51 protein-coding genes and 1 pseudogene (1 of these 52 only partly in view) are annotated in these 54300 nt (G+C 71.4%); 20 read left to right on the top strand and 32 right to left on the bottom strand.

The features are described from left to right. Positions 1 to 1208, bottom strand: the 5' portion of a protein-coding gene (locus ACILR4_RS02180; protein ID WP_395699179.1) for a class I adenylate-forming enzyme family protein. 364 nt of this gene lie to the left of the window's left edge; only the first 1208 of its 1572 coding nucleotides appear in the window; it begins with the start codon at positions 1206 to 1208; the stop codon falls past the left edge of the window. 96 nt (positions 1209 to 1304) lie between these two features. On the opposite strand from ACILR4_RS02180, the gene apbC reads away from it, so the two are divergent. Further along, a complete protein-coding gene (gene apbC / locus ACILR4_RS02175) occupies positions 1305 to 2408 on the top strand; it encodes an iron-sulfur cluster carrier protein ApbC (RefSeq protein WP_395699178.1) in 1104 nt (367 codons plus the stop codon). A 4-nt stretch (positions 2409 to 2412) separates the two neighbouring features. On the opposite strand, the gene ACILR4_RS02170 is transcribed toward apbC, so the two are convergent. The 8 genes from ACILR4_RS02170 to ACILR4_RS02135 all read right to left on the bottom strand — a co-directional run bounded on the left by ACILR4_RS02170 (position 2413) and on the right by ACILR4_RS02135 (position 14297). After that, positions 2413 to 3312 carry a recombination-associated protein RdgC gene (locus tag ACILR4_RS02170; protein ID WP_395699177.1) on the bottom strand — a complete coding sequence of 300 codons (900 nt, stop codon included), beginning with the start codon at positions 3310 to 3312 and terminating at the stop codon, positions 2413 to 2415. Between the two features lie 87 nt (positions 3313 to 3399). Further along, positions 3400 to 3963 (bottom strand): hypothetical protein, encoded by a 564-nt coding sequence (locus ACILR4_RS02165; protein ID WP_395699176.1) that lies wholly within the window; start codon positions 3961 to 3963, stop codon positions 3400 to 3402. A 107-nt stretch (positions 3964 to 4070) separates the two neighbouring features. Further along, entirely contained in the window at positions 4071 to 5636 is a 1566-nt protein-coding gene (gene ahpF, locus ACILR4_RS02160; protein WP_395699175.1) for an alkyl hydroperoxide reductase subunit F, read from the bottom strand. A 156-nt stretch (positions 5637 to 5792) separates the two neighbouring features. Then, positions 5793 to 6356 (bottom strand): alkyl hydroperoxide reductase subunit C, encoded by a 564-nt coding sequence (gene ahpC / locus ACILR4_RS02155; RefSeq protein WP_395699174.1) that lies wholly within the window; start codon positions 6354 to 6356, stop codon positions 5793 to 5795. A 99-nt stretch (positions 6357 to 6455) separates the two neighbouring features. After that, positions 6456 to 8225, bottom strand: a complete 1770-nt coding sequence (locus tag ACILR4_RS02150; RefSeq protein ID WP_395699173.1) for a DUF885 domain-containing protein — start codon at positions 8223 to 8225, stop codon at positions 6456 to 6458. A 69-nt stretch (positions 8226 to 8294) separates the two neighbouring features. After that, complete coding sequence (locus ACILR4_RS02145) at positions 8295 to 9071, bottom strand: hypothetical protein (RefSeq protein WP_395699172.1); 777 nt, start codon at positions 9069 to 9071, stop codon at positions 8295 to 8297. 90 nt (positions 9072 to 9161) lie between these two features. After that, positions 9162 to 11765 (bottom strand): putative bifunctional diguanylate cyclase/phosphodiesterase, encoded by a 2604-nt coding sequence (locus tag ACILR4_RS02140; protein ID WP_395699171.1) that lies wholly within the window; start codon positions 11763 to 11765, stop codon positions 9162 to 9164. A 129-nt stretch (positions 11766 to 11894) separates the two neighbouring features. Beyond that, positions 11895 to 14297, bottom strand: coding sequence for a DEAD/DEAH box helicase (locus tag ACILR4_RS02135; RefSeq protein WP_395699170.1), 2403 nt, complete (start codon positions 14295 to 14297; stop codon positions 11895 to 11897). A 122-nt stretch (positions 14298 to 14419) separates the two neighbouring features. Between ACILR4_RS02135 and ACILR4_RS02130 the strand changes: the two genes are divergently transcribed. From ACILR4_RS02130 to ACILR4_RS02120, 3 genes are all read left to right on the top strand, one after another. Beyond that, complete coding sequence (locus ACILR4_RS02130) at positions 14420 to 14563, top strand: hypothetical protein (protein WP_395699169.1); 144 nt, start codon at positions 14420 to 14422, stop codon at positions 14561 to 14563. A 70-nt stretch (positions 14564 to 14633) separates the two neighbouring features. Then, positions 14634 to 15134 carry a hypothetical protein gene (locus tag ACILR4_RS02125; protein ID WP_395699168.1) on the top strand — a complete coding sequence of 167 codons (501 nt, stop codon included), beginning with the start codon at positions 14634 to 14636 and terminating at the stop codon, positions 15132 to 15134. Positions 15135 to 15156: 22 nt separating this feature from the next. Beyond that, positions 15157 to 15534 (top strand): hypothetical protein, encoded by a 378-nt coding sequence (locus tag ACILR4_RS02120; protein WP_395699167.1) that lies wholly within the window; start codon positions 15157 to 15159, stop codon positions 15532 to 15534. Here the strand turns inward: ACILR4_RS02120 and ACILR4_RS02115 are convergent, their stop codons facing one another. Genes ACILR4_RS02115 through ACILR4_RS02085 form a run of 7 tightly spaced genes read right to left on the bottom strand, consistent with a single transcriptional unit; the run spans position 15535 to position 21292 of the window. After that, positions 15535 to 16833 carry a UDP-N-acetylglucosamine 1-carboxyvinyltransferase gene (locus ACILR4_RS02115; protein WP_395699166.1) on the bottom strand — a complete coding sequence of 433 codons (1299 nt, stop codon included), beginning with the start codon at positions 16831 to 16833 and terminating at the stop codon, positions 15535 to 15537. Between the two features lie 13 nt (positions 16834 to 16846). Then, the gene (locus tag ACILR4_RS02110) at positions 16847 to 17206 is read right to left on the bottom strand and encodes a nitrile hydratase accessory protein (RefSeq protein ID WP_395699165.1); all 360 of its coding nucleotides are present in this window, start codon (positions 17204 to 17206) and stop codon (positions 16847 to 16849) included. Further along, a complete protein-coding gene (gene nthB / locus ACILR4_RS02105; RefSeq protein WP_395699164.1) occupies positions 17203 to 17877 on the bottom strand; it encodes a nitrile hydratase subunit beta in 675 nt (224 codons plus the stop codon). The genes ACILR4_RS02110 and nthB overlap by 4 nt, the downstream gene beginning before the upstream one ends. Continuing rightward, entirely contained in the window at positions 17874 to 18545 is a 672-nt protein-coding gene (nthA, locus tag ACILR4_RS02100; protein ID WP_395699163.1) for a nitrile hydratase subunit alpha, read from the bottom strand. Before nthA ends, nthB begins: the two co-directional genes overlap by 4 nt. Positions 18546 to 18553: 8 nt before the next feature. Further along, positions 18554 to 19804, bottom strand: coding sequence for a cytochrome c (locus ACILR4_RS02095; RefSeq protein ID WP_395699162.1), 1251 nt, complete (start codon positions 19802 to 19804; stop codon positions 18554 to 18556). Then, complete coding sequence (locus ACILR4_RS02090; protein ID WP_395699161.1) at positions 19801 to 20517, bottom strand: c-type cytochrome; 717 nt, start codon at positions 20515 to 20517, stop codon at positions 19801 to 19803. The genes ACILR4_RS02095 and ACILR4_RS02090 overlap by 4 nt, the downstream gene beginning before the upstream one ends. Continuing rightward, positions 20507 to 21292, bottom strand: a complete 786-nt coding sequence (locus ACILR4_RS02085) for an alpha/beta hydrolase (protein ID WP_395699160.1) — start codon at positions 21290 to 21292, stop codon at positions 20507 to 20509. Before ACILR4_RS02085 ends, ACILR4_RS02090 begins: the two co-directional genes overlap by 11 nt. Before the next feature lie 145 nt (positions 21293 to 21437). Between ACILR4_RS02085 and ACILR4_RS02080 the strand changes: the two genes are divergently transcribed. Together ACILR4_RS02080 and ACILR4_RS02075 are read left to right on the top strand one after the other, a co-directional pair. Next, complete coding sequence (locus ACILR4_RS02080) at positions 21438 to 21899, top strand: hypothetical protein (RefSeq protein ID WP_395699159.1); 462 nt, start codon at positions 21438 to 21440, stop codon at positions 21897 to 21899. Positions 21900 to 21978: 79 nt separating this feature from the next. Continuing rightward, positions 21979 to 23328 carry an NAD(P)/FAD-dependent oxidoreductase gene (locus ACILR4_RS02075; protein ID WP_395699158.1) on the top strand — a complete coding sequence of 450 codons (1350 nt, stop codon included), beginning with the start codon at positions 21979 to 21981 and terminating at the stop codon, positions 23326 to 23328. Here the strand turns inward: ACILR4_RS02075 and ACILR4_RS02070 are convergent. From ACILR4_RS02070 to ACILR4_RS02035, 8 genes are all read right to left on the bottom strand, one after another. Further along, positions 23318 to 24160, bottom strand: a complete 843-nt coding sequence (locus ACILR4_RS02070; RefSeq protein WP_395699157.1) for an arylamine N-acetyltransferase — start codon at positions 24158 to 24160, stop codon at positions 23318 to 23320. The two genes, ACILR4_RS02075 and ACILR4_RS02070, sit on opposite strands and share 11 nt — an antisense overlap. Positions 24161 to 24251: 91 nt before the next feature. Continuing rightward, positions 24252 to 25127, bottom strand: a complete 876-nt coding sequence (locus tag ACILR4_RS02065) for a formate dehydrogenase accessory sulfurtransferase FdhD (protein ID WP_395699156.1) — start codon at positions 25125 to 25127, stop codon at positions 24252 to 24254. A gap of 12 nt (positions 25128 to 25139) precedes the next feature. After that, positions 25140 to 25460 carry a hypothetical protein gene (locus ACILR4_RS02060; protein WP_395699155.1) on the bottom strand — a complete coding sequence of 107 codons (321 nt, stop codon included), beginning with the start codon at positions 25458 to 25460 and terminating at the stop codon, positions 25140 to 25142. Between the two features lie 20 nt (positions 25461 to 25480). Beyond that, positions 25481 to 26632, bottom strand: coding sequence for a formate dehydrogenase subunit gamma (locus ACILR4_RS02055; RefSeq protein WP_395699154.1), 1152 nt, complete (start codon positions 26630 to 26632; stop codon positions 25481 to 25483). Between the two features lie 23 nt (positions 26633 to 26655). Beyond that, positions 26656 to 26916: a hypothetical protein gene (locus ACILR4_RS02050; RefSeq protein WP_395699153.1), complete on the bottom strand. Its 261-nt coding sequence runs from the start codon at positions 26914 to 26916 to the stop codon at positions 26656 to 26658. After that, positions 26913 to 27527 (bottom strand): formate dehydrogenase FDH3 subunit beta, encoded by a 615-nt coding sequence (fdh3B, locus tag ACILR4_RS02045; protein ID WP_395699152.1) that lies wholly within the window; start codon positions 27525 to 27527, stop codon positions 26913 to 26915. The genes ACILR4_RS02050 and fdh3B overlap by 4 nt, the downstream gene beginning before the upstream one ends. A gap of 10 nt (positions 27528 to 27537) precedes the next feature. Continuing rightward, positions 27538 to 30522 (bottom strand): formate dehydrogenase subunit alpha, encoded by a 2985-nt coding sequence (locus ACILR4_RS02040; RefSeq protein ID WP_395699151.1) that lies wholly within the window; start codon positions 30520 to 30522, stop codon positions 27538 to 27540. Positions 30523 to 30539: 17 nt separating this feature from the next. Further along, positions 30540 to 30749, bottom strand: a complete 210-nt coding sequence (locus tag ACILR4_RS02035) for a formate dehydrogenase (protein WP_395699150.1) — start codon at positions 30747 to 30749, stop codon at positions 30540 to 30542. A gap of 146 nt (positions 30750 to 30895) precedes the next feature. On the opposite strand from ACILR4_RS02035, the gene ACILR4_RS02030 reads away from it, so the two are divergent. From ACILR4_RS02030 to ACILR4_RS01990, 9 genes are read left to right on the top strand one after another with little or no spacing between them, the layout of a single operon-like run. Next, positions 30896 to 32335, top strand: coding sequence for a sigma-54-dependent transcriptional regulator (locus tag ACILR4_RS02030; protein WP_395699149.1), 1440 nt, complete (start codon positions 30896 to 30898; stop codon positions 32333 to 32335). After that, positions 32317 to 34350: a cache domain-containing protein gene (locus tag ACILR4_RS02025; protein ID WP_395699148.1), complete on the top strand. Its 2034-nt coding sequence runs from the start codon at positions 32317 to 32319 to the stop codon at positions 34348 to 34350. The genes ACILR4_RS02030 and ACILR4_RS02025 overlap by 19 nt, the downstream gene beginning before the upstream one ends. A gap of 41 nt (positions 34351 to 34391) precedes the next feature. Further along, a complete protein-coding gene (locus ACILR4_RS02020) occupies positions 34392 to 34880 on the top strand; it encodes a DUF3305 domain-containing protein (RefSeq protein WP_395699147.1) in 489 nt (162 codons plus the stop codon). Beyond that, positions 34877 to 35476, top strand: a complete 600-nt coding sequence (locus ACILR4_RS02015) for a DUF3306 domain-containing protein (RefSeq protein ID WP_395699146.1) — start codon at positions 34877 to 34879, stop codon at positions 35474 to 35476. Before ACILR4_RS02020 ends, ACILR4_RS02015 begins: the two co-directional genes overlap by 4 nt. After that, positions 35382 to 37565 (top strand): 4Fe-4S dicluster domain-containing protein, encoded by a 2184-nt coding sequence (locus ACILR4_RS02010; protein WP_395699145.1) that lies wholly within the window; start codon positions 35382 to 35384, stop codon positions 37563 to 37565. The genes ACILR4_RS02015 and ACILR4_RS02010 overlap by 95 nt, the downstream gene beginning before the upstream one ends. After that, entirely contained in the window at positions 37562 to 38188 is a 627-nt protein-coding gene (locus tag ACILR4_RS02005) for a molecular chaperone (RefSeq protein ID WP_395699144.1), read from the top strand. The genes ACILR4_RS02010 and ACILR4_RS02005 overlap by 4 nt, the downstream gene beginning before the upstream one ends. Positions 38189 to 38192: 4 nt before the next feature. Further along, a complete protein-coding gene (gene mobA, locus ACILR4_RS02000) occupies positions 38193 to 38795 on the top strand; it encodes a molybdenum cofactor guanylyltransferase MobA (RefSeq protein ID WP_395699143.1) in 603 nt (200 codons plus the stop codon). Beyond that, positions 38792 to 39388 carry a nitroreductase gene (locus ACILR4_RS01995; protein WP_395699142.1) on the top strand — a complete coding sequence of 199 codons (597 nt, stop codon included), beginning with the start codon at positions 38792 to 38794 and terminating at the stop codon, positions 39386 to 39388. Before mobA ends, ACILR4_RS01995 begins: the two co-directional genes overlap by 4 nt. Positions 39389 to 39415: 27 nt before the next feature. After that, entirely contained in the window at positions 39416 to 40651 is a 1236-nt protein-coding gene (locus tag ACILR4_RS01990; protein WP_395699141.1) for an alpha/beta fold hydrolase, read from the top strand. Between the two features lie 4 nt (positions 40652 to 40655). On the opposite strand, the gene ACILR4_RS01985 is transcribed toward ACILR4_RS01990, so the two are convergent. Both ACILR4_RS01985 and pepF read right to left on the bottom strand, forming a co-directional pair. After that, a complete protein-coding gene (locus ACILR4_RS01985; protein ID WP_395699140.1) occupies positions 40656 to 41180 on the bottom strand; it encodes a hypothetical protein in 525 nt (174 codons plus the stop codon). Between the two features lie 13 nt (positions 41181 to 41193). Then, a complete protein-coding gene (gene pepF, locus ACILR4_RS01980; RefSeq protein WP_395699139.1) occupies positions 41194 to 42996 on the bottom strand; it encodes an oligoendopeptidase F in 1803 nt (600 codons plus the stop codon). Positions 42997 to 43062: 66 nt separating this feature from the next. Here pepF and ACILR4_RS01975 point away from each other — a divergent pair, with 66 nt between their 5' ends. Next, on the top strand, positions 43063 to 43689 hold the full coding sequence (locus tag ACILR4_RS01975; RefSeq protein ID WP_395699138.1) for a tRNA-uridine aminocarboxypropyltransferase: 627 nt from the start codon (positions 43063 to 43065) through the stop codon (positions 43687 to 43689). A gap of 545 nt (positions 43690 to 44234) precedes the next feature. Here ACILR4_RS01975 and ACILR4_RS01970 read toward each other — a convergent pair. The 3 genes from ACILR4_RS01970 to ACILR4_RS01960 all read right to left on the bottom strand — a co-directional run bounded on the left by ACILR4_RS01970 (position 44235) and on the right by ACILR4_RS01960 (position 46163). Next, complete coding sequence (locus ACILR4_RS01970) at positions 44235 to 44573, bottom strand: YciI family protein (RefSeq protein WP_395699137.1); 339 nt, start codon at positions 44571 to 44573, stop codon at positions 44235 to 44237. Between the two features lie 31 nt (positions 44574 to 44604). Further along, positions 44605 to 44907, bottom strand: a complete 303-nt coding sequence (locus ACILR4_RS01965) for a hypothetical protein (RefSeq protein WP_395699136.1) — start codon at positions 44905 to 44907, stop codon at positions 44605 to 44607. A 167-nt stretch (positions 44908 to 45074) separates the two neighbouring features. Beyond that, a complete protein-coding gene (locus tag ACILR4_RS01960; protein WP_395699135.1) occupies positions 45075 to 46163 on the bottom strand; it encodes an alpha/beta fold hydrolase in 1089 nt (362 codons plus the stop codon). A 254-nt stretch (positions 46164 to 46417) separates the two neighbouring features. Here ACILR4_RS01960 and ACILR4_RS01955 point away from each other — a divergent pair, with 254 nt between their 5' ends. Both ACILR4_RS01955 and ACILR4_RS01950 read left to right on the top strand, forming a co-directional pair. Beyond that, complete coding sequence (locus ACILR4_RS01955) at positions 46418 to 47128, top strand: enoyl-CoA hydratase/isomerase family protein (RefSeq protein WP_395699134.1); 711 nt, start codon at positions 46418 to 46420, stop codon at positions 47126 to 47128. 200 nt (positions 47129 to 47328) lie between these two features. Further along, a complete protein-coding gene (locus ACILR4_RS01950; RefSeq protein WP_395699133.1) occupies positions 47329 to 49674 on the top strand; it encodes an ATP-binding protein in 2346 nt (781 codons plus the stop codon). Between the two features lie 25 nt (positions 49675 to 49699). Here the strand turns inward: ACILR4_RS01950 and mgtA are convergent, their stop codons facing one another. The 3 genes and pseudogenes from mgtA to ACILR4_RS01935 form a co-directional block, all read right to left on the bottom strand. Further along, complete coding sequence (gene mgtA, locus ACILR4_RS01945) at positions 49700 to 52207, bottom strand: magnesium-translocating P-type ATPase (RefSeq protein ID WP_395699132.1); 2508 nt, start codon at positions 52205 to 52207, stop codon at positions 49700 to 49702. Between the two features lie 22 nt (positions 52208 to 52229). Beyond that, a complete protein-coding gene (locus ACILR4_RS01940; RefSeq protein WP_395699131.1) occupies positions 52230 to 52430 on the bottom strand; it encodes a universal stress protein in 201 nt (66 codons plus the stop codon). A 154-nt stretch (positions 52431 to 52584) separates the two neighbouring features. Then, positions 52585 to 52749: pseudogene (locus ACILR4_RS01935) on the bottom strand (universal stress protein); the annotation flags it as partial. 209 nt (positions 52750 to 52958) lie between these two features. On the opposite strand from ACILR4_RS01935, the gene ACILR4_RS01930 reads away from it, so the two are divergent. Together ACILR4_RS01930 and ACILR4_RS01925 are read left to right on the top strand one after the other, a co-directional pair. Next, positions 52959 to 53303, top strand: a complete 345-nt coding sequence (locus tag ACILR4_RS01930) for a DUF1302 family protein (protein ID WP_395699130.1) — start codon at positions 52959 to 52961, stop codon at positions 53301 to 53303. Then, on the top strand, positions 53257 to 54300 hold a 1044-nt coding region (locus ACILR4_RS01925), incomplete at its 3' end, for a DUF1302 domain-containing protein (protein ID WP_395699129.1). The genes ACILR4_RS01930 and ACILR4_RS01925, both read left to right, overlap by 47 nt.

Here is a 54300-nt window from a genome sequence, read left to right as displayed (position 1 = left end):
CCGATGTCGCCGGTGCGGATGTAGCGCCGTCCCTGCGCGTCGTACCACTCCGCTTCGGCCGTCTTGGCGGGCTGGTTGTGGTAGCCGGTCATCATGCCGGGCGAGCGGCCCACCACCTCGCCGGCCTCGCCGGCCGGCACTTCCTGTCCGGCCTCGTCGATCAGCCGTATGTCATGCCCTTCGGCGGGCTGCCCCACCGTGTGCAACTTGTGCGGGAACAGGTGGGCCTGCAGGATGCAGGTGCCGCCACCCTCGGTCATGCCGTAGTACTCCACCAGCGCGCCGGGCCACCGGGCCAGCACGTCGGCCTTCAGATCGGCATGGAAGGGTGCGCTGGTGCAGAACTTGGCCTTGAAGGACGACAGGTCGTAGTCATCGAAGTCGGGTCGCGCCATCAGCCGCTGGTATTGCACGGGCACCAGCATCGTGTGCGTGGCGCGATGGGCCTGCGCGAGCTGCAGATACTTCTGCGCATCGAACTTCGGCATCAGCACCACCTGGCCGCCATGGGCGAGCGTCGGGATCACCGACACCAAGGTGGTATTGGAGTACAGCGGCGTCGCGATCAAAGTGACGGCGTCGGGCGCATAGCCCGACATCGCCGCGCGCTGGATGTGCGCCCAGCGCATCGCATGCGGCTGGACGATGCCCTTGGGCGTGCCCGTGGTGCCGGACGAATAGATCAGGTTGAAGGCCCAGGCCGGATCGATGCTGACCGGGCGCGGTCGCGCGCCCGCCGGCAGCAGCCACTGCGCCAGCGGTCGATCGCCATCGCCGGTGCCTGCATCGAGCCTGACGCTCACCACTTCATCGCCTAGGTCGATGGCGCCTTCGGCCAGTGCGCTTGCCACCGGGGCGTCGAGGAAGAGCATCCGTGCGCCCGCATCGGCCACCATGCCGGCCAGCTGAGCCGGTGTGGCACTCGGCGCCAACGGGGCCACCGCGAGGCCGGCGCGCAAGGCGCCGAGGAAGACTGCCAGGTAGTCGATGCTGCTGGCCGCGCAGATCGCGATCACGTCCTGCGGCTGCAGGCCGTCGCGCTGCAGGCTGGCCGCCACGCGGTCGACCAGGGCATCGAGCTCGCCGTAGCGGAGGCTGCCTTGCGCATCGTGGAGGGCCAGCGCATCGGGCCTGGCGTTCGCATGCTCGCGCAGCAGCGACGGCAGGTCGCGAAAGGTGTCGGCAGCAGGAGCGGCGGTGCTGGTCATCGTGGGCGGCGGGGAAGGGCGACGGCCGATTCTAGGAAGCGCCCCTCGTTCCCACGCTGCCGTTGCTGTCGCCGCCGGGACGCTAGACTGGCTGTCATGACCGCCACGACCGCTCCGACCGAAGCCGCGCTGCTGGCAGCGCTGAAGACTGTTCCCGATCCCCACACCGGCAAGGACCATGTGTCAAGCCGCCAGTTGAAGAACCTGCGCATCGAGGGCGGCGACGTGTCCTTCGATGTCGTGCTGGGCTACCCGGCCAAGAGCCTGTTCGCCTCGGTGCGGCGTGCGCTGATCGACGCGGCGCGCCAGGTGCCGGGCGTCACCAACGTCAGCGTGACGGTGAACTCGCAGATCACCGCGCATGCGGTGCAGCGTGGCGTGCAGCTGTTGCCGGGCGTGAAGAACATCGTCGCCATCGCCTCCGGCAAGGGCGGCGTCGGCAAGAGCACCACCGCCGCCAACCTGGCGCTGGCGCTGGCCGCCGAAGGCGCGTCGGTGGGCGTGCTCGATGCGGACATCTACGGCCCCAGCCAGCCGATGATGCTGGGCGTGACCGGCCGGCCCGAAAGCGAGGACGGCAAGACCATGGAGCCGATGCATGGCCATGGCCTGCAGGTGATGTCGATCGGCTTCCTGGTCGAGCCTGACCAGGCCATGATCTGGCGCGGCCCGATGGCCACGCAGGCGCTCGACCAGTTGCTGCGGCAGACGAACTGGAAGGACCTCGACTACCTGATCGTCGACATGCCGCCCGGCACCGGCGACATCCAGCTCACGCTGAGCCAGCGCGTGCCGCTGACCGGCGCGGTGATCGTCACGACGCCGCAGGACATTGCCCTGCTCGATGCGAAGAAGGGCGTCGCGATGTTCGAGAAAGTCGGCGTGCCGATCCTCGGCCTGGTCGAGAACATGGCGGTCTACTGCTGCCCGAACTGCGGTCACACCGAGCACATCTTTGGCGCCGACGGCGGCCGCAAGATGGCTGCCGAGTACAAGATGGACTACCTGGGCGCGCTGCCGCTGACCCGCGCCATCCGCGAGCAGGCCGACTCCGGCCATCCCACCGTGGTGGCCGACCCCGACGGCGAGACCGCCGCGCTCTACCGGCAGATCGCGCGGCAGCTGGCGGTGAAGATCGCCGAGAAGGCCAAGGACTTCAGCGCCAAGTTCCCGACCATCACGGTCAGCAAGGACACCTGATCGGCTACTGCCCGATGGCCTCTTCGCCGCCCAGCGCGTCGATCAGGTCCCCGAGCAGCGGCGCCAGCTCGCCGGTGGCAATCGCCGCGTCGGCGTCGAAGGCCTCGTCCTTCTTCGCCTTGCGACCCTCGAACACGCCGTCGAGGAACGCGAGCTTCTTGATCTGCATCGCCTCGGTCAGCACGAGGGACACGCGGCCCTGCCAGGTGAGCGCCAGCCGGGTCGGCTGCTTGCCGGCCGCGATGTGGCCGCGGATCTCGTCGATGTCCAGCGCATGCCGGGCATAGCGCACCGCGGGCTTCTCGCCTTCGGCGGCCTTCAGTTCGCAATCGCGGTCGATGCTGAAGCCGGAAGGCGCTTCGCCGCTGCTCAGCCATTCGGCCATGGCCGCGGCGGGTGAGAGCGCGGTGTTGATCAACTGGGCCGACAGCCCGGGCAGGCTCTTGGTCAGCTGCGTCAGCACCTCGTCGGCCTTCGCGCTGCTGCCGGCATCGATCATCAGCAGGCGCTCGGCCGGCGCAATCCAGACCCGCATCGCCGCGCGCTTGGTGAAGGCCATCGGCAGCAGGTCCAGCTGAGCCTGGTCCTTCAGCTCGCGCAGCTGCTTCTTGCCGGGCTTGCGGCCGGTCTGCTGCTCGATCTTCGCGGCCAGCGCTTCGACCTGACGCTTGACCACCGCGCCGGGCAGCACCTTCTGCTCGACCATCAGCATCAGCAGCCACTGGCCGTCGACCACCTCGATCAGCGGGCCGTTGGCCACTTCGCGCGGCTCGACCCAGCCGGCCGAGCGCGGCTGCGTCGCGCCACATTCGACGAAGCGCGCCTGCTGCAGCTTGTCTTCGATTTCGGCCGGGCTGGCCGACCAATGCGGCGCCAGGCGGTAGACCATCAGGTTCTTGAACACGGGAGGCTCGACGCCCGCGCCGCGAGGCGGGGCAAAAAGCCTGCGATTGTGCCCGTGGCGGCGGCCTCGTCGCGCTTCAGCGCGGACTCACCACTTGCTGGTCAGCAGCAGGCCCAGGCGACCGCCGCGCGGCCGCAGCGAAAGCTGTGTCTGGCCGCTCAGCTCCAGCCGCATCAAGGCGCCGCGCCGCAGCGCAGCCAACGAATCGCTGGGCTTGAGCACCAGCGAAAGCTCCATGGTCCGCGGCGGTTCCTGCCCATCGCGTGCCAGCCCGGCCGGCACGGGCGTGCGCCATTGCAGCTGGGTGCTGGCACTGGTGTCCAGGCTGGCCCCGAGCAGCATGCGCGGCGCCGGCAGCAACCCCGGCTGCAGCATGCCCGCGGCCTGCGCAGCGGGCTGCTCCAGCCCCAGGCCCCACTGCACCGCGCCCCGGCGCGACCACAGCATCGTGCGGGTGCCGGACGCATACTGGGTCGGGCCGCCGGTCGCGGGCTCGCGCAAGGCGCGCTGGGGGGTGACATCGACGATCACCGCATCGGTGTCGACCGAGAGTCCGTCGCGCGGCGCCGCGGGCTCGTCCGCCCGCGCCAGGTTCGCGCCGGCCGTCAGGGCCAGCGCGGCGGCGAGGGTGGGCAGGGGGCTGCGGGGCATGCACCCATACTAGGCGCAGCCCTTGTTTCCTGCTGTCAGCGTGAGCCTGCCAATCGTGTCAGATCACGCGAAGTCGAGCGTGTCCAAAGTCAGGTTCGTGACCCGCTTCACGCCGTGGCGGCGGCTGGCGCGCCGCTGCGGATCAGGTGGTCGAAGGCGCCGAGCGCGGCCTTGGCGCCGTCGCCCGCGGCAATGATGATCTGCTTGAACGGCGCCGTGGTCACGTCACCCGCCGCGAACACGCCGGGCACGCTGGTCTGGCCCTTGGCGTCGACAACGATTTCGCCGTGCCGGCTGAGCTCGAGCGTGCCCTTCAGCCACTCGGTGTTCGGCACCAGGCCGATCTGCACGAACACGCCTTCCAGCGCGAGCGTGTGGGACTGGCCGGTCGCACGATCGGTGTAGGCCAGGCCGTTGACCTTGTGGCCATCGCCGTGGATCGCGGTGGTCTGCGCGCCGGTGGTCACGGTGACATTGGGCAGGCTTTTCAGCTTGGCCACCAGCACCGCATCGGCGCGCAGCTGGTCGGCGAATTCCAGCAGCGTCACCTGGGCGACGATGCCGGCCAGATCGATCGCCGCTTCGACGCCGGAGTTGCCCCCGCCGATCACCGCGACGCGCTTGCCCTTGAACAGCGGGCCGTCGCAGTGCGGGCAGTAGGCCACGCCACGGTTGCGGTATTCGCGCTCGCCCGGCACGTTCACCTCACGCCAGCGCGCGCCGGTGGAGACGATGACGCTGCGGCTCTTCAGCGTCGCGCCACCGGCCAGCTGCACCTCGACGATCTCGCCCGGCACCAGCTTCTCGGCCCGCTGTGCGTTCATCACGTCGACCTCGTATTCGCGCACATGCTGTTCCAGCGCGTTCGCGAACTTCGGGCCTTCGGTGTGCGCCACCGAGATGAAGTTCTCGATGCCCAGGGTGTCCAGCGTCTGGCCGCCGAACCGTTCTGCCACCACGCCGGTGCGGATGCCCTTGCGCGCCGCGTACACCGCCGCGGCCGCGCCGGCCGGGCCGCCACCGACGATCAGCACGTCGAACACCGGTTTGTCGTTGAGCTTTGCGGCGCTGCGCTGTGCGGCGCCGGTGTCGAGCCTGGCCAGGATTTCGGCGACGCCCATGCGGCCCTGGCCGAAGGCCTGGCCGTTGCGGAAGATCGAGGGCACCGCCATGATCTGCCGCTGCTGCACTTCGTCCTGAAACAGCGCGCCGTCGATCGTGACATGCGTGATGCGCGGGTTCAGGGCCGCCATCAGGTTCAGCGACTGCACGACCTCCGGGCAGTTCTGGCACGTCAGCGACATGTAGGTCTCGAAATGGTGCTCGCCCTCCAGTGCCTGGATCTGGGCAATGACCTCCGGCTCGAGCTTCGGCGGATGGCCGCCCACCTGCAGCAGCGCCAGCACCAGCGAGCTGAACTCGTGGCCCAGCGGAATGCCGGCGAAGCGCACGCGCGCCGGCTCGCCGGCCGCGGCGATCGCAAACGAAGGCAGGCGTTCGCCGTCGTCGCGCAGGCTGACGCTCACTTTGGATGACAGCGATTCGATCTGCCGCAGCAGCGTCAGCAGCTCCTGCGACTTCGGCGACGCATCGACCGAGGCGATCAGCTCGATCGGCTTGCGCAGCTTCTCGAGGTAGGCCTTCAATTGCGTTTGCAGGGCGGTGTCCAGCATGAGCGGCTCCAGACGTCGATGGCAAGGCTTCACCCAAACCAGGCGCAGCGCGCCGGGTTGGGCCATTCGAGTGACCCCGCGGAACCGGCTTTGCCGGGCCGCCCGGGGGCGCCCCCTTGAGGGGGAGGCGGCCGCAAGGCCGCTACGGGGGTGGGGTCAGATCTTCCCGACCAAGTCCAGCGACGGGGCCAGCGTCTCGGCGCCCGGCGTCCACTTGGCGGGGCAGACCTCGCCCGGGTGGTTGGCCACGTACTGGGCGGCCTGCACCTTGCGCAGCAGTTCCTGGGCGTCGCGGCCGATGCCGTTGTCGTGCACTTCCATCAGCTTGATCTGGCCTTCGGGGTTGATCACGAAGGTGCCGCGCAGCGCGAGGCCTTCTTCCTCGATCATCACGCCCATGTTGCGGGTCAGGGTGCCGGTCGGGTCGCCGATCAGCGGGTACTTGACCTTGGCGATGGTTTCCGAGCTGTCGTGCCAGGCCTTGTGCGTGAAGTGCGTGTCGGTGGAAACGCCGTAGACCTCGACGCCGAGCGCCTTGAACGTGTCGTAGTGGTCGGCCAGGTCACCCAGCTCGGTGGGGCAGACGAAGGTGAAGTCTGCCGGGTAGAAGAACAGCACCGACCACTTGCCCTTCAGGCTGGCTTCGGTGACCTCGATGAACTTGCCCTGGTGGTAGGCGGTGGCCTTGAAGGGCTTCAGCGTGGTGTTGATCAGCGACATGGCTTGTTTCCTGTTTGGAGTGGGTTGGAACAGGCGTCATGCTATGTGCGCTGCAGCATTGCGTGGGTTGATTAAGAGGATCGCCGCGATTGGGATCTTTTATTGAGCGACCTTCTGCCGGGCAATCCAGTCGTCGACCAGTCGCTCCAGCACCTGCAGCGGCACCGCGCCCTGGTCCAGCACGGCCATGTGGAACTGGCGGATGTCGAACCGGGCGCCCAGCGCCTGGCGGGCCTTGTCGCGCAGCGACAGGATCTTCTGCTCGCCGATCATGTAGGTGAGCGCCTGCCCCGGGTTCGACAGGTAGCGGTCGACCTCGGCGCTCACCATCTCCTGGTCGTAGCCGGTCTGTTCGGCCAGGTAGTCGATGGCGCGCTGCCGCGGCCAGCCCATGGCGTGCAGGCCGGTGTCGACCACCAGCCGCGCGGCACGGAAGATCTGCGCCTGCAGATGGCCGAACAGGCTGTAGCGGTCGGTGTACAGGCCAAGCTCGGGCCCCAGGGTCTCCGCATAGAGCGCCCAGCCTTCGCCAAAGGCCGGGTAGAAGGCGCTGCGCCGGAACGCCGGCAGGTCCCGCAACTCCAGGGCCCGCGCGGTCTGCAGGTGGTGGCCGGGGACGGCCTCGTGCGCGACCAGCGTTTCCATGGTCCAGCGCGGCCGCAGCTTCCAGGCTTCGGTGTTGGCATTGAACCAGCCGGCCCGCTTGCCGTCGGCGGTGCCGCGGGTGTAGTTCTCCGCAGCACCCGGCCCCAGGTAGGCGGGCATCGCGCGCACGCCGTAGGGCAGGCGCGGCAGTTCGGCGAACAGCCGGGGCAGTTCGGGATCGATGCGCTTGGCGATGTCGCGGTAGCCGGCGAGCATGGCCTCGGGGCTGGCGTAGAAGAACTTCGGATCGGTGTTCAAGTACCGCAGGAAGGCCTTGAAGTCGCCGGTGAAGCCGCTGTCGCGCATCACGTCTTCCATCTGCGCCCGCAGCACGGCCACCAGCTCGAGACCGAGCGCATGGATCTCGTCGGGCGTCATCGTCGTGGTGGTCTGCTCGCGCACCAGGGCCGCGTACACCTTGGCGCCGTCGGGATAGCCGCTGTAGGCGCCCTCGGCCGGCGCGGCGGCCATGTAGGGGCCGGCCACGAAGTCGCGCAGCCGGCGCAGGGCCGGCTGTGCCTGCTCGGCGATCTGCCGCGCCGCCTGTGCGCGCAGGGCCTGGGCCTCGGCCGGTGCAACGCCCGGGCCGAGGTTCTTGAAGGGCTCGAAGATCGCGGTCGTCTCGGGCTCCTGCAGCAGCGCGTCGATCTGCGCCAGCGCGCGCTGCAGCACCGGCTTGGACGCCACCCAGCCCAGCGCGATGCCGCGCCGCAGCTGTGCCATTTCCTGGTCCAGCAGCACGGGGTAGGCCGCGATGCGGGCCAGCATCTTCTCGACCTCGGCCTTGCTGCGGTTCGGATTGACGCGCAGCACATCCGGCAGCACGGTCTGGATGCCGCGCAGGCTGCCCAGCCGCATCGTGCGCCAGCCCTCGAAGGCCTGCATGCGCACCTCCGACTCGGCCCGCTCGCGGGCCATGTCGAGCGACACCGCATCGCTGGCCGAGAGCTTGCTGCGGTCGAAGCCCCGCAGGGTGGCCAGCCATTCGCGCTCCAGCCGGTCGCGCTCGGCCCGCGCTGGCGCCGAGTTGTCGGTCCAGCGGTCGTCGTAGCGGCTGTCGCCGCGGAAGGTGGCGAACTCGGGGTAGCGCTGGGCCAGCGCGTCCCATTCGGTCTCGAAGGCCGCGCGCAGGCGCTGCGTCTCGACGGGATCGACGGTCTGTGCAGGCGCGGCGCAGGCGCCGATCAGCAAGGCCAGCGCCAAGCCGGCACGCAGGGCGAACATTGTCGGCACCCTCGGTGATGCGGGGCGGCCATCATAGAGGCCGCCCACGGCCACCGCGGGCCGGCGGCTTCAGCGCTGGCGCGGCGGCCGCGAGGCGGCCAGCAGCAGCAGGCCCAGGCCCGCCAGCCCCAGCACGCCCGGCTCCGGCACGTAGAACAGGCTGCTGAACACGGTCTGCGTCACGTTGCCGCAGCGTGCGTCGCTGCAGACCTCGTAGATCATCGTGTAGCTGCCGCCGCCGAGGTCGGCGAAGCGGTAGTCGGTGCTCTGGTTCTGCAGCAGCTGGATCGGGTCGGTGTCGATCAGCTGCGCCGCGGCAAAGAAGCTGCTGCTGCGCACCAGGTCGTCCGCCAGGTCGACCGCGCCGGCCTGGTACTGCACGCGGCGCCGGATCCAGACATCCCCCGCGCTGGTGTTGGTCACGCGCCCGTCGAGCCGGTCGGTCGGTTGCCTGCAGAGGAATTCCGGCCCGCCCAGCCGGGCGCCGTCCAGCGACCAGTATTGGTCGATCGTGCCCCACGGGCCGGCGGGGTAGATCTCGTAGCCGATGTGCACGCTGTCGCCCGAGGCGATCTCGCGGCCCGAGTAGTGGATCAGCGCGCCGTAGCTCTCGGTGGAGACGCTGACGTCCGGAAAGTACTGCGCCGGCCGCAGGAAGACCTGCCGGATGTCGTCGGCCGTCACGCCGCTGAGCTGGATGTCGAAGTCGTTGGCCGTGGACCCGGTGAGGTTGTAGGCGTCGATGTTGCAGTCGATGGTCTGGATGTGGCCGGCCTGCGCCGCCATCGCGATGCCCAGCCCCGCGCAGCACAGGCCGTGCTTGAACAGCTGTTGCAGAGTGCCCACCTGGCCTCCTCCTTCCCCGACCCGGGTTGCCATGACCGGATCTTGAGGGCGGCGCGCGCTGGCCGTCGTTGAGCCTGCGCAACGGCGGGCTCAGTGCACCTGCAGGCTCTGCGGCAGCGTGTCCGACGGGTTCAGCGGCGCCGGCTGCGTCGGCGCGGCCTCCAGCAGCTGCGGCACGGCTTCCGGCGGCAGCGGCCGCGAGAGGTAGAAGCCCTGGCCCTGCTCGCAGCCCAGGTCGCGCAGCTGTTCCTGCTGCGAGCGCGACTCGATCCCCTCGGCGATCACCCGCTTGCCTAGCGAGGTGCCCAGCAGCACGATGGCGCGGATCACAGCTGCCTCGCTGGAGCCCACACGCAGGTTGCGCACGAAGGACATGTCGATCTTCAGGCTGTCGATCGGCAGCACCGACAGGTGGCTCAGCGACGAGTAGCCGGTGCCGAAATCGTCCACCGCCAGGCCGACGCCCAGCTCGCGCAGCTGCCGCAAGGTGCCCATGGCCGCGGCCAGCTGGGTCATGAGGATGTTCTCGGTCAGCTCGATCTTCAGGTGGCGCGGACGCAGGCTGGTGCGCTGCAGCACGTCGGTGACGCGGCCGACCAGCCCGCCGCGGGCGACGTCGTTCGACGCGACGTTGATGTGCACCGCGATCTCGTCGAACTCGGGGTTGGTGCGCTGCCATTCGCGCAGTTGGCGGCAGGCGCTGTCGAGCACGAAGTCGGTGAGCTGCACGACCAGGCCCGATTCCTCGGCGATCGGGATGAAGGTGCCCGGGCTCACCGGCCCCAGCGTCGGGTGGTTCCAGCGCGCCAGCGCCTCGAAGCCCTGCAGCCGGCCCGTGGCCAGCTCGAACATCGGCTGGTAGGCCACGGTGAGCTGGCGGCGTTCCAGCGCCTCGCGCAGGTCGGCTTCCAGCCGCAGCCGGCTCGACACCTCGGTGTGCAGCCGCACGTCGAACAGCGCGAAGCGCGCCTTGCCGTCGACCTTGGCCCGGTACATCGCGATGTCGGCGTCGCGCAGCATGTCCTCGGGCGAGCGGTAGCCCATCGAGCTGAAGGTGATGCCGATGCTGGCGCTGGCGGTGATGGCGATGCCGGGCAGGCCCAGCGGCTCGCGCAGCGATTCGAGCAGGCGCTCGGCCAGCGTCACCGCGTCGCCATCGTGGGCCAGGTCGTCGGCCAGGATCGCGAACTCGTCGCCGCCCAGCCGCGCCAGCGTGTCGCGGTGGCGCAGGCAGCGGTGCAGCCGGCCCGAGGCGCGCACCAGGAACTCGTCGCCGACGGCGTGGCCCTGGCTGTCGTTGATGAGCTTGAAGCGGTCGAAGTCGAGGAACAGCACCGCGAAGCGGCGGCTCGGGTCGGTGTGTGCCGCGTCGAGCGCGCGCGACAGCAGCTCGTTGAAGCGGTCGCGGTTCGGCAGCCCGGTGAGCTTGTCGTGGAAGGCGCGGTGGCGCAGCTCGTGCTCGGCGCGCCGCCGTGCGCTGATGTCCTGGATCTGCAGGATGAAGCAGGGCTCGTGCGCGCCGGGCTCGGAAAACAGGCTGCCGTTGGCGATGACCCAGACCTCGCTGCCGTCGCTGTGGCGGCAGCACAGCTCCAGGCTCAGCGACTCGGCTTCGCGCCGCATCACGCGGGCCATCTCGCGTTGCAGCGAGGCCGCGTCCAGCGGGTTCAGCACCTCGGTGAAGAGCCGTGTCTCCAGGTCGCCGCCCTCGAAGCCGAGCAGCGTGTGCAGCGCCGGATTGGCCTGGCGGATGTGGCCGTCGAAGGACATCAGCGCCATGCCGATCGGTGCATGCGTGAAGGCGTTGTGGAAGCGTCGCTCGCTCAGCGCCAGCTCGCGCACGTGCTGGGCCTTCAGCGCGGCGGCACGCTCGCGCGCGATGCTGGCGGCCAGTTCGGCCTCGCGCTCCACCGCATCGGCGGCGGCCTGGCGCACCGCATCGTCGGCCTGCTGCTGCAGCGTGAAGAAGTGCAGCGTGGTGAACAGCAGCCCGACGATCAGCGCCATGGCCAGCATCACCGTCAGGCCCGAGCGTTGCTGCTCGATGAACAGCAGCGCGGCGATCGCCGCGGTGGCGGCATGGGCGATGCCGGTCCAGCCGATGCCCCTGCCGAAGTCTTCGGGGCTCGCCGGGCGGCCCTGCAGCAGCGGACGCAGCGCGGCCATCAGCGCCGTGCTGGCGGCATGGTGCAGGCTGCCGAACAGCATGGCCGCCATCAGCAGCGTGGCCAGCATGCCCGCAGTGCCGCGGGACAGCAGCGGCAGCACGGCCTGCAGCACGCTGCCGCAGGCCACCATCGCCAGCGCCGCGGCACTGGCTTCGATCACCGGCGCGACGCGGCGGTTGGCGCGGCGCCAGCGGCCGCCCCAGGTTTCGGCGGCCGCCGCCAGGCCGGCAGCCGCCGGGCCGTGCATCAGCAGCAGCAGGATGGTGAAGATGCCGGCGGCCGAGAAGCTCTGCTCGCTGCGGGCGATGCGCACCGGAAACTGGCTGGCCAGCAGCGCCAGCAGCACGCCGGCGCCGACCTGGCCGGCCGCGCCGGGCGTCAGCTGGCCGACGGAGATGACACCGTGCACGCACGCCGCGCAGCCCAGCAGCACCAGCAGGGCCCCGGTCCACTGGCCCAGGCGCGCGCGCAGCCAGGCCGCCGACAGGCGGTGGGTCACGACGGTGCTGCTGCGGGATTCAGACATCGGTCGTCCTGGGGCGGCGGTGGCGGTTGAACAGCGCGAGGGCAGGCCGCGCCCGTCCATCCGGCGCGGTCCCTGTAGGGCGTTATCGACAGCCGGCGTGCGGACTTGACTCGCCGCCCGCGCGGCCGCTCACGCCAGCGGCGCCAGCAGCCCGGGCAGGTCGTCCGCGTCGAACTTGGTGGCCAGCGCCTCGTCCTCGCCCAGCACCCGGTCGGCCAGCACGCTCTTGCGCTGCTGCAGCGCCAGCATGCGTTCCTCGATGCTGCCCTCGGCCAGCAGGCGCAGCACCAGCACCGGCCGCGTCTGCCCGATGCGGTGCGCGCGGGCGCTGGCCTGCTGCTCGACCGCCGGGTTCCACCACGGATCGAGCAGCACCACGGTGTCGGCCGCGGTCAGGTTCAGGCCCACGCCGCCGGCCTTCAGGCTGGCCAGCAGCAGCGGCACCTCGCCGGCCTGGAAGCGCTGCACCAGCGCGCCGCGCGCGGGCGGCGGCGTGGCACCGGTCAGCAGCAGGTGGGGCAGCTGCAGCGCATCGAGCTCGGGCCGCAGCAGGTCGAGCCAGCGCGTGAACTGCGAGAACAGCAGCACGCGCCGCCCCTCGGCCAGCAGCGTCGGCAGCATCTCGCGCAGCCATTGCAGCTTGGCGTTCTCGACGGGGGCCGCCGCCGGCGCGTCACGGACCAGCCGCGGATCGCAGCAGACCTGGCGCAGCTTCAGCAGCGCATCGAGGATCGCCACGCGCGCGCCGGGGAAGCCGATGCGGTCGAGCAGGCGGCGCACCTGCTCATCGGCGCTGAAGCGCAGGCTTTCGTACAGCAGGCGCTGCGCGCCTTCGAGCCGCACGCGCAGCAGCTGCTCGGTCACCGGCGGCAGTTCGCGCGCCACCTCGTGCTTGCGGCGGCGCAGGATGAAGGGCCGCACGCGCTCGGCCAGCAGCTGCGCGCGCAGCGTCTCGCCGTTGCGTTCGATCGGCGTGCGCCAGCGGCGCTGGAACTCGCGCGCGTCGCCCAGGTAGCCCGGCATCAGGAAGTGGAACTGCGCCCACAGCTCGCCGAGGTGGTTCTCCATCGGGGTGCCGGTCAGGCACAGGCGATGGCGCGCCTGCAGCCTTCGCGCCGCGGTGGCGGTACGGCTGCCGGCGTTCTTGACCACCTGCGCCTCGTCCAGGATCACCAGGTGCCAAGGCTGCCGCCGCAGGGCGCCGCCGCCATCGCGCCACAGCAGTGGGTAGCTGGTCAGCACCAGGTCGTGGTCGGCCAGGCTGGCCGCGTCTTTTGGGCGTTGGGGACCCTGCCAGACCAGCAGCTTGAGCCCGGGCGCGAAGCGCTGTGCCTCGGCCTGCCAGTTGAACAGCAGCGAGGCGGGCGCCACCACCAGCGCGGGCCGGTCCAGCCGGCCGGCCTGCTGCTCGAGCAGCAGGTGGGCCAGCGCCTGGGCCGTCTTGCCCAGGCCCATCTCGTCGGCCAGGATGCCGCCGAGGCCCTGCGCGCGCAGGTGCTGCAGCCAGGCCAGGCCCTGGCGCTGGTAGTCGCGCAGCGTCAGGCCCAGGCCGGCGGGCGCGGCCACCGGCGCTTCGGGCCCGGCTTCAAGCAGGCGCTCGGCCAGTTGCCGCAGGCCGGCGTCGCCGCGCAGCGCCCAGGCGCCGGCACTGCCGGGCAGGGCCTCGGGGCGGGCCTGCAGGGCCAGGCGCAGTGCTTCGAGCCGGCGCGCCTCCCAGCGTGCCAGCAGCAGCGGACCGGCGTGCTGGCGCGGTTCGGTCACCAGGTCGAGCAGGGTGCTGGCCATCGCCTTCAGCGGCGCCGCCGGGGTGTCGATGTGGCGGCCCAGCGGCGTGCGCAGGCGGATCAGCGCATCGTCGGCGATGGCCTCGATCTGCTCGCGGCTGAGCCACCGCCGGTCGCGCTTGATCAGCGCGGCGAACAGCGGCACCAGGTCCAGCGTCTCGCCCTCGACCACCACGCCCAGGCTGAGCAGCCACGAGCCCATGCCGGGCGGGCCGGCCAGCGCTTCGAGCTTCGCGGCGCGGCGCTGGATCGGGCCCTCGAGCTGCAGCGCGCGGCCCTCGCCGTGCACCGGGTCGAGCACCAGGCGCCACGCCTCGACCGGCGTGCTGCGGTGGGCAAAGCCCGGCAGCACGACGACCTGCCAGCCTTCGCGCTGCAGCTGCGGCAGTTCGTCGGCCCAGAAGTCGCCGAACTGCGCTTCCTGCACCAGGGTCCACAGCGCCTCGTCGTGCGGCAGCGGCGACGGGCCGCGCCACTGCAGCCCTTCGGGCGGCAGCGGGCGCAGGCCGGCGCGGTGCAGGCGCCGCAGCGCGGCGATCACCGCCGGCGCATCGGGCGCCGGCTGCCGGCGCTGGCCGCGCGCGTCCTGCCAGTGCAGGCGCACCAGGCTCAGCTGCGGCCCGCGGGCCCCGAACAGCGGCGTGCGCGCCGGCGGGATCACCGGGCCGCAGGGGCGCAGGCCGAGCAGGCCGTCGCCGCGGGTCAGGGTCTGCAGGATCAGCCGCGGCTGCAGGTCGTCGTCGGGCATCGACCGGATTGTCGCGGGGCGCCACCGGGCCAAGGGTGCCACCGCGGCGCAAATGCCTCGCACAATGCAGGCCTGTCGCCGCGATGGCCGCGGCGCCCATTCTCGAACCGGAGGACCATGCCATGCCCAAGGGCCAGCAACGCAGCAACAAGGAAGCGAAGAAGCCGAAGAAGGACGCGGGCGGCGCCAAGCCTTCCTCGCCCAGCCCGGTGATGCCGACCGTCACCACCGTGGTCCCGGAACGCGGCAAGAAGAAGAAAGCCTGAGCGCCGCGGGGGCGCCCGCGTGTCCGCCCGCGCCCTGCCTCGATCGCCCCTCTATTCCGGACCTTTCTCCATGACGATCATGCCGATGACGATGACCCGCTGTCTGCCCGTGCTGGCGCTGGCCGGGCTGGCCGCCTGCGCCAGTGCCGACAAGGCGGTGGGCCAGGCCGCGGTGACGCCGCTGAACGACCTGAACCTGGTGCAGGCGCCGATCCCGCCGGCGCTGCAGCGTGCCCAGCAGGCGCCCTACCTGGTGCCGGCCGACCAGCGCTGCGTGGCGCTGACGTCTGAAGTACGCGGCCTCGACGAGGTGCTGGGCGCCGATCTCGATGCACCGCCGAGCGCGGCCAATGCCGGCCTGATCGAGCGCGGCGGCACGGCCGTGGGCGATGCCGCGGCCGGTGCACTGCGCAGCGCGGCCGAGGGCGTGGTGCCCTTCCGCGGCTGGGTGCGCAAGCTCAGCGGCGCCGAACGCTACTCGAAGGACGTGGCCGCCGCCATTGCCGCCGGCACCGTGCGCCGCGCCTACCTCAAGGGCCTGGCCCAGGCCCGCGGCTGCGCGCCGCGGTGAACGCATCCACCGGAGTCCGACGATGAAGACCGCCGCCCTGTCCCTGGCCCTTGCCACCGTGCTGCTGCAGGCCTGCGCCTCGGCGCCACCGCCGCCGGCCGAGACGCCGCAGTTGCTGGGCCGCATCGAAGCCCGCCAGGCGGCGAGCAGCACGCCGGCCGCGTCGCAGTCCAAGCTCGCGCTGAGCCCGGTGGCGATGGCGGTGCAGGAGGTGCGCCATGCCGGCACGCACCAGGTCTACACCGTGAAGTCGGCCGAGGGCGTGCGCTGGGCCGTGGCCTCGAGCGCCGACTTCGCGGTGGGCGCCTGCGTGCAGGCCTGGGGCGTGGCGCGTCCGCTGAACGCCGGTTATGCGCGGCTGGGCGAGCTGACGCTCAAGGCCTCCAGCGACTGCAAGTAGTCAGTCCCCCGCTTCCCACTGCACCGCCGCGCCCAGCGCATTGAGGTTCTCGACGAAGCGCGGGTGCGCGCGCCGGATCGGCAGCGCGTTCAGGATGGTCGAGCGGCCCTCGATGCTGGCGGCCAGCATGAACAGCGCGATCGCCACGCGGATGATGTAAGGGCTCTCGACCCGCGCCGGCACCAGCGGCTTGCCGCCGTAGATGATGAGCCGGTGCGGGTCGCACAGCACCGCATGCGCCCCGAACTTGCTGAGCTCCGAGCTCCAGCCCAGCGCGCCCTCGTAGACCTTGTTCCAGAACATCACCGAGCCCTGCGCGCGCACGCCCAGGGCGACGAAGATCGGCAGCAGGTCGGCCGGCACGTAGGGCCAGGGCGCGGCCTCGACCTTCTGCAGGATGTTGCTGGTGAAGGGCTCGCGCACCTTCAGCGGACCGTTCACGTGGGCGCGGCTGAAGCCGTCCTTGTGCTCGATCTCGACGCCGAACTTCGCGAAGGTGCGGTCCAGCAGCGGGAACTGCGCGGCGGCGCTGTTGCGCACCACCACGTCGCCGCCAGTGATCGCGCTCATCGCCAGGAAGGTGGCGACCTCGTGGAAGTCGTCGACGAAGGTGTACTCGGCACCGCCCAGCGCGTCGACGCCCTCGACCTGCACCTGCGAGCCGCCCTGGCCTTCGATGCGCGCGCCGATCAGCGTGAGGAAGTGGCAGAACTCCTGCACGTGCGGCTCGCAGGCCGCGTTGGTCAGGCGCGAGCGGCCGCGCGCCACCGCGGCGCAGAGCAGGAAGTTCTCGGTGGTGGTGACCGAGGCGTATTCCAGCCAGTGGTCGGTGGCGTCGAAGCGGCCGTTCGAGCGCAGGGTCAGCGCGCCCGGCGCCAGTTCGACCTGCGCGCCGAAGGTGCGGAACACCTCGATGTGCGGATCGACCTCGCGCACGCCCAGCGTGCAGCCGCCGACCTCGTCTTCCATCCGCACCCGGCCGAAGCGGTGCAGCAGCGCCGGCACCAGCATGATCGACGAGCGCATGCCGGTGGGCAGCCGCGCCTGCTCGGCATCGAGCCCGCTGCCGTGCTGCAGCCGCAGCGTGCCGGTGGCGTAGTCCATCTCGACCTGCGAGCCCAGTGCGCGGAAGAAGTCCAGCAGCTTGCGCACGTCGGTGATGTCGGGCACGCGGTGCAGCACGATGGGGGCCTCGGTCAGCAGCGTGGCGCACAGCACGGGCAGCACCGCGTTCTTGTTGGCCGAAGGGGCGATGCTGCCGCGCAGCGGGCGGCCGCCGTGGACGATGAGGTTGCTCATGGAAACGAAGGCGTCAGGGGTGAGGGGTGGCAGCGGCCGGTGCGTCGAAATCGCCGGGCTGCAGTTCGATCGGCCGGCCATGCGGCGTGCGCTCGGCCGCATGGTCCCAGGCCTGTGCATAACGTGCCAGTTCAGCGGCCGTGCTGGCGCCCTTGGCGGCGACGATGGCCTCCAGCGCGGCCAGCCAGTGCTGGTAGTAGGTGTCGCCGTGGTCGGCGTCGCCCGCGGCCTGGGCCCGGGCGATCTGTTCGGCCAGTGCCGCGGCCCACTCGGGCCAGCTGAACAGGCCGCGCTGATGCAGCTGCAGCACCAGCGCGAAGGCATGCGCCTGCCAGGGCTCGGCGAACACCGGGGCTTCGGCGCTCGGGTTCATGGCTGGGCCTCGTCCGCCGGCAGCAGGTAGGACTCCCAGGCGTCGACCGAGACGCGCAGGCCCGGTGCCGCATCGGCGCCCCACAGCGTGGCGCCGTCGAACACCACCGTGTACAGCCACTGCGGCTGCTCGCCCTGGCCCTGGGCATGGCTGTCGGCGAACACGTGCATGCCGTGCACGCGCTCGATCACGCCGCGGCGGCCGCGTACATAGGCCGGCAGGCGGGTGTGGTGCGGGGCCGCGTCGGCCCGCAGGCGCACCGGCTGCCCGAGCGCGAAGGCGGCGGCGCAGGTGGCCGGGCGGGCGGTGGGCGAGCCCTTGGCCAGCGCGCCGGGCACGTCCTGCGCGCGCAGCACGCGCGGCAGCGGGCGCGCCGGGTGCAGCGCGTGGCCGGCGGCCAGCTCGTCGGCGCCGACCAGGCCGCGCTCGGCCATCAGGCGCTCCAGCGCGGCCAGCCAGATCTGGTAGTAGCTGAGGTCCGCATAGTCCGGCAGCGTTTCGCGTGCGGCGCGGCTCATGTCGATGTTCCACTGGCCGGTGGCGCCCATCGCCAGCGTCAGCGCCAGTGCGCGCGGCTCCCAGGCGGCATGGAAGCGCTCGTCCTCGGGCTCCGGCGTCACGGCCCCATGGCCCGGCTGGCCGCCGAGGTCGGCGTGCGAGCGGTAGCTCATGGCGGCGTTCCGGGCGTTCCCGGCATTCCCGGCGATAGGGCCAGGCCGGTGCCGATCATCGAGTCGCGCGTGACCAGCGCGGCGAGCTGGGCCTCGCTGAAACCTTCGGTGCCGGCCGGGCGTTGCGGGATCACCAGGTAGCGCACCTCGGCAGTCGAATCCCAGACGCGGATCTCGGTCTCGGCGGGCAGCGTGACGCCGAAGTCGGCCAGCACGCCGCGCGGGTCTTTCACCGCGCGCGAACGGTAGGGAGCGCTCTTGTACCAGGTGGGCGGCAGGCCCAGCACCGGCCACGGGTAGCAGCTGCACAGCGTGCAGACCACCAGGTGGTGCTGCGTGGGCGTGTTGGGCAGCGCCACCATGTGCTCGCCTTGCCGGCCGCTGAAGCCCAGCGAGGCGATGGCGCCGGTGGCGTCGCGCAGCAGCCAGTCCATGAAGGCCGGCTCGCGCCAGGCCTTGGCCACCACCTGCGCTCCGTTGCGCGGGCCGATGCGGGTCTGGTAGGTGTCGATCAGCACGTCCAGCGCCGCGGGGTCGATGTAGCCCTTCTCGGCCAGCACGGTTTCCAGCGCGCGCACGCGCAGCTCCATCGGGCCGAGCTCGCTGTGCTCGTCGTCGTGGTCGTGGTGATGGCCATGGGGCTGGCCGTGGTCGTGATCGTGCGACATCGGGGCCGCTATTTGAGCACCTCCAGCTCGCTCACCGGCGCGGCATGGTTACCCCATGATGCGCGGATGTGGCTGAGCACGGCGGCGATGTCGGCGGCGCCGAGCTCCTGGCCGAACGGCGGCATGCCGTAGGGCCGCGGGTTGCCGGCAGTGGCCGGCGGGAAGCCGCCATTGACGACGATCAGCACCAGGTTGGCGCTGGAGGCCATCGTCACCTTGCGGTTGCCGGCCAGCGCCGGGTAGGCGCCAGGTACGCCGCGGCCGTCGCTGCCGTGGCAATCGGCGCAGCGGCGCTCGTAGATCTCCCGGCCGCGGTCGTTGGGCATGGCGGCGGCGGTCGCCGGCACCGCGGCCACCTGGGGCAGCGACTGCAGGTAGACCGCGATCGCCCGCAGGTCGGATTCCTGCAGGTGCTGCAGGCTGCGGTAGACCACCTCGGCCATCGGTCCGAGCACGCTACCGCGGCTGCTGCGGCCGGTCTTCAGCAGCTGCACCACCTGCGCGGTGTCCCAGTCGGCGACGCCGGCTTCGGCCGGCGAATTCAGCGCCGGCGCGTACCAGTCCTGCATCGGGATCGGGGCGCCGCCCAGGCGCTGCTCGTCCTGCGTCGCGCCCAGCAGGTTGCGCGGCGCGTGGCAGGCGCTGCAGTGGCCGAGGCCGTGCACCAGGTAGCGGCCCCGCAGCCATTCGGCCGACCGGCCGGGCTCGGCCGGCAGCGCACCGGGGCGGAAGAACAGCGCCCGCCACACCGCCAGCGCCAGCTGGCTGTCGTAGGGGAAGCGCAGCGCATGCGGGCGTGCGGCCTGCCGCACCGGCGGCAGCTGGCGCAGGTAGGCAAACAGCGCGTCGCTGTCCTCGCGCGTGATGCGGGTGAACTGCGGGTACGGGAAGGCCGGGTACAGCAGCCGGCCATCGGCGCTGCGGCCGTTGTGCAGCGCGCGCCAGAACTGCGCGGCATTCCAGCGGCCGAGGCCGGTGTCGGCATCCGGGGTCAGGTTGCCGGCGTGGACGGTACCGAAGGGCGTCTCGATGGCGCGGCCGCCGGCATAGGGCGCGCCGCCGCGCGCGGTGTGGCAGCCGGCGCAGTTGCCGGCCAGTGCGAGGTAGGCGCCGCGCTCGACCTGGGCCGCGGTGGCGGGCGACGCGGGCGCGGCGGTGTCGACCGACTGCTCGTCGCGCAGGTTCAGCGCCACCAGCAGGGCCAGCGCGGCGCCCACCCCGCCCAGCAGCGCGGCCAGGGCGATGAATGCGCGCTTCACCGGGCCGCCTCCGGCCCGCAGCGCAGCGGCAGCGGCCCGGCCGGTGCGGCTGCCGGCTTCGCGCCCGTGGGCACGGGTTGCGCGGCCAGCCAGCTGGCCACCGCGGCCAGGTCCTCGGGGCGCAGCCGCTGCGCCACCTGGGCCATGCAGTCCGGTGCCTGCGCGCGGCGCACGCCCACCTGCCAGCGGCCGATCTGCGAGATCAGGTAGTCGCGCGGCAACGCCAGCAGCCCTGGGGTGGCCGGCTGCATGCCCATCAGCGTCTCGCCATGGCAGGCCTGGCAGGCCGGCAGTTCGCGCGCCGCATCGCCCCGGCGCACCAGCTGCTCGCCGCGGGCCAGCGTGGCGGCGTCGCCCAGCGGCGGCGGCGCGGCGGGGTAGGGCAGGTCGAGACCTGCAAAGTAAGCGGCCATTTCGTGCAGGTAGGCGTCGTTCAGGTGTTCCACCAGGCCGGCCATGCGACCGCCGCGCCGCCGGCCGTCGCGGAAGTTCAGCAGCTGGTTGTAGAGGTAGCCCGCCGGCTTGCCCGCCAGTCGCGGGTAGTAGCCCTCGCTGCTGGCCCGGCCCTCCTTGCCATGGCAGGCGGTGCAGGCCAGCATGCGCTGCGCGATGGTGTCCGGCGCGCTGGCCGGGCCGGCGAGTGCGGCGCCGGTCGCGAGCAGTGCCGTGAAACCTAGCGAACGAAGTGTGCGGCCAACAGGCTTATTTGCCATGGATCATCAGCGCACGGTATTCGGGGAAGGACGACACGTCGTTGTGGCCGGCCTGCTCGATGACCTTCAGCGTCGCGACGCCGGGCTTGAAGTAGCCGAACAGCGCGTGGCTGTGCGCCGGCGGGATCAGGCTGTCCTGGCCGGCGACGACGATGCGCGTGGGCGCCGTCACCAGTGGTGCGTAGCGCCAGGATTCGTACTTGTCCTGCAGCAGCCAGGCCACCGGCAGCCAGGGGTACTGGCGCTGGGCCACGCGCTGCAGGCTGTCGTAGGGGGTGACGAGCACCAGCTGGTCCACCGGCCGCTGCGTGGCCAGCCGCACCGCGATGCCGCTGCCCAGGCTGCGGCCGACGACGATGACCTGCGGGTGCTGCTGGTGCACCCTGTCGAACAGCGCCAGGGCATCGGCCTGCAGCGATGCTTCGCTGGGCTGACCGGTGCTGCCGCCGTAGCCACGGTAGTGCATGGCATAGATCGAGAAGGTGGGGTAGGTGTCCACCAGGTCCGGCAGGCTGGCCGACACGTCCTCGGCATTGCCGCCGAAATACAGCACTGCCCGCGCGGTGCCGGGAATCGGCCGCACCGCCAGGCGCAGCATGGCGCCGGGCACCTGCAGCGCGGCGCTGGGCACCGGCAGCGTGGTGCCGGCCCCCATGTCGGACCCGGCGGGCGTGGGCTGGTAGATCAGCGAGCGCTGCTTCAGGAACATCGCCAGGCAGAGCCCACCGTAGACAAACAGCAGCAGCAGGGCCATCGTCAGCAGCAGGCGTTTCATTCGGCGCATCGTCGCTCAAGGCAGCAGCCGCGCAGTATCTCGCAGCCCCCCGCGGGCGCGGGGTCGCCCTTTTGGCGCGGGCTTGACGCCAGGGCCAACCGATATGACAGTGCGATGAAAACACGCGAGTCGGAGCGTTGGGATCATGGGGCATCGTGCGTTCATCGCGCGCAGCGGCTGGAGCAAGACGCCGATCTCTGCCGAAGAGTGGCAGGAAGCGGTGGCCACCTTGCCGGAGTTCGAGCTGTTTCGCGGGTCGGCGGGCGCCGTGCGGGCGATGCTGCGAGGCAGCCGCCAGCGCGGGTTGGAGCTGCAGCAGGGTTACCTGTGCGGAGAGCATGTCGATGCGCGGCTGATCGCCGCGATGTTCGTGCTGGCCGATCGCCTGGGCGCGCGCGTGTACAGCGAGCATCGCCGTGTCTACCGGGACGTGGCCGACTGGCAGCGGCGCACCGAGCGCCATGGCCGTCGGCGGCGCACCGGGTCCGGCGCGTCCGAGCTGACCTCGGCCGCGGCGCCGCGGCCGAGTGCGGCGGTGGCCAGCTGGGCGCCTTTCCTGCTGGCGGGCATCCTGACCTGCCTGGTGGCGATCTGGGCCTTCCAGTGAGCCGGCGGCGGGCGAGGGGCGCGAAGAGCGCGAAGGGCGTGGTGATAATCGCCGGCTGAGCTTTCCAGTCCCGGCCGACATGACCGTTCCCGAACCCCCGCGCCCTGCTGCTCCGACCGACACCTGCGACGTGCTGGTGATCGGTGGCGGACCCGCTGGCGCCAGCGCGGCCGCCTTGCTGGCGCGCCAGGGCCGGCGCGTGGTGATGGTCGAGAAGGACCACCACCCGCGCTTCCACATCGGTGAATCGCTGCTGCCCTGCAATGCTGCGCTGTTCGACGCGCTGGGCGTGCGCGAGCAGGTCGAAGCGATCGGCATGCCCAAGTACGGCATCGAGTTCGTCTCGCCCACGCATGCGCACACCAGCCGCGTCGAATTCAAGGACGCCTGGGACGACCGGTTCCCGTATTCGTGGCAGGTGCGCCGCTCCGAGCTCGACGAACTGCTGTTCCGCCATGCCGCCGCGCAGGGCGCCGCCACGCTCGAAGGCTGCCGCGTGCGCGAGGTGCAGTTCGATGCCGAGGGCGCGACCGTCGGCGCGGTGATGGACGACGGCAGCCAGCGCCAGTGGCGCACCCGCTTCGTGATCGACGCCTCGGGCCGCGACACGCTGCTGGCCAACAAGCTGCGCTGCAAGCAGAAGAACAAGGCGCACGACACCGCAGCGCTGTTCGGCCACTTCCGCAATGCCAGGCGGCTGGAAGGCAAGCTCGAGGGCAATATCAGCATCTGCTGGTTCGAGCACGGCTGGTTCTGGTTCATCCCACTGGCCGACGGCACGACCAGCGTCGGCGCGGTGGCCTGGCCCTACTACCTGAAGTCGCGCAACAAGCCGCTGAAGGACTTCTTCTTCGACACCATCGCGATGTGCCCCGTGCTGGCGGATCGGCTGCAGGACGCCGAGCTGGTCGACGATGCGGTGCATGCCACCGGCAACTACGCCTACACCGCCACGCATTGCAGCGGCGAGCGCTACCTGATGCTGGGCGATGCCTTCACCTTCATCGACCCGATGTTCTCGTCGGGCGTGTACCTGGCGATGCAGAGCGCCTTCGACGGTGTCGAGGTCGTGGCCGCCACGCTGGACGGCAGCCCGCGCCAGGCGGCAGCGGCGCGCCGGCGCTACGAGAAGAAGATGCGCCTGGGCCCGCGCGAATACTCGTGGTTCATCTACCGCGTGACGAACCCGACGATCCGCGAGATGTTCATGTACCCGCGCAACATCCTGCGCGGCAAGCAGGCCTTGATGTCGCTGCTGGCGGGCGACCTGTACGGCCGGGTGCCGATCAAGCCTTCGCTCTATGTGCTGAAGGCGGTGTACTACCTGCTGTCGATCGGCAACTGGCGCCGCACCTATGCCGGCTGGCGCCGCCGCCGGCACAACATCCAGGACTTCGGCCCGCTGCAGGGCGAGACCGTCATGAAGTGAGGGCAGTGGCGGCCCGGCCGGCAGCGGCCACCGCTTCGAGGCGCGCGTCGAGCCCGTCGATGCCTGCCAGCTGCAGGCCGAAGCGGCGTTGCAGCACTTCGCGCAGCACCGCGCCGCTGTCGAGCTGCTCGACCTGGGCCTGGCCATCGGCCGTGTAGTGGGTGAGCTGGTGGTCGCGCAGCGCGAGCCGGCCCTCGGGCAGCGGCCGCGCGGCGATCAGCGTGCTGCGGAACAGCGATTCGGGGTGGTGGCACAGGTACCAGCAGGCCATCTCGAAATCGCCCTGCACCTGGGCCTGCAGGTCGAAGGTGTACAGCGGCTGCCATACGCCACCCACCTCGGCCTGCAGCTCGTACAGGCTGTCGTTGCGCAGCAGGCGCACCGGGCCGTGCGGCGTGGCCTGCGGCACCCGGCGGTCCATGCGCAGCGGCGCGGTCAGCGTGTGGCCGCCGAAGCCGGCATCCACCAGGTAGCGCTGCGCGGCCACGTTCACCGCCAGCAGCATGTGGGTGCGCGGGCGGGTCACCTCGGCCGGCACGTTCCAGCGCACGCGGGCGGCCAGGTCGGCCACCGTGAAGCCGATGGCGCGCAAGGCGGCGCCCAGCAGCAGGTTGTGTTCGTAGCAGAAGCCGCCGCGCCGTCGCGCCACCAGCTTGTGCTGCAGGCTGGCCAGGTCCAGCGCCACCGGGCGGCCCAGCAAGGGGTCCAGGTTCTCGAAGGCGATGGCGCCCACGTGCGCGCGGTGCACCGCGCTCAGGGTCTCCAGCGAAATCGTGCGCGCGCCGGCATAGCCGATGCGTTGCAGGTAAGCATCCAGGTCGAAGTCGGTCATGGCTGCATCATCGCAGCCCGGCAGGGGCCCCGCGGCGCAAAGGGGATGAAGGCCGCCCCCTAAACCGGAGGTTGCGCCCGTGGCGAAATCTTCAGCCCGAGACCACCCGCACCGGGCCGCGCTGCGGCTCGGGCTCGGCGTCGAAGCGCTCGAAGCCGGTGTAGCAGAGGAAGTGGCGGTTCGACGCGCGGCCGAACAAGGTCATGCCCAGCTGGGTGGCCAGGTCGTGCCCCATCGCGGTGACGCCGTTGCGCGAGACGATGATCGGCACGCCCATCTGGGCCGACTTCATCACCATCTCGCTGGTCAGCCGGCCGGTGGTGTAGAAGGTCTTGTCGGCGCCGTGCACGTCGTGCATCGCCATCCAGCCGGCGATGGTGTCGATCGCGTTGTGGCGGCCGACGTCCTCGACGAACATCAGCAGCTCGGCGCCACGGAACAGCGCGCAGCCATGCACCGAACCGGCCTTGCGGTGGATGCTGGACTGCTGGCGCATCACTTCCAGCATCGCGTGCAAGGTGCTCTGGCGGATGCGCGCGGCCTGCGCGGCCGGCAGCTGCACCGCGGCCAGGTGGTCCATCAGCGCACCGAACACCGTGCCCTGGCCACAGCCGGTGGTGACCACGCGCCTGGCGGTGCGGGCTTCGAGGTCGGCGATGCCGTCGCGGGTCTTCACCGCGGCGGCGGCCACGTCCCAGTCGACGGTGATCGATTCGATCTCTTCCGCGCGCTCGATCAGCCGCTGGTTGCGCAGGTAGCCCAGCACCAGCAGCTCGGGCAGCGCGCCCAGGGTCATCAAGGTCAGCAGCTCGCGCTTGTCGACGAACAGCGTCAGCGGCCGCTCGGCCGGGATGGCGATGGCACGTCGCTCGCCGAATTCGTCGAGGATCGTGATCTCGCGCGTCAGGCTCGCGCGGGCGTCGCTGAGGTAAGGCTTGGCAGACAGGGCAGGCGCGGGCAGGCTCATCGGGGCCCGAGCTTACTTCTTCGGCGTCGGCGCGGCAGGCGCAGGGGCGGGCGCCGCCGGTGCCGCGGCCACGAAGGGCCCGGGGTCGGCGCAGGCCGGCGTGTCCACCGGCGGCGGCACTTCCTTGCCGGCCTTCTTGGCATCGGCCCGGTAGGCCGCGGCCACCCGGTCCATCGACTTGCACAGCTGGAAGGCGGCCACCTTGTCGCCGTGCGCGGCCTTCGCCGCGGCCTCGGCGGCCTTGGCCTTGGCTTCGTCGCTCGGCGCCGGCAGCTTGGCCACGGCCAGTCCACCCAGCATCAGCAGCAGCGGAATCGACAACAGGCGTTTCATGCGCGGTCCTCGGGGATGGTTCAGGTGGTTCGCATCGAGCCTGCGGGCGCGGCGGCTTCGGTGGACTTCGAGCGCTGCGCCGGGATCTTGCCGGCCTCGATGTCGGCGGCCCACAGCGCATGGTGCTCGCGCGCCCAGGCCTCGTTGACGTAGCCCTCGCGCATCGCGTGCCAGGCGCCGCGCGTGCCGATGGTGCCCATGTAGATGTGGCCGATGAACAGCGCCACCATCAGCAGCGTGGCCACGGCATGGACCATGTGGGCCAGCTGCATGTCGGTGCGCAGGTAGTCCAGCCCGGGCAGCAGCTTGTCCAGCACCAGGCCGGAGACGACCACCGTGACCCCGAGCACCAGCACGCCGGCCCAGAACACCACCTTCTCGCCGCCGTTGAAGCGGTGCGACGGCGGATGCGCGTGGCCGATCAGCCCGCCGCCGCTGAGGATCCAGCGCAGGTCCGAGCCATTGGGCAGGTTGTCGCGGATGAAGGTGAGGATCACGACCAGCAGCGACACCGCGAACAGCGGCCCGGCAAAGTTGTGGGCGGTCTTCAGCAGGTAGGTGAGCCCTCCGAACAGCGTGCTGCCGATCACCGGCAGCAGCACGAACTTGCCGAAGGCCATCACCAGGCCGGAGATGGCCAGCACGCTGAAGGCAATGGCGTTGCACCAGTGCGCCGAGCGCTCGAAGGGCGTGAAGCGCTCGATGCGGCGGCCGGCGTCGCCATGGTCGGCGCCCAGCGGCCCCTTGCGCCAGTAGAACAGCGCCACCGCCAGCAGCGCGATGACGACCAGGGAGCCGCCATAGGGCAGGATCCAGCGGTTGCGCACCTGGCGCCAGGCCTCGCCGGCATTGTTGAAGCGCACGCCGGGGTACTGCACGAAGGGCTGGATCAGCACGCCCTTTTCGGCGCCGGGCAGGTTGCTGATGCCGGCCTGGTGGCCGGACTCGCGCACCGCGCGCCAGAACGGCGCGTTGTTGCCGGGCTGGCTCTTGCTGCGCTGGGCCTGGGTGTCGTCGGGCTTCGGTTCCGGCGCTGCCGGGGCGGCCGCACTGGCCGCGGCCGCCGGGGCGGCGGCGGGTGCCTGGGCGCGCGTGGGCGCGCCGGCCAGCAACAGCCAGCACGCCAGCACGGCCGGCAGGGCCAGCCGAGGGATCTGCATCGACAAGGCCATCGTCGTCTCCCGGTGCGGGCGCTTCAGGGCTTGGCAGGCGTCGAACGCGTGTACTCGTTCTGTGCCTGCGAGCGGTTGCGGATCTGCTGCTCCCAGCTGGCCTTGTCGCCATCGGTCCAGCCGGGCACGACCTCGGACTTGTCCGCCGGCTGCTGCGCGACCGTCTGGTCGGCCTTGCGCGCGCCGGACTCCAGCGTCTGCGGGCGCTCGCCGCAGCCGGCCAGCGTCAGGGCGGAGGCCAGCAGGCTGACGCCGATGATCAGCGTCCCGAATCGGATATTCATGACTTCTGCCCCTCGGGTTTGGCGCTCGGCTTGCCGTAGGCCGTGCCCCAGCCCCAGACCTCGCTGCCCTTGCCGCGCACCAGCACCCGGTTGCGGAAGATGTCGGCCACCACGTCGCCGTCGCCGCCCAGCAGGGCCTTGGTCGAGCACATCTCGGCGCAGGCCGGCAGCTTGCCTTCGGACAGGCGGTTGCGGCCGTACTTCTCGAACTCGGCCTGCGAGCCGTTCTCTTCCGGCCCGCCGGCGCAGAAGGTGCACTTGTCCATCTTGCCGCGCAGGCCGAACTGCCCGTTGGTGGGGAACTGCGGCGCGCCGAACGGACAGGCGTAGCTGCAGTAGCCGCAGCCGATGCACACGTCCTTGTCGTGCAGCACCACGCCTTCGTCGGTGCGGTAGAAGCAGTCCACCGGGCACACCGCCATGCAGGGCGCGTCGCTGCAGTGCATGCAGGCCACCGAGATGCTCTTCTCGCCGGGCACGCCGTCGTTCAGCGTCACCACGCGGCGGCGGTTCACGCCCCAGGGGATGTCGTGCTCCGCCTTGCAGGCGGTGACACAGCCGTTGCACTCGATGCAGCGCTCCGAGTCGCAGATGAATTTCATGCGGGCCATCGCGTGCTCCTTAAGCCGTGGCTCGTTCGATCTGGCAGACCGTGGTCTTGGTCTCTTGCATCATCGTCACGCTGTCGTAGCCGTAGGTGGTGGCGGTGTTGACCGATTCGCCGCGGATCACCGGCTTCGCACCATCCGGGTAGTAGGGTGCCAGGTCCATGCCACCCCAGCGACCCGAGAAGTGGAAGGGCAGGAACACGGTCTCGGCATCCACCCGCTCGGTCACCTGGGCGCGCACCTTCAGGCCCTTGAAATCGGGCACCGCGGCCATCGGCGGGGTCTTGACCCACACCCAGTCGCCGTTGCGGATGCCGCGGTCATTGGCCGTGCGCGGGTTGATCTCGACGAACATCTCCTGCTGCAACTCGGCCAGCCAGGGGTTCGAGCGGGTCTCTTCGCCGCCGCCTTCGTACTCCACCAGGCGGCCGCTGGTCATGATCAGCGGGAAGGTCTTGCCGATGTCCTTGTTCTTTTCCTGCACGCTCTTGTAGAGCGTGGGCATGCGCCAGAACGCCTTCTTGTCGTCGTGCGTCGGGTACTTGGCCACCAGCTCGGGCCGGTTGCTGTAGATCGGCTCGCGGTGCTGCGGTATCGGGTCGGGGAAGTTCCAGACCACCGCGCGCGCCTTCGCGTTGCCGAAGGGATGGCAGCCGTGCACCTTCATCACCACGCGCTGGATGCCGCCGGACAGGTCGGTCTTCCAGTTCTTGCCCTCAGCGGCCTTCTTCTCGTCTTCGGTCAGGTCGTTCCACCAGCCCAGCTTCTTCAGCAGCACATGGTCGAACTCCGGGTAGCCGGTGGTCAGGTCGGCGCCCTTGCTGTGCGAGCCGTCACCGGCCAGCAGCGACACCCCGTCGCGCTCGACCCCGAAGTTCGCGCGGAAGTTGCCGCCACCGTCCATCACATGGCGGCTGTTGTCGTAGAGGTTCGGCGAGCCCGGGTGCTTCATCTCCGGCGTGCCGTAGCAGGGCCAGGGCAGGCCGAAGTAGTCGCCGTCCAGCGAGTAACCGGTCTCCTTGTCGATGCCGCCCTTGGCGCGCAGCGTCTTCACGTCGAAGACGTTCATGTTGCGCATGTGCGCCTTCAGCCGCTCCGGGCTCTGGCCGGTGTAGCCGATGGTCCAGGTGCACTTGTTGATTTCGCGCAGGATGTCCTCGGGCAAGGGCTCGTCCAGGCCCTTGACCTTCTGCATCTTGTAGTTCTTCACCAGCTCCTTGCCGAAGCCCAGCTTGTCGGCCAGCTGGTACATGATCATGTGGTCGGAGCGGCTTTCCCACAGCGGCTCGATGACCCGCTCGCGCCACTGGATCGAGCGGTTGCTCGCGGTGCAGGAGCCGCTGGTCTCGAACTGCGTGCAGGCGGGCAGCAGGTAGACCGCGCGATTGGGGTTCTGCTGCTCGGGCTTGCCGGGCATCGCGGCCATTGCCGCGGTGGCCGAGGGGAAGGGGTCGATCACCACCAGCAGGTCGAGCTTGTCCATCGCCTGCTTCATCTCGAGCCCGCGCGTCTGCGAGTTCGGCGCATGGCCCCAGAAGAACAGCCCGCGCAGGTTCGAGTCCTGGTCGATCAGCTCGTTCTTCTCGAGCACGCCGTCGACCCAGCGCGACACCGTCATGCCCGGCTTGCTCATCATGCCCGGCGCGTACTGCTTCTTGATCCACTCGAAGTCGACGTTCCAGACTTTAGCGAAGAGCTTCCACGCGCCTTCGGCCAGGCCGTAGTAGCCGGGCAGCGAATCGGGGTTGGGGCCGATGTCGGTGGCGCCCTGCACGTTGTCGTGGCCGCGGAAGATGTTGGCGCCGCCGCCGGAGACGCCGACGTTGCCCAGCGCCAGCTGCACGATGCAGGAGGCGCGCACCATGGCATTGCCGATCGAGTGCTGCGTCTGCCCCATGCACCAGACCAGCGTGCTCGGCCGGTTCTCGGCCATCGTCTTGGCGACCTTGAAGCAGGTGGCCTCATCGACCCCGCAGGCTTCCTGCACCTTGTCCGGCGTCCACTTCGCGAGCACGTCCTCGCGCACCTTGTCCATGCCGTAGACACGGTTCTCGATGTACTTCTTGTCTTCCCAGCCGTTCTTGAAGATGTGGTACAGCACGCCGAACAGGAAGGGGATGTCGGTGCCCGAGCGGATGCGCACGTACTCGTCGGCCTTGGCCGCCGTGCGCGTGAAGCGCGGGTCGACCACGATCATCTTGCAGCCGTTCTCCTTGGCATGCAGCATGTGCATCATCGACACCGGATGCGCCTCGGCCGCATTGCTGCCGATGTACATCGCCGCCTTGGCGTTCTGCATGTCGTTGTAGGAGTTGGTCATCGCGCCATACCCCCAGGTATTGGCGACGCCGGCAACGGTGGTGGAGTGGCAGATGCGCGCCTGGTGGTCGGTGTTGTTGCTGCCCCAGAAGCTGACCCACTTGCGCAGCAGGTAACTCTGCTCGTTGTTGTGCTTGGACGAGCCGACGATGAACACCGAGTCCGGCCCGCTCTGCTTCCTCAGCTCGAGCATCTTGGCGCTGATCTCGTCGAGCGCCTGGTCCCAGCTGATGCGCTGGTACTTGCCACCCACCAGCTTCATCGGGTACTTCAGGCGATATTCGCCGTGGCCATGCTCGCGCAGCGCGGCGCCCTTGGCGCAGTGCGCGCCCAGGTTGATCGGCGAATCGAACACCGGCTCCTGGCGCACCCAGACGCCGTTCTCGACCACCGCATCGACCGCGCAGCCCACCGAGCAGTGGCCGCACACGGTGCGCTTGACTTCGACCTTCTTCGCCTCGCCGGACTTGGCGGCATCGGCGGCCTGCGCCTTCTTCACCAGCATCAGCTGCGAGCCGGCGATGCCGGCGCCCAGCCCCAGGCCCGAGCGACGCAGGAAGGCGCGGCGGTCCATGGTGGGAATGGCGCGGGTCAGGCTGCGCGCGAGGCTGCCCACCAGCGGGGAATGGGCCGGGCGCTGCAGCGCGGCAGCGGCGGAAGGCTTGCGGGTCAACAGCATGGCGGGCCTCCGGCGGGTCAGACCTTGGCGGTCTGGTAGTAGCGCTGCACGTGGGCGCTGAGCTGGTAGCCGCCCCCCTTCTCGGGGGCGGGCGGGGGCTCGGCCGCCGCGGGCTCGGCCTGCCGCGCCAAGGGCACGGCCACCGCGGCAGCGGCCAGCGCGCCGGCAGTGCCGACACCGGCAAACAGGCGGCGGCGCTTGATTTCGGGTTGTCCAGATTGGCTCATCGTCACTCTCCAGGCACACCTGGCCATGCACGGCCGTGCATAGCCATGACCGCATTAGGTGTCAGCGATTACCCGACTTCAATCCGGTCCGCCCCGGGTTTTGGCGCGACACTTTGTCGCGCAACGCCCCGCACACTGCCCCCCCGATGGCCGCCCACCCGCCTTCCCGCGCCGACCTTTCCGAAGCGCCCGCCGATGCCGCCGGCCACGGCGCCGAGCGCTGGCCGCTGGCCACCGTGCTGGTGGTGGACGACGAGCCCGGCATGCGCAACTTCCTCGAGAAGACCCTGGCGCCGCGGGTGGGCCGCGTGCTGGGCGCCGGCACGGCCGAGGAAGCCGGCGAGCTGCTGCGCCGCCACCGCTTCGACCTGGTGGTGCTGGACATCGCGCTGCCGGGCAAGAGCGGCATTGCCTGGTTGCGCGAGCTGCGCGAGCGCGGCATGGCCTGCGAAGTGGTGCTGATCACCGCCTTCGCCGACCTCGAGACCGCCATCGAGGCGCTGCGCGCCGGCGCCAGCGACTTCATCCTCAAGCCCTTCCGGCTGACGCAGATCCTCAACGCGCTGAAGCATGGCCTGGAGCGGGCGCTGCTCAAGCGCGAGAACTGGGTGCTGCGGCGCACGCTGTCGCAGCAGCAGACCGGCAACGACGGGCTGGTCGGCCACTCGATCGTCGTCAAGGGCCTGCAGGCGGCGATCCAGCGCGTGGCCGGCGCGCCGTCCACCGTGCTGCTCAGCGGCGAATCGGGCACCGGCAAGGAACTGGTCGCGCAGGCGCTGCACCACCACGGCCCGCGCGCCGCAGGGCCCTTCGTGCCCGTCAGCTGTGCCAGCCTGTCGCCCGAGCTGATGGAGGCCGAGCTGTTCGGACTGGCCCAGGGCGGCGAGTCCGGCGGCCGCAAGGGCCGCGACGGCCTGTTCGTCTACGCCCAGGGCGGCACGCTGTTCCTGGACGAGATCGGCGAGCTGCCGCTGCCGCTGCAGGCCACCTTGCTGCGCGTGCTGGAAGACCGCCGCATCCGCCCGCTCGGCGGCGAGCAGGAGATTCCGGTCGACGTGCGCATCGTCGCAGCCACGCACCGCCGGCTGGCCGACGAGGTGGCGGCCGGGCGCTTCCGCGACGACCTGTACTACCGGCTGCAGGTGCTGGAGATCAACCTGCCGCCGCTGCGCGCGCACAAGGAGGACATCCCCGAGCTGGTGGCGCACTTCATCTCCACGCTGGCGCCGCAGCTGGGCGTGCCGCCGATCGAGGTCACGCCCGAGGAGATGGGCTACCTGCAGCAGTACGACTGGCCCGGCAACGTGCGCGAGCTGCGCAACCTGATCGAACGCTCGCTGATCCTCGGCGCGCTGAACGTCTCGGCGCTGTACCAGGGCCTGTCGCACCAGAGCGCCGGACGCCCGGCCGGCCTGCGCGCCCCGGCCGGCCTGCCGGCCACCACCGACCTGCACACGCTGGAGAAGCAGCACATCCTGGCCGTGCTCGACAGCGTGGGCGGCGACAAGACCCGCGCGGCGCAGCTGCTGGGTATCTCGCGGCGCACGCTGGAGCGCCGCGTGCTCGAATGGTCCGCCGCCAGCTGAGCCTGCGCTTCGCGCAATGGCCCATCCGCCGCAAGCTGCTGGCGCTGGCGCTGCTGCCGCTGCTGGGGGTGCTGCCGCTGCTGGGGCTGATCCTGCTGCTGTGGGCCAACGTCGCGCTGGACCGCATGCTGATCACCAAGGTGCGCGCCGACCTGGCGGTGGCGCATGGCTACTTCGAGCGCGTGCTCAACGAAGTGGCGGCCAGCACGCGGGCGGTGGCCGAGTCGCATGCGCTGCAGCGCGCCCTGGCCGGCTGGCAGCCCGGCCAGGCGCCGCCGCCGGGCCTGCAGGCCCTGCTGCGCGAATTCAAGCAGCGCGAGGCGCTGGATTTCATCCACCTGCGTGCGCCGGACGGCACGCTGCTGCAGGCCGATTTCGACGTGGCGCCGGACGCGGCCCCGCTGCCGCGTCATTCGGATGATATGGATCGCAGCGGCGCCAGCGTCGCGGTGCTGGCGCCGGCCGAGCAGGGCCTGCTGGCGCCCACGCTGCGCGAGCGCATCAGCGTGCCGCTGGTGCCCACCCGCAATGCGCAGCCGACCGCGCGCACGCACGAGGACCGCGCGATGGTGCTGCGCGCCGGCGCCCCGGTGGTCGACGATGCCGGCCGGCCGATCGCCCAGCTGCAGGCCGGGCTGCTGCTGAACCGCAACCTGCCCTTCATCGACCACATCAACCTGATCGTCTACCCCGAAGGCAGCCTGCCCTTCGGCAGCCGCGGCACCGCCACGCTGTTCCTCGACGACGTCCGCATCTCCACCAACGTGCGCCTGTTCGGCATCAATGGCGAGGAGCGCGCGATCGGCACCCGCGTCTCGCAGGCCGTGCGCGAAGCGGTGCTGGTGCATGGCGACACCTGGCTGGACCGCGCCTTCGTCGTCGACGACTGGTACGTGTCAGCCTACGAGCCGCTGCACGATGCCGAAGGCCGGCCGATCGGCATGCTCTACGTCGGCTACCTCGAGCGCCCGTTCGCGTGGCTGAAGTACGGCGTGCTGGCCGGCATCGGCCTGGTGTTCTTCGCGGTGATGCTGCTCAGCGCCTGGGCCGCGCTGCGCTGGGCGCGCGGCATCTTCCAGCCGCTGGAGCAGATGGCGCTGACGATGCGCCGCGTCGAGGCCGGTGCGCTGGACGCCCGCGTCGGCCCGGTGGCCAGCGGCGACGAGATCGGCGCGCTGGCCGGGCACCTCGACCACCTGCTCGACACCATCGATGCCAACACCCGCGAGCTGCAGCGCTGGAATAGCGAGCTCGACGCCAAGGTGGCCGAGCGCACCCGCGCGCTCGAGGCCGCGCAGCAGCAGCTGCTGCGCAGCGAGAAGATGGCCGCGGTGGGCCAGCTCACCGCCAGCATCGCGCACGAGGTGAACAACCCGATCGCGGTGATCCAGGGCAACCTCGACCTCGCACGCGAGCTGCTGGGCGCCGACGCGCAGCGCGTGCTGCCTGAGCTGACCCTGATCGACGCGCAGATCGAGCGCATGCGCCTCATCGTCACGCAGCTGCTGCAGTTCGCCCGCCCCACCGAATATGCGGGCTATGTCGACAACGTCGACCCCGCGCGCACGCTGGAGGATTGCCTGGTGCTCACCGGCCACCTGCTGGCGCGCTCGCGCATCGTGCTCGAGCGCGACTACGCGGCCACGCGCAGCGTGGCCGTCAACCGGCAGGAGCTGCAGCAGGTGCTGGTGAACCTGCTGGTCAACGCCATCCACGCCATGCCCGAGGGTGGCCAGCTGCGGCTCGCCACGCGCGACCAGGGCAGCGGCGCGCAGGCCCGCGTCGAGATCGAGGTTGCCGACACCGGCGCCGGCCTGCCCGAGGACCTGGTGGCCGAGCTGTTCCGGCCCTTCGTCACCCGCAAGCCCGATGGCACCGGCCTGGGCCTGTGGATCAGCCGCAGCCTGGTGGAACGCTATGGCGGTGACATCCGCGCGGCCAACCGCCGCGACGGCGTGGCCGGCGCGGTATTCACCGTGGTGCTGCGCCACGAGCTGGCCCCGGACAAACCCTGAGCGACAGCTTGTCGCGGTCCTGGGGGCTAGACTGAAACGTCATGTTGTCCGCGGAACAGCCCAGCCTGCGCGTGGCGGTCGTCATCGAGCGCCAGCACCAGCCCAACGCCTGGGAGGAGTGGCGCTTCGTGCTCAGCGAGGTGCTGGCCGACACCGGCGAGTTCGGCACCGAGCCGCGGGTGCTGCATCACGACGCGCAGCGCACGCAGACGCTGTTTCCCGGCTTCGAGGTGACGCTGCATGCCGACGAGGGAGAGGGCTACTACCTCAACCTCAGTTCAGGTGCGCCGGTGTGGTTCGTGATGTGGCGCGTCGACGATGAAGACCCCTCCCGCGCCTGGCCCGAGCTGGTCACCCTGTCGTACAACGAAGCCGGCCGCCTGCTGGACGCGCAGGAGCGGGTCGACAACCTGCCGCTGCCGGCCGACGTGCGGCACTGGCTGCAGGCCTACACCGAGGCGCACTACCGGCCCGAGCCCAAGCAGCGCCGGCGTCCGGCCTCGTTCCAGTCGCCGGAGCGGCGCGGATGAGCGAAGGCGACGGCTTTCTCTCGCGCTGGTCGCAGCGCAAGGCGCGCGCGCGCGAGGGCGCGGCGCTGCCGGCCGAGCCGCCTCCGCCGCCCACGGTCATCGCAGCGCCGCAACCGGTGCCGGCGCCCATCCAGCCCGCTCAGGGGGCGCCAGCCGCCGAGCCTGACAACGCTGCGTCCGAACCCGCGCCCGAACCCCTGCCCACGCTGGCCGACGTGGCCGCGCTGCGCCCCGGCGACGAGGTCAGCCGTTTCGTCGCCCCCGGCGTCGACGCCGGGGTCCGCAACGCCGCGCTGAAGAAGCTGTTCGCCGATCCGCAGTTCAACGTGATGGACGGGCTGGACACCTACATCGACGACTACGGCAAGCCCGACCCGCTGCCGATGGCCGCGCTGGCCAGCATGGTGCAGCGCCAGTTCCTCGGCCTGATCACCGAGACCCCGGCCCCCGAGGCCACCACCGACGTTCCTGCCCCGGCCGTTCCCGAGCCGCTGCCCACCGATGAAGACGCTCGTCTGCGACTGCAACCGCACCATGCCGCTGGACCGCCCGGCCCTGAGCCGCGCGCTGAGCCAGACGCCCGGCGCGCAAGCTGAGGGCCTGGACACCCCCTACACGCTGCTGTGCCGGCGCGAGGCGGCCGAGTTCCAGCGCGCGCTGAAGTCCGGCGACGAACTGCTGGTGGCCTGCACCCAGGAAGCGCGCCTGTTCACCGAACTGGCCGAGCAGACCGAGGGCGCGCCGCCGCTGGCCGAGCAGCCGATCCGCTTCGTCAACCTGCGCGAGACCGGCGGCTGGTCGCGCGACGCGAAGCAGGCCATGCCGAAGATGGCCGCGCTGATCGCCGCCGCGCAGCGGCCCGACCCCGCGCCGGTGGCCACCGTCACCTACCGCTCCGGTGGCCGCGTGCTGGTGATCGGCCCGGCCGAGGCCGGCGCCCGTGCCGCCGCGATGCTGGCCGAGCGGCTGGACGTGGTGCAGCTCGTCGAGCCCGCCGGCGGCGCGCTGCCGCCCGAGCGCGAGCACCTGGTCCATGCCGGCCGCCTGCGCGCCTTGAGCGGCTGGCTCGGCGCCTTCGAGGCCGAATGGGACAGCGGCAACCCGATCGACCTGGAGCTGTGCACCCGCTGCAATGCCTGCATCGCCGCCTGCCCCGAGGGTGCGATCGACTTCTCGTACCAGGTCGACCTCGGCCGCTGCCGCGCGCACCGCGCCTGCGTGCAGGCCTGCGACGCGGCCGGCGCGATCGACTTCAACCGCGGCCCGCAACGCAACAGCGACCGCTTCGACCTGGTGCTGGACCTGCGCGCGCAGCCGGCATTCCCGCAGCACCAGCCGCCGCAAGGCTATTTCCATAGCGGCCAGGATGAGCGGCAGCTGATCGACGCGGTGCTGCAGCTGCGCGAGCTGAGCGGCGAGTTCGAGAAGCCGAAGTTCTTCCAGTACAAGCCGCAGCTGTGCGCGCACAGCCGCAACCAGCAGGTGGGCTGCCATGCCTGCATCGACGTGTGCTCGGCCCGCGCCATCCGCAGCGACGCTTCGCTCAAGGGCAAGGTCACGGGCAAGGCCCGCGGCGCGTCCGCTGACGCCAAGGCCGGCATCGTCGTCGAGCCGCACCTGTGCGTGGGCTGCGGCGCCTGCAGCACCGTGTGCCCGAGCGGCGCCCTGAGCTTTGCCTACCCCGGCCCGGTGGACCAGGGCCAGCGCTGGCGCAGCGCGCTCACCGCCTACGCGCGCGCCGGCGGGCGCGATGCCGCGCTGCTGCTGCACAGCCAGGGCGCCGGCACCCGCTGGCTGCATGAGCTGGGCCGGGCCGCGCGCATCGATGCGTCGCTGCACGGCGTGCCCGCCCGCGTGCTGCCGCTGGCGCAATGGCACACCGCCAGCACCGGCCTCGAGCTGTGGCTGGCCGCTGTTGCGCAAGGTGCTGCGCAGGTGTGGCTGCTGCTCACCGACGAGGAGGCGCCCGAGTACCGCCAGATGCTGGCCGAGCAGCTGGCGCAGGCCCAGGCCATCGTCAGCGGGCTGGGCTTTGCCGGCGAGCATTTCCGCCTGCTCGACGTGCGCGACGCGCGCGACCTGGCGGCGCTGGACGCCGCGCTGCAGGCGCCGCCGGCGCAGACGGTGCGCGTGCCGGCCAGCTTCAACGCGCTGGCCGACAAGCGCGGCACGCTGGACATCGCGCTCGAACACCTGCTGGCGCAGGCGCCGCAGCGGCCTGAATCGATTGCGCTGCCAGCCCCTGGCGCGCCGTTCGGCACGCTGGCCATCGACACCCAGGCCTGCACGCTGTGCCTGGCCTGCGTCGGCGCCTGCCCGGCCTCGGCACTGGCCGACAACCCCGAGCGGCCGCAGCTGAAGTTCATCGAGAAGAACTGCGTGCAGTGCGGCCTGTGCGCCAGCACCTGCCCCGAGCACGCCATCACGCTGCAGCCGCGGCTGTGGCTGGCCGACGAGGGCAGGGCGCGCAAGGCCGCGCGCGTGCTGCACGAGGCCGAGCCCTTTGCCTGCGTGCGCTGCGGCAAGCCCTTCGGCACGCTGCGCGCGATCGAGAACATGGTCGCCAAACTGAGCGGCCATGCCGCGTTCCAGGGCGCCGCTGCGGAGCGCTTGAAGATGTGCAGCGACTGCCGCGTGATCGACCTGCACAGCCACCCGAACGAAGTGCGCATCACCGACCTATGAGCCAGCCCCAAGCCCTGCATTTCGCCGCGCCGGACGACAGCGAGGAACTGGCCCGCGCCGAGCTCTACGGCCTGCTGGCCCGGCTGTGGGTCGCGCCGCCCGATGACGCGCTGCTGCAGCAGTTCAAGGTGGCCATCACCGAAGCGCCCGAGGCCGGCGCGCACCTGGAGGCGCCGTGGGGCGCGCTGGTCGCCGCGCTGCGCGCCACCGATGCCGCGCGCGCCGCGGCCGAGTACGACGCGCTGTTCCAGGGCGTCGGCAAGCCCGAGGTGTTCCTGTACGGCTCGTTCTACCTGGCGGGCTTCCTGAACGAACGCCCGCTGGCCCAGCTGCGCGAGGACCTGGCCGCGCTGGCCCTGACGCGCGACGCCGGCAGCAGCGAGACCGAGGACCACATCGCCTACGGCTGCGAGGTGATGCGCTACCTGATCGCCGGCGACGATGCCGCGGTGTGCAACCTGGCGCAGCAGCAGCGCTTCTTCCGCGCCCACCTGCAGCCCTGGGTCGAGCGCCTGTGCGACACGGTGCAGGCCCATCCGCGCGCCGAGGTCTGGCACGCGGTGGCCGGCTTCACCCGCGCCTTCGTGCAGGTGGAGACGCAGGCCTTCGACATGATCGAATGACGCCATGAATATCGACCCCCAGCAGATCACCGGCCTGGTGCTGGCCGGCGGCCGCGGCAGCCGCATGGGCGGCGTCGACAAGGGCCTGCAGAACCACCAGGGCCTGCCGCTGGCGCTGCACGCACTGCTGCGGCTGCAGCCGCAGGTGGGCCGCACGATGATCAATGCCAACCGCAACCTCGGCGCCTACGAGGCGATGGGCGTGCCGGTGTGGCCCGACGCCAACGCCGACTACCCCGGCCCGCTGGCCGGCTTCCTGGCCGGGCTGGAGCACTGCGAGACGCCGTACCTCGTCACCGTGCCCTGCGACACGCCGCAGTTCCCCACCGACCTGGTCGAGCGCCTGGCCCGCGCGCTGCTGGAAGCCGATGCCGAGGTGGCCATCGCCGCCACGCGCGAGGCCGATGGCGAGGTGCAGCGCCACCCGGTGTTCTGCCTGATGAAGGCCGAGCTGGTCGAAAGCCTGGGCGCCTTCATCCACGGCGGCCAGCGCAAGATCGACCGCTGGTGCGGCCAGCAGCGCTGCGTGGAGGTGCTGTTCGACGAGGCCGAGGCTTTCTTCAACGCCAACACGCCGGACGAACTCCGGCGCTTGCAGACAAAATGAGCGGCCATTCCCCTGAAGGCCCCGCGCTGCTGGCGCTGCTGCTGTCGCGCCAGTCGGTCGGCATCAAGCACCTGGCCGAGCCGGGGCCCGATGCCGCGCAGCTGCGCCTGATGGCCGATGCCGCGCTGCGCGCGCCCGACCACGGCGGGCTGGTGCCGTTCCGCTTTGCCGTCGTGCAGGGCGCGGCGCGCGAGCGCCTGGCCACGCTGTTCGCCCAGGCCGCGCGCGATGCCGGCAAGGACGAGGCCGGCGCCGCGCTGGACGCCGAGCGGGCGCAGCGGGCGCCGGTGACCATCGCGGTGATCGCGCGCCTGGACACCGGCCACCCGCAGGTGCCGGTGCACGAGCAATGGGCCTGCCTGGGCGGCGCGCTGACCAACCTGCTCAATGCCGCGCACTTCATGGGTTACGCCGGCAAGATGCTGTCGGGCAACAAGGTGCGGCACCCGGCCGTGCAGCAGGCCTTCTGCCGCGCCGGCGAAACCCTGGTCGGCTGGGTCGCCATCGGCACCCCGGTGCGCAGCCCGCAGCGCGGGCTGGACAAGCCGCGCGCGGCGGATGTGCTGGGCGACTGGGAACCGCCCGCCGCCTGAATCAAGCGCCCGTGCCGGAGCACCCCGATGCAATCGATCACCTACCGCCCACCCGGCCTGCGGGTCACCGAACACACGCTGCAAGTGCCGCTGGACCATGCGCGGCCGGAGGGCGAGCGCATCGAGGTCTTCGCCCGTGCCGTGGTGCTGGCCGAGAAGGCCGATGCCGCGCTGCCCTGGCTGCTGTACCTGCAGGGCGGGCCGGGCTTCGAAGGGCCGCGGCCCACCTCGGCCGATTCGCCGGCCTGGCTGCGGCGCGCGCTGGCCGACTACCGCGTGCTGCTGCTCGACCAGCGCGGCATGGGCCGTTCCACCCCGGTGGGCCCGGACGATGCGCGCGCGCTGGCGCCGGCCGCGCTGGCCGAGCGGCTGGCGCTGTTCCGCGCCGACGCCATCGTGCGCGACGCCGAGTGCTTCCGCCAGGCGCTGGGCATCGATCGCTGGTCGGTGCTGGGCCAGAGCTTCGGCGGCTTCTGCACGGTGAGCTACCTGTCGATGTTTCCGGGCTCGCTGCGCGAAGCCTTCATCACCGGCGGGCTGCCGCCGCTGCAGGCCGGCATCGACGAGGTGTACCGCGACACCTACCGCAGCCTGCAGCAGAAGACGGCCGCGCACTATGAACGTTATCCGCAGGACCGCGAGCGCCTGCGCCAACTGGTGGCCCGGCTGGCGGCCGACGATGTGCGCCTGCCCGGCGGCGACCGCCTGACGCCGCAGCGCCTGCGCCAGCTGGGCCTGCTGCTGGGCATGGGCACCGGCTCGGAGAAACTGCACCACCTGCTGGAACTGCCGCCCGGCAGCCCCGCCTTCCTGCACGACGTGGAAAGCGCTTCACCCTTCACGCGCAACCCGCTGTACGCGGTGATCCACGAGGCCTGCTATGCCAACGGCCAGGCCAGCGCCTGGTCGGCGCAGCGGGTGATGCCGGCCGCCTGGGCCGAAGACCCCACGCTGCTGACCGGCGAGCACGTGTTTCCGTGGATGTTCGACGAGTTCGCCGGCCTGGCCCCGTTCCGCGAAGCCGCGCACCTGCTGGCCCAGCGTCCCTGGGGCCCGCTGTACGACCCCGCGGTGCTCGCCGCCAACGAGGTGCCCTGTGCCGCGGCGATCTATGTCGACGACATGTACGTGCCGCGCGCGTTCTCGGAGCAGACGGCGCGCCAGATCCGCGGCCTGCGGCCGTGGATCACCAACGAGTTCGAGCACGACGGCCTGCACACCGGCCAGGTGCTGGGCCGGTTGATCGAGATGGTGCGACGCTAGCGCGCTAAAGACGCGGCAGATCGATCGGCAAGGCGGCCGACACCACCAGCACCCGCAGCGGCCGCGCATAGCCCGGGCTGCGCGCGCGCAGCATGGCCAGCAGTGCCGCCAGCGCAGCAGCGTCCGGCTCGTGCAGCATCAGCAGCGTGGGCCGGCGCGGCGAGAACGCCGCCGCCGGGCCCGGCGGTCCTTCGCGCCACCAACCGCAGTCCCAGGGGCTGGCGGGCTGGATGTCGCGCCCGGCCACCAGCTCCTGCGCCAGGAGTTGCAGCCGCCACAGCCGTCCGCGCCAGCGGCCAAGCCGGGCCAGTGCGTGGCTGCCGTCCAGTTCGCAGGCCACTGCATCCAGCGCGGCCACCAGGCCGGTGCGCGACACGAGGCCGGCCACGCGCAGCGGCTCGGTCATCCGCGGCCCGGCGCCCGCTTCGCACCAGGTACGCAGCGTGCCGAGCAGCGCCGCATCGACCGCGGTGCTGCCCGCCTCGGGCGCACGCATCAGCGCATTGTCGAAACGGCGGGGCAGGCGCATCGTCTCGCGACCCTCAATCGAAGGACTGCTCCAGCTCGTCGATCAGCCGGCCCACGTAGGCCACCGCGTCGTGGATGGGCTGCGGCGAGGCCATGTCGATGCCGGCCAGCTGCATCAGTTCCAGCGGCGTGCGCGTGCCGCCGGCCTTCAGCACCTGCAGCCAGCGCTGCACGGCGGCCTGGCCTTCCTGCTGCACCCGCAGCGACATCGCGGTGGAGGCCACCAGGCCCACCGAATAGGTGTAGGGGTACAGCCCCATGTAGTAGTGCGGCTGGCGCATCCAGGTCATGCGCGCGCCGTCGTCGATCTCCACCGTGTCGCCCCAGAACTTTTCCAGGATGCGGCCCTTGCGCTCGTTCAGCACCGCCGCGGTGATCGAGCCGCCGCCTTCGGCCAGCGCGTACACCTGGCGCTGCAGTTCGGCTTCGAGCAGGTGGGTGACAAAGTTGTGGTGGTAGGTGCCCAGTACCTGCATGATCACCGAGCGCCGCAGCCGCGTTTCCTGGCTGCGCGCCAGGATGTGCTGCGCCAGCAGCATCTCGTTCATGATCGACGGCGCCTCGACGAAGGGCATCGCCGGCCGGGTGTTGACGAAGCGCTGGTGCTGCATCGCCAGCCCGAAGTGCCCGCCATGGCCCAGCTCGTGCGCCAGCGTGAACACGTTGCGCATGGTGTTCGACCAGGTGATCAGGATGTACGGGTGCACGCCGTAGGGCGACGCGCAGAACGCGCCCGAGGACTTGCCGATGTTGTCGGCCCGGTCCACCCAGCGCTGCTGCATCGCGGTGCGCGCGAAGTCCACGTACTCAGGCCCCATCACCGCCAGCGCCTCGAGGATCAGCGCGCAGCCGTCCTCGTAGGTCATGTGCGGATTGAACTCGGGGTCCAGCGGCGCCTTGATGTCGCAGTACAGCAGCTTGTCCAGCCCCAGCACGCGGCGGCGCAGCCGGGCATAACGCTGCATGTGGGCTGCCAGGCCAGCCTGGATGATGTCCAGGATGTTGGTGTAGACGGCCTGCGGAATCTTGTGCGGCTGCAGCAGGAAGGCCTCGGTGCTGGGGTACTGGCGCAGCCGCGCCAGCGTGACGTTCTTGCTGACCTCGGTCGCGAAGGTGGCGGCATAGGTCTGGTTGTAGGCCTTCAGCCCGGCGCTGAACGAGGCCCAGGCATGGCGCCGCACGCTGGTGTCGGCATGGCCTTCGTAGTTCGATTCGAAGCCGTTGACCGAATTGGCGTACACCGTGCCGGCCGCGTCGGTGAAGGGCGCGAACTGCAGGTCGCTGGCCTTGGAGCGGTTGTAGATCATGTACGGCGCGTTCAGCACCTCGCCCAGCGAGGCCAGCACGCGCTCGGCCTCGGCGCCCAGCCGGTGCGGGCGCAGCGCCAGCAGGTCGCCGAGGTAGGTGTTGAAGTCGGCCAGCCCCGGCTCGGCGGCGATGAACTGCTGCAACAGGCCCTCCGGGAAGGCCAGGATCTCGGCGTCGACGAAACTGGTGGCCGCCGCCACCCGCGCCTGCAGCGCGGCCACCCGGGCCACTGCCGCCTGGTGCTGCGGGTTCGTGCCGTCCTGCGCATTGCGCAGGTGCGCGAAGCTGCCCACGCGCATCAGCCGCGCCTGCACCGATTCCACCGCGTTCAGGCAGGCCAGCAGCGTCGCCGCGCGCTCGCCCAAGCGGCCCTGGTAGCCGGCCAGCGCCTCGCGCGCGGCGTCCACGCCCTGGAACTCGACGTCCCACGCGGCATCGTCGGCGAACAGGTCGCTCAGGTCCCAGGTGGTTTCGACAGGAACGTCGGCGCGCGAAAGGCGGTTCTGCATGGGTGTCGGTGTGCGAGGTGGGGGTTGGCGCATTCTGCGCGAGCGCCGGCATGCGACGATGCCCGCGTGAGCGACAGCCCATGCCCCACCGCCCGCGCCACCTGCGCGCGCTGCCTGCGCCCGCAGGCCACCTGCCTGTGCGCGCTGGCGCGGCCCACGGCCCACCGCACCGAGGTGCTGGTGCTGCAGCATCCGCAGGAACAGCGCCAGGCCAAGAACAGCGTGACGCTGCTGCGCCTCTCGCTGGCCCGCTGCGAGGTGGTGGTGGGCGAACGCTTCGCGCCTGAGGCCTTGCAGGCGCTGCTGCACCGCCCTGGGCGGCACACGCGGCTGCTGTACCCCGAGGTGCCGGCCGCGCCGGCGCCGGCGGTCCCGGCCATCTCTTGGGACCTGCCGGTGCGGCTGGTGGTGATCGACGCCACCTGGCGCAAGAGCCTGCGCATGCTGCTGGAGCACCCGGCGCTGGCGGCGCTGCCCAGGCTGAGCCTGGCGGCGCCGGCACCGACCTGCTATCGCGCCATCAGAGCGGCCAGGCGCGCCGACCAGGTGTCGACGCTGGAGGCGACGGTGCAGGCGCTGGCAATGCTCGAGGGGCCGGGGTTTGACGGCGCGCCGCTGCTGGCGGCGTTTGGAGGATTTGTGGCGGGAGTGGCGGCGAGGGGCGGGGTCCGGGGCAAGACGGATTGTCTGTAGCCTTTCTTCTTCGCTCGGCTCGCCATTCGCCGCTTTGCCAACGCAGGGAATTGTGGATTCGCACCCGTTGCCGCAGCGGTCCCTACGCAGGAGGAAACGGGTCGCAGTCGGTCGCGATGGGGTCGACCAGTGGCCGTTGCGGGCCACGAGCCGCCGCTCGCCAGCGTCGGCTTTCGGCGTTGCCTGTGAGTCGTCTCACCTTGCGGATCCAGAGGGTGGACTCTGCGCAGGTGACGAGCGCACTGGCCATGACCGCACGGTCAAACCGCAGCCCGACAAGCAGTGACACGCACCGTCGCGCATCGGCGAGCGTGGTGAAGCACGATGCCGGTCAGCCCGGCCGGCACGACGATGTGGCCGGCGAGCGAGTGGCTGCCGGGCTGGTTGATGAAGAACGGGAACGACAGCCTGTTGTCGCCCCCGAGCAGGTCTGGGCTTGGGTGGCGCCGACCAGGGACAGGGATGCGGCGATGGAGAGACGAACGAGTTTCATGAGGGTCTCCTGGGGGGACGGAAGGACGAGGAAGGTTGGGTGACGGCACACGTCAGGCGGCTGCGGCGTTCCGCCGCTGCGCGTCGAGTTCGGCGCGCAGCGCGCCGGGCGTGGCTTCGGGCACGACCTGGACGCTCTGCCAGACCTGCACGGTCTGGAACAGGCCGCTGCCGAAGAAGGGGTCGGCCTCGAGGTGGGCCTCCAGCGCCACGCGGTCCGGCAGATCGAGGATCATCAGGCTGCCCACCGGGCGGCCATCGGCGCCGAGCAGCGGGCCGCCAAAGCGGAAGACCGCGGTGTGGCCGGCGACGAATTCGAGGTGCGGTACGCGGGCCTGCGTGCGCAGGGCCTGGCTGTCGGGCCGGTCGAGGGCCTGGACGATGAAGAGCATGGGGTCTCCGGTTCGAAGCGTTGGCGGGAGATCAGGCGGCCAGTCGCGCGGGCGGCGGCGTGAAGTCGGCGCCCAGCCCGCTGCGCAGCGTGTCCATCTGCGCCTGGCCGACGGTGGCGCAGTGCTCGGACCGCACGTCGCACAGTCCCTGCACGGCGGCGGCGAGCATCTGCATCCGCTTGGCGCGCTGGCCGCCGAGGTCGGCCGGGAACGGCAGGCGCAGCGCCGGGTCGATGGCGAACATGCGGCCGTAGAAGGCCCGCGCCACGGCGTCGGCCTGCGGCGCGAGGCGGGCGAAGCTCGATTGCACGAGCGCGATCTTGTCGGGGGTCATCGGCATCTCCTGGGGTGGGCGTGGGGCACGACGGGTGTCGCGCTGGGTCGCCATTACAGGGAAATTCGCCGGGCCTGCCATGAGGCAGGCGCCCTGATCTGCAGGGCTGAGACCAGGACAGTTGTCCCGGCCGGCTCACGCGGCCGGGCCGCCGCTGCGCGGTGACCTCAGCCCGGAGGCTGGCGTCCCAGGCCGGCGTCGCGTGCCCAGACGATCAGGCGGCCACGGCTCGTGACGTCGAGCTTGGCGAAGATCGCGCTCACGTGGTTGCGCACCGTCTTCTCGCTCATGAAGAGCGCGGCCGCGATCTCCTCGTTGTCGAGGCCGCGGGCGATCTGTTCGAGCACCTCGCGCTCGCGCGGCGTGAGCGCCGCGAGGTCGCGACCGTCGCGCGGGGCGGGCAGCCCGCCGTGCTCGGCCAGGAAGGTCTGCACGGCGTCGACCAGAACCGGCCAGGCGGGCTCGTCGGCCTGCAGGTCGTGATTGGCGCTGTCCAGCGGCACGAAGCGGGCACCATCAATGCGCTGGGCCAGCAACTGCCCCTGCGAGAACGGCACCAGATCGTCGCGCCGCGCGTGCAGCACCAGCACCGGGCAGCGCAACTGGCCGAGCAGGTTGCTGACGTCGATATCCCAGAAGAGCCGCGTCAGGCGCTGGGCCTGGTCCGGCGTGGCCGAAGCGCGCTGGATCGCGCAGTACGAGGCCAGCGCCTCGGCCGGGGCCTCGGGCATCGCGCGTGTGGCGAACACCTGCCGGTAGGCCGGGCTGTCCTGCCCCCAGCCCAGCTCGATGAGGTTCAGCAGCAGCTGGCGCTCGGCGGCGTCCTGCGGGGTCGGATTGCGCACCGCCCGGCCCTGCGCGTAGGTGCCGCACAGAACCAGCGCGCTGACGCGGTCGGGATGACGCGCCGCGTAGGCGATGGCCAGTGGGCCGCCGTGGCAGAAGCCGAGGATGGGAAGGCGAGACAGGCCGGCCGCATCGACCACCGCCGCCAGGTCGCCCACCAGTCCCTCGAAGCTCAGCACCGGCGGCTCGCGCTCGGACAGACCGAAGCCACGGCCATCGAAGCGCGTGAGCTGCCGGCCGTCGGACAGCAGCTTCAGCCAGTGGCGCCAGAGGGGGCTGTCGCGATCCTCGTCGAGATGCGACATCCAGTTCGCCGACTTGACGATCGGCGGCCCGTGACCCACCTGCTCGAAGGCGATGCGCACGCCGTCGGCGGTGGTGCAGTAGCGGACGATGGGCGGACCGTGCATGGGCCGAGTGTGCAAGGACGAGGACGCAATCATGCGACAGGCCGAACGCCGACCGGGAACTCGAGGCGAAGGGCCGCTACTCGGCGCCCGCTCACAGGGGGTTGATGTCGCCTCAGGGTCGCAACACGACGCCGGTGGCGTTGAGGGTGGTCACCCGCTGCCGATTGGCGAGCCGATGGCAGGTCGCGGCCTCTTCCGCCCGCGCGCATCGCCTGGCAGACAGGGCCACGGCTGCATCCTGCTACGCTGCCCCCATGCCCGACCCCACCCTGCTCTCGAGCCTCGACGCCGGCGTCCTGACGCTGACGCTGAACCGGCCCGCCAAGCTCAACGCGCTCGACAACCCCCTGGCCGCTGCCTTGCTGGAAGCCCTGCAGGCCGCCGCCGCCGACCCCGATGTCCGCGTGATCCGCCTGCGCGGCAACGGCCGGGCCTTCTGCGCCGGCCGCGACATCAGCGCGCCGCCCACCGAGCGCGACCTCGAGTTGGTGCAGGCCGTGGCCGTGGCCATCGTGCGCAGCCCGCAGCCGGTGGTGGCGGCGGTGCATGGCTGGACCGTGGGCGCGGGCTTCGAGTGGGCGATGGACGCCGATGTGGTGCTGGCCGCGGACGATGCGCGGTTCAAGCTGCCCGAGGCATCGATCGGCGTGTTCGTGACCGGTGGCCTGGTCGCCACCTTGCCGGCGGCCGCCGGGCTGGCGCGGGCCAAGGCCCTGATGCTGCTGGGCGAGGTCTTCGGTGCCCGGCAGGCCGTCGAGTGGGGCCTGGTGCATCGGGCCGTGCCGCTGGACCAGCTGGACGAGGCGTCGATGGCCGTGTGCCGGCAGCTCGCGGCGCTGGACCCAACGGTGGTGGCGCACTACAAGCGCGTGCTCAATGCCATCGGGCTCGACCGCTTCGACCGGGCGGTCGAAGCGGAATCGAACACGACGCGGTCACTGGCGAAGAGTTCGACTGGCGAATAACGCGTGATCGGCGCGGCCACGCGGACCGGGGCCGCGGCGCCGGCGCTTCCCGTCCGGCGCGGCAGCAGCGCACAATGAGCCGAGTCCCACCGCGCCGCTGCCTTGTGACCGCCGAACCGCCACTCTCCCCACGCCCGGAGCCGGCGCCCCGCCCGGGCAGCGCCGTCGGCGCCGCGTCCGCCGGCGGCCCCGCCTGGCCGATGGGGCAGGCGATCGCGCTGCTGGCCGGACCGGCCGCGTACTACCTGCTGGCGCTAGGCTGCGTCCATCTGTCGCGGCTGCCCAACGACATCTCGACGATGTGGCTGCCCGACGGCTTTGCCAGCGTCTGGCTGCTGCTGCAGCCCCGGGCGCGCCGGCGCTGGCTGCTGCTGGCCTTCGCCGCCACGATCCCGCTGGCCAACCTGAGCTATGGCGACCCCTGGCGCGTGGCGCTGTCCTTCGTGCCGGCCAACCTGCTGCAGATTGCGCTGTCGGCCTGGCTGATCGATCGCTGGGTGCAGCCGGCGCAGGCGGTGCTCGATCCCTTGGCGCTGGCCCGCGCGCTGGCGCTGGCCGGCGTGCTGCCGGCGCTGGCCGGCGCGACGCTGGCCACGCTGACGGTGCCGGTGCTGCTGGGCACGGCGCTGGGCCCTTCGGTCGGGCACCTGTGGCTGTCGTGGCTGGTCAGCACCTTCTTCGGCGTGGTCACCACGCTGCCGCTGGGGCTGTGGGTGCTGGCGCGCGGTCCGCGCTTCGAGGGCCGGTTCTCGCTGGCCAGCCTGGCCGCGCTGTCGGTGGCGCTGGCCTTTTGCGTGGCCGGGCCGCTGTGGTTGCCGCATGCCTTCGCCTATGTCACGGTGGCGCTGGTGGCCACGGCGCTGATCGGCGGCTTCGTCGTCGCGGCGGTGGCGGCGCTGCTGGCCTCGGCGGTGTTGAACGCGATGCTCGCCTACGGCCTGATGCCGGGCGCCAGCGATGGCACCTCGGGCGCGCTGCTGACGCTGCTGCCGGTGCTGCTGTCGGTGGTGCCCACGGCGCTGATCGGCGCGCTGCGCGAGGGCCTGCTCGAGCAGCTGCAGCGCATCCGCGCCGGCGAGGCGCTGGAGCGCTCGATGCTCGATGCCTCGCCCGCGCTGCTGGGACTGCTGGGCGCCGATGGCCGCATCCTGCGCCTGAACGCGGCCGGCGCGCAGCTGCTGGGCGCCGCCGAGCCCCGCCAGGTGGAGGGCCGGCTGATCCAGGACTTCGTCGAGCCCGCGGGCACGCAGGCCACGGTGAGGACGCTGGACGGCCGCCGCCTGCGCGCCGAGCAGCACCGCGCGCCGGTGCGGCTGGCCGACGGGGAAGGCGCCACGGTGCTGGCGCTGCGCGACATCAGTGGCGAGCTCGAGATGCAGCGCCTGCGCGAGGAGGCGGCGCGTATCGAGGCCGACAGCCGCGCCAAGAGCGAGTTCCTTTCGCGCATGAGCCATGAGCTGCGTACGCCGCTGAACGCCATCCTCGGCTTCGCCCAGGTGCTGGAAGCCACGCTGGGCGTCGACAGTCGTGAGCGCCAGCGCGAGCAGCTGCAGCACATCCAGCAGGCGGGCTGGCACCTGCTGGCGATGATCGACGACGTGCTGGACCTCTCGCGCATCGACGCGGCCGGCGCCGCGCCGCGTCCGCAGCCGGTGGCGCTGGATGCCGCGCTGGCCCAGGCCAGCTCGATGGTGCAGGCCGAGGCGCAGCGCAAGGGCGTCGTCATCGGCGGCCTGCCGCTGCCCGCGGCCGCCTGGGTGGTGGCCGATCCGCTGCGGCTGCGCCAGGTGCTGATCAACCTGCTGAGCAATGCCGTCAAGTACAACCGCGACGGCGGCCAGGTGCAGGTGAGCGCCGGGGCCGAGGGCGCCCACTGGCGGCTGCGCGTGCAGGACACCGGCGTGGGCATAGCCCCTGCCTACCAGGCGCAGGTGTTCGAGCCTTTCAACCGGCTGGGGCAGGGCCACTCCGGCATTCCGGGCACCGGCATCGGGCTCACCATCACGCGGCGGCTGGTCGAGGCCATGGGCGGCAGCATCGGTTTCGAGAGCACGCCGGGCGTTGGCAGCCGCTTCTGGTTCACGCTGCCAGCCGCATCGCCTGTCGGTGCGGTCGGCGCGGTGGGCCCGATGGGCGCCGGCGCCGTGCCAGCGCACGCCGAGCCGGGCCCGCTGCCGCGCGGCCTGCGCGTGCTGTGCGTGGAGGACCAGCCCGCCAACGGGCTGATGCTGGAGCAGGCCCTGGCGCTGGACGGCCACCAGGTGCGCCATGCGGTCGATGCCGAAGGCGCGCTGCGGCTGCTGCGCGAGGAGACCGTGGACCTGGTGCTGACCGACCTGCAGTTGCCTGGCGCCAGCGGCCTGCTGCTGCGCGAATGGATGCGGGCCGACCCCGCGCTGGCCGGCATCCCCTGCATCGCGCTCACCGCGCAGGCGCTGCCGGCCGACCGTGCGGCAGCGGCCGAGCTGGGCTTTGCGGCCTACATCGTCAAGCCGGTCGACCTGGGCCTGCTGCGCCGCACGGTGGCCAGCGCGGTGCGGGGCTGAACGCGGGCCCAGGCGCGCAGGCGCCTCATCGCCCGGCCACGAAGCGCCGCAACGCGTGCTTGGCCAGCTCGGCGCTGAGCAGGTAGCCCAGCGTCAGCACCAGCGCGCCGCCGGCCACCGCGCCGCTCAGCGGCACGAAGCCCAGCAGGCCTAAAGCCGGCAGCCAGGGCAGCGCGCAGGCCAGCGCCACGACCGCCAGGCTGCCCAGCGCCAGGGCCGGCGAGGGGTGGTCGCGCCAGGCGGGCTGCGCGGTGCGGATGACGAAGATCACCAGCACCTGCGTGGCCAGCGACTGCACGAACCAGGCGGTCTGGAATTCGGCGGCGCTGACGTGCAGCACGGCGTACAGCCAGCCGAAGGCCAGCAGGTCGAACAGCGAGCTCAAGGGGCCGAAGCACAGCATGAAGCGGGTGATGGCGGCCACGTCCCAGCGGCGCGGCTGCTGCAGCTCGGCCTCGGCCACGCGGTCGGTGGGAATGGCCAGCTCCGAGAGGTCGTAGAGGAAGTTGTTCAGCAATATCTGCAGCGGCCGCATCGGCAGGAAGGGCAGGAACAGCGCGGCCGCGGCCATGCTGGCCATGTTGCCGAAGTTGGAACTCGTGGCCATCTTCAGGTACTTGTCGACGTTGGCCGCGGTGCGCCGGCCTTCCACCACGCCGTCGGCCAGCACGCCCAGCTCGTGGCGCATCAGCACCAGGTGCGCGGCCTCGCGCGCCACGTCCACCGCCGAGTCGACCGACAGGCCCACGTCGGCCGAATGCAGCGGCGGCGCGTCGTTGATGCCGTCGCCCAGGTAGCCCACCACGTGCCCGTCGGCGCGCAGCGCGCGCACGACGCGGTTCTTCTGCTCGGGCGTCACGCGGCAGAACAGCGTGGTCTGCGCCGCGGCGGCGCGCAGCGCGCGGTCGTCCATCGCGGCGATCTCGGGGCCGTTCAGCACGCCCTGCACCGGCAGCTTCAGCTGTGCGCACAGATGCCGCGTCACTTGTTCGTTATCACCGGTGATGACCTTGGGCGTGATGCCCAGCGCGATCAGCCGCCGCAGCGCCTCGGCCGCGCCGGGCTTGGGCGGGTCGGTGAAGGCCACGAAGCCGGCGAAGACCAGGTCGCGCTCGTCCGCGGGCGAGACATGCTGCACCGTGGGCTCGACCTGCCGGCTGGCCACCGCGATCAGCCGCAGGCCGTGCGCGCCGCAGGCCTCGAAGCGCTGCAGGATGGCCGCGCGCGCGGGCTCGTCCAAAGGTTGCGGACCGGCCGGCGTGTCGTGCGCCTGGCAGCGGCGCAACACGTCTTCCGGCGCGCCCTTGGCCACCAGCAGGCGCGCGCCGTCCGGTCCCTGCAGCAGCACCGAGACGCAGCGGCGCTCGAAGTCGAACGGCACCTCGTCGATCTTCTGCCAGCCGTCCGGCGCGGGCTGGCCGTGCGCCAGGATGGCGTCGTCCAGCGGGCTCTTCAGGCCGGTCTCGAAATGGCTGTTCAGCCAGGCCAGGCGGAACACGCGGTCGCTGGGCGCGCCCTGCGGGTCGAACACGCCGTCCACCTGCATGCGCGCTTCGGTCAGGGTGCCGGTCTTGTCGGTGCACAGGATGTCCATCGCGGCCAGGTCCAGCAGCGCCGACGGGCGCTTGGCGATGACCTGCTCGCGCGCCAGGCGCACCGCGCCACGGGCCAGCGTGACCGAGAGGATCATCGGCAGCAGCTCGGGCGTCAGGCCCACCGCCAGCGCCAGCGCGAACAGCAGCGATTCCTGCAGCGGCCGGTGCGCGGCCAGGTTCACCAGCAGCACCACCAGCACCAGCGCCAAGGTGGCGCGGGTCAGCATCAGGCCGAATCGGCGCGTGCCGCGCTCGAAGGCCGTGGGCGGTGGCGTCTCTGCCAGGCGCGCGGCCAGCTGGCCGAATTCGGTGCGCACGCCGGTGGCGCACACCAGCAGCCGCGCCGAGCCGCTGACCACCGAGCTGCCCTGGCGCAGGCAGGCCTCGTCGCCGCTGGCCGCGGCATGCTTTTCCACCGGGTAGGCCTCGCCGGTGAGCGCCGATTCGTTGACGAAGAAATCGTGCGCCTGCAGCAGCCGGCCGTCGGCCGGCACCAGCTTGCCGGCACTCAGGTCCACCACGTCGCCCGGCACCAGGCGTTGCGCGCTCAGGCGCTGGGCGCGGCCGTCGCGCCACACCTCCACGCGCAGGTCCACCCGGCCCTGCAGCGCCTGCACCGCGCGGCCGGCATGGCCTTCCTGCACCAGGTCGAGCGTGACGCTCATCGCCACCACCAGCGCCACCACGCCGAAGCTGATCACATCGCCGGTCAGCGCCGAGACCAGCGAGGCCGCCAGCAGCACCAGCACCAGCGGGTCGATCAGCCGCGCCAGCAGCCGGCGCCAGAACGGTGGCACGTGCGGCGGGGCGATGCGGTTCAGCCCCACGCGGCGCAGGCGCTGCGTGGCCACGCGCTGCGCCAGGCCTTCGGGCGCGGCGTGCAGCGCGGCCAGCAGCGCCGGCAGCGGCTGCTCGCGCCAGCGCGGCGGCGGGTTCATCGCGCGGCGGGTGGAGGGCGGATCAATCCTTCGCGTCCGGGTTGCGCACCAGCAGCACTGGCACCGGGCTTTCGCGCAGCACCTGCTCGGCATCGCTGCCCAGCGCCATGCGGCGCAGGCCGCGGCGGCCGTGCGTGCCCATCACGATCAGGCGCGCGCCGCAGGCCTTGGCTTCCTGCAGGATCGCGTCGCTGACGCGCTGGCCCACCTCGCAGCGCACCACGCTGTCGGCCTGCAGGCCGGCGGATCGCGTCGCTGACGCGCTGGCCCACCTCGCAGCGCACCACGCTGTCGGCCTGCAGGCCGGCGGCACGGGCCTCGGCCACCGCCTCGGCCATCAGCTTCTCGCCGGCGGCCTGCCAGTCGGTCAGCAGGCCTTCGATCGGCACGTAGGCGCCCACCTGCGTCACCAGCATCTGCGCGTCCACCACATACAGCAGCCGCAGCGCGGCGCCCAGCTTCTTCGCCAGCGTCTGCGCCTCGGCAAAGCCGCGCTGCGCGGTGGGGCTGCCGTCCAGCGGCACGAGGATGCAGTCGTACATCAGGGTTCTCCTGGGGGTCGGGATTTGGCGGGCAGTGTGGGTGCGAGCCTGCGGCCCGGGCTTGCGCTGTGTCAAGCGACCGGGGCGGTGGGGAGGGGGTCTTGGCCCCCCGTCAAGAGGGGGGGAGGGCCGGGGGCCGACTTCCAGAATTTCTCGCACAGCCCCCGCACACCGCGCCCGAGGGCCGAGCACAACACTCTGGAGACACGATGCGCCCGACCCCTTCTTCCCTTCACACCGGCCGCATGCACGCGCTGGCGCTGGCCGCCTGCACCGTGTTGGCCGGCGGCACGGCCCAGGCCTTCGAGATCGACCTCGGCCGGCCCGACCTGACGCTGCGCTGGGACAACAGCCTGCGCCTGAACTACGCGCAGCGCGTGGAGCAGCGCGATCCGAAGATCGGCAATTCTGGCCGGCGGCACGGCCCAGGCCTTCGAGATCGACCTCGGCCGGCCCGACCTGACGCTGCGCTGGGACAACAGCCTGCGCCTGAACTACGCGCAGCGCGTGGAGCAGCGCGATCCGAAGATCGGCAATTCCGCATTGGCCGATGAAGGCACCTACAGCTTCGACAAGGGCGATGCCGTGGCGCAGCGGGTGGACCTGCTGAGCGAGCTGGACCTGGTCTACAACAAGCGGCATGGCCTGCGCGTCAGCGCCACCGCCTGGTACGACGGCGCGTACAGCGGCGCGAGCCACAGCAACCCGAATGCGCCGCTGACCAACATCCCCAGCTACGTCGGCAAGCAGTACAGCAGCACCACCAGGCGCCTGTACCGCGGCGGCACCGGCGAGATCCTGGATGCCTTCGTCTTCGGCGCGGTCGACCTGGGCGAAGTGCCGGTGAACCTGAAGCTCGGCCGGCACACGGTGTACTGGGGCGAATCGCTGCTGCTGGGCGGCAACCTGCACAGCATTGCCTACGCGCAGAACCCGCTCGACCTGCAGAAGGGCTTTGCCACGCCGGGCACCGAGGCCAAGGAGCTGTTCCGGCCGCTGAACCAGCTGTCGCTGCAGTCGCAGGTGACCGAGACCTTGTCGCTCGCCGCGCAGTACCTGCTGGAGTGGGAATCCTTCCGCTACCCCGAGGGCGGCACCTACCTCGGCCCGGTGGACTTCGCATTCAACGGGCCGGACCGGCAGTTCCTGTCGGCCGCGCTGGGCTTTGCCAGCCGCACGCCGGCGGCCGAGCCGAAGCAGCGCGGCGAATGGGGCCTGGCCGCGCGCTGGAGCCCGAACTGGCTGGACGGCACGCTGGGCTTCTACTACCGCAACTTCGCGGACAAGATGCCGCAGACCTTCATCACCGCGGCGGCGCCCGGCAATGCCAGCCGCTATACCCTGATCTACGCGGACCACATCGACCTGTTCGGTGTGAGCCTGGCCAAGAACATCGCCGGCATCAGCGTGGGCGCCGAGCTCTCGATGCGCCGCAACACGCCGCTCACCAGCCAGGTGCTGGGCATCTCGCCGGGCCTGCCGGCGCAGGGCGAGACCAAGGGCCCGCGCGGCGACACCTGGCATGCGCTGCTCAACGGCCTGGGCACGGTG

The organism is Aquabacterium sp. (assembly GCF_044226965.1).
Classification (GTDB): Bacteria; Pseudomonadota; Gammaproteobacteria; order Burkholderiales; family Burkholderiaceae_C; genus Pseudaquabacterium.
This window is presented reverse-complemented; position numbering and strand designations above follow the sequence as displayed.

What these genes read in the sequence shown, in the direction of transcription:
- apbC (WP_395699178.1), top strand. Translation starts at nt 1,305, where the DNA reads ATGACCGCCACGACCGCTCCGACCGAAGCCGCGCTGCTGGCAGCGCTG.
- ACILR4_RS02165 (WP_395699176.1), bottom strand. Translation starts at nt 3,963, where the DNA reads ATGCCCCGCAGCCCCCTGCCCACCCTCGCCGCCGCGCTGGCCCTGACG.
- ahpF (WP_395699175.1), bottom strand. Translation starts at nt 5,636, where the DNA reads ATGCTGGACACCGCCCTGCAAACGCAATTGAAGGCCTACCTCGAGAAG.
- ahpC (WP_395699174.1), bottom strand. Translation starts at nt 6,356, where the DNA reads ATGTCGCTGATCAACACCACGCTGAAGCCCTTCAAGGCCACCGCCTAC.
- ACILR4_RS02150 (WP_395699173.1), bottom strand. Translation starts at nt 8,225, where the DNA reads ATGTTCGCCCTGCGTGCCGGCTTGGCGCTGGCCTTGCTGATCGGCGCC.
- ACILR4_RS02140 (WP_395699171.1), bottom strand. Translation starts at nt 11,765, where the DNA reads ATGTCTGAATCCCGCAGCAGCACCGTCGTGACCCACCGCCTGTCGGCG.
- ACILR4_RS02135 (WP_395699170.1), bottom strand. Translation starts at nt 14,297, where the DNA reads ATGCCCGACGACGACCTGCAGCCGCGGCTGATCCTGCAGACCCTGACC.
- ACILR4_RS02130 (WP_395699169.1), top strand. Translation starts at nt 14,420, where the DNA reads ATGCCCAAGGGCCAGCAACGCAGCAACAAGGAAGCGAAGAAGCCGAAG.
- ACILR4_RS02125 (WP_395699168.1), top strand. Translation starts at nt 14,634, where the DNA reads ATGACGATCATGCCGATGACGATGACCCGCTGTCTGCCCGTGCTGGCG.
- ACILR4_RS02120 (WP_395699167.1), top strand. Translation starts at nt 15,157, where the DNA reads ATGAAGACCGCCGCCCTGTCCCTGGCCCTTGCCACCGTGCTGCTGCAG.
- ACILR4_RS02115 (WP_395699166.1), bottom strand. Translation starts at nt 16,833, where the DNA reads ATGAGCAACCTCATCGTCCACGGCGGCCGCCCGCTGCGCGGCAGCATC.
- ACILR4_RS02110 (WP_395699165.1), bottom strand. Translation starts at nt 17,206, where the DNA reads ATGAACCCGAGCGCCGAAGCCCCGGTGTTCGCCGAGCCCTGGCAGGCG.
- nthB (WP_395699164.1), bottom strand. Translation starts at nt 17,877, where the DNA reads ATGAGCTACCGCTCGCACGCCGACCTCGGCGGCCAGCCGGGCCATGGG.
- nthA (WP_395699163.1), bottom strand. Translation starts at nt 18,545, where the DNA reads ATGTCGCACGATCACGACCACGGCCAGCCCCATGGCCATCACCACGAC.
- ACILR4_RS02090 (WP_395699161.1), bottom strand. Translation starts at nt 20,517, where the DNA reads ATGGCAAATAAGCCTGTTGGCCGCACACTTCGTTCGCTAGGTTTCACG.
- ACILR4_RS02085 (WP_395699160.1), bottom strand. Translation starts at nt 21,292, where the DNA reads ATGAAACGCCTGCTGCTGACGATGGCCCTGCTGCTGCTGTTTGTCTAC.
- ACILR4_RS02080 (WP_395699159.1), top strand. Translation starts at nt 21,438, where the DNA reads ATGGGGCATCGTGCGTTCATCGCGCGCAGCGGCTGGAGCAAGACGCCG.
- ACILR4_RS02075 (WP_395699158.1), top strand. Translation starts at nt 21,979, where the DNA reads ATGACCGTTCCCGAACCCCCGCGCCCTGCTGCTCCGACCGACACCTGC.
- ACILR4_RS02070 (WP_395699157.1), bottom strand. Translation starts at nt 24,160, where the DNA reads ATGACCGACTTCGACCTGGATGCTTACCTGCAACGCATCGGCTATGCC.
- ACILR4_RS02065 (WP_395699156.1), bottom strand. Translation starts at nt 25,127, where the DNA reads ATGAGCCTGCCCGCGCCTGCCCTGTCTGCCAAGCCTTACCTCAGCGAC.
- ACILR4_RS02060 (WP_395699155.1), bottom strand. Translation starts at nt 25,460, where the DNA reads ATGAAACGCCTGTTGTCGATTCCGCTGCTGCTGATGCTGGGTGGACTG.
- ACILR4_RS02055 (WP_395699154.1), bottom strand. Translation starts at nt 26,632, where the DNA reads ATGGCCTTGTCGATGCAGATCCCTCGGCTGGCCCTGCCGGCCGTGCTG.
- ACILR4_RS02050 (WP_395699153.1), bottom strand. Translation starts at nt 26,916, where the DNA reads ATGAATATCCGATTCGGGACGCTGATCATCGGCGTCAGCCTGCTGGCC.
- fdh3B (WP_395699152.1), bottom strand. Translation starts at nt 27,527, where the DNA reads ATGGCCCGCATGAAATTCATCTGCGACTCGGAGCGCTGCATCGAGTGC.
- ACILR4_RS02040 (WP_395699151.1), bottom strand. Translation starts at nt 30,522, where the DNA reads ATGCTGTTGACCCGCAAGCCTTCCGCCGCTGCCGCGCTGCAGCGCCCG.
- ACILR4_RS02035 (WP_395699150.1), bottom strand. Translation starts at nt 30,749, where the DNA reads ATGAGCCAATCTGGACAACCCGAAATCAAGCGCCGCCGCCTGTTTGCC.
- ACILR4_RS02030 (WP_395699149.1), top strand. Translation starts at nt 30,896, where the DNA reads ATGGCCGCCCACCCGCCTTCCCGCGCCGACCTTTCCGAAGCGCCCGCC.
- ACILR4_RS02025 (WP_395699148.1), top strand. Translation starts at nt 32,317, where the DNA reads ATGGTCCGCCGCCAGCTGAGCCTGCGCTTCGCGCAATGGCCCATCCGC.
- ACILR4_RS02020 (WP_395699147.1), top strand. Translation starts at nt 34,392, where the DNA reads ATGTTGTCCGCGGAACAGCCCAGCCTGCGCGTGGCGGTCGTCATCGAG.
- ACILR4_RS02015 (WP_395699146.1), top strand. Translation starts at nt 34,877, where the DNA reads ATGAGCGAAGGCGACGGCTTTCTCTCGCGCTGGTCGCAGCGCAAGGCG.
- ACILR4_RS02010 (WP_395699145.1), top strand. Translation starts at nt 35,382, where the DNA reads ATGAAGACGCTCGTCTGCGACTGCAACCGCACCATGCCGCTGGACCGC.
- ACILR4_RS02005 (WP_395699144.1), top strand. Translation starts at nt 37,562, where the DNA reads ATGAGCCAGCCCCAAGCCCTGCATTTCGCCGCGCCGGACGACAGCGAG.
- mobA (WP_395699143.1), top strand. Translation starts at nt 38,193, where the DNA reads ATGAATATCGACCCCCAGCAGATCACCGGCCTGGTGCTGGCCGGCGGC.
- ACILR4_RS01995 (WP_395699142.1), top strand. Translation starts at nt 38,792, where the DNA reads ATGAGCGGCCATTCCCCTGAAGGCCCCGCGCTGCTGGCGCTGCTGCTG.
- ACILR4_RS01990 (WP_395699141.1), top strand. Translation starts at nt 39,416, where the DNA reads ATGCAATCGATCACCTACCGCCCACCCGGCCTGCGGGTCACCGAACAC.
- ACILR4_RS01985 (WP_395699140.1), bottom strand. Translation starts at nt 41,180, where the DNA reads ATGCGCCTGCCCCGCCGTTTCGACAATGCGCTGATGCGTGCGCCCGAG.
- pepF (WP_395699139.1), bottom strand. Translation starts at nt 42,996, where the DNA reads ATGCAGAACCGCCTTTCGCGCGCCGACGTTCCTGTCGAAACCACCTGG.
- ACILR4_RS01970 (WP_395699137.1), bottom strand. Translation starts at nt 44,573, where the DNA reads ATGCTCTTCATCGTCCAGGCCCTCGACCGGCCCGACAGCCAGGCCCTG.
- ACILR4_RS01965 (WP_395699136.1), bottom strand. Translation starts at nt 44,907, where the DNA reads ATGACCCCCGACAAGATCGCGCTCGTGCAATCGAGCTTCGCCCGCCTC.
- ACILR4_RS01960 (WP_395699135.1), bottom strand. Translation starts at nt 46,163, where the DNA reads ATGCACGGTCCGCCCATCGTCCGCTACTGCACCACCGCCGACGGCGTG.
- ACILR4_RS01955 (WP_395699134.1), top strand. Translation starts at nt 46,418, where the DNA reads ATGCCCGACCCCACCCTGCTCTCGAGCCTCGACGCCGGCGTCCTGACG.
- ACILR4_RS01950 (WP_395699133.1), top strand. Translation starts at nt 47,329, where the DNA reads ATGGGGCAGGCGATCGCGCTGCTGGCCGGACCGGCCGCGTACTACCTG.
- mgtA (WP_395699132.1), bottom strand. Translation starts at nt 52,207, where the DNA reads ATGAACCCGCCGCCGCGCTGGCGCGAGCAGCCGCTGCCGGCGCTGCTG.
- ACILR4_RS01930 (WP_395699130.1), top strand. Translation starts at nt 52,959, where the DNA reads ATGCGCCCGACCCCTTCTTCCCTTCACACCGGCCGCATGCACGCGCTG.